Annotated in this window: 45 protein-coding genes and 3 pseudogenes (1 of these 48 cut by a window edge); 16 read left to right on the top strand and 32 right to left on the bottom strand. The window is 69.1% G+C overall.

Translation table 11 applies throughout. The features are described from left to right. Window positions 1-1,100, top strand: the 3' portion of a protein-coding gene (locus AB0I98_RS39475; protein ID WP_362950336.1) for a DUF1996 domain-containing protein. Its footprint begins 457 nt before the window's first position; the window shows 1,100 of its 1,557 coding nt (coding positions 458-1,557); the start codon falls outside the window, past its left edge; the stop codon is at window positions 1,098-1,100. Between the two features lie 74 nt (window positions 1,101-1,174). Here the strand turns inward: AB0I98_RS39475 and AB0I98_RS39470 are convergent, their stop codons facing one another. Next, window positions 1,175-1,603, bottom strand: a complete 429-nt coding sequence (locus AB0I98_RS39470; protein WP_362950334.1) for a hypothetical protein — start codon at window positions 1,601-1,603, stop codon at window positions 1,175-1,177. Window positions 1,604-1,720: 117 nt separating this feature from the next. Between AB0I98_RS39470 and AB0I98_RS39465 the strand changes: the two genes are divergently transcribed. From AB0I98_RS39465 to AB0I98_RS39455, 3 genes are all read left to right on the top strand, one after another. Then, window positions 1,721-2,209, top strand: coding sequence for a tetratricopeptide repeat protein (locus tag AB0I98_RS39465; RefSeq protein WP_362950333.1), 489 nt, complete (start codon window positions 1,721-1,723; stop codon window positions 2,207-2,209). Between the two features lie 150 nt (window positions 2,210-2,359). Further along, a complete protein-coding gene (locus AB0I98_RS39460) occupies window positions 2,360-4,285 on the top strand; it encodes a hypothetical protein (protein WP_362950331.1) in 1,926 nt (641 codons plus the stop codon). A 141-nt stretch (window positions 4,286-4,426) separates the two neighbouring features. Next, window positions 4,427-5,116: a TetR/AcrR family transcriptional regulator gene (locus AB0I98_RS39455; protein ID WP_362950329.1), complete on the top strand. Its 690-nt coding sequence runs from the start codon at window positions 4,427-4,429 to the stop codon at window positions 5,114-5,116. A gap of 83 nt (window positions 5,117-5,199) precedes the next feature. Here AB0I98_RS39455 and AB0I98_RS39450 read toward each other — a convergent pair whose 3' ends face one another. The 3 genes from AB0I98_RS39450 to pulA form a co-directional block, all read right to left on the bottom strand. Beyond that, entirely contained in the window at window positions 5,200-5,556 is a 357-nt protein-coding gene (locus tag AB0I98_RS39450; RefSeq protein ID WP_362950327.1) for a 5-carboxymethyl-2-hydroxymuconate Delta-isomerase, read from the bottom strand. 28 nt (window positions 5,557-5,584) lie between these two features. After that, complete coding sequence (locus AB0I98_RS39445) at window positions 5,585-7,204, bottom strand: fused response regulator/phosphatase (protein ID WP_362950326.1); 1,620 nt, start codon at window positions 7,202-7,204, stop codon at window positions 5,585-5,587. A 73-nt stretch (window positions 7,205-7,277) separates the two neighbouring features. Further along, window positions 7,278-12,674 (bottom strand): pullulanase-type alpha-1,6-glucosidase, encoded by a 5,397-nt coding sequence (pulA, locus tag AB0I98_RS39440; protein WP_362950341.1) that lies wholly within the window; start codon window positions 12,672-12,674, stop codon window positions 7,278-7,280. A gap of 300 nt (window positions 12,675-12,974) precedes the next feature. Between pulA and AB0I98_RS39435 the strand changes: the two genes are divergently transcribed. Then, window positions 12,975-13,379, top strand: a complete 405-nt coding sequence (locus AB0I98_RS39435; RefSeq protein ID WP_362950324.1) for a DUF485 domain-containing protein — start codon at window positions 12,975-12,977, stop codon at window positions 13,377-13,379. 80 nt (window positions 13,380-13,459) lie between these two features. Further along, complete coding sequence (locus tag AB0I98_RS39430) at window positions 13,460-14,995, top strand: cation acetate symporter (protein ID WP_362950340.1); 1,536 nt, start codon at window positions 13,460-13,462, stop codon at window positions 14,993-14,995. 53 nt (window positions 14,996-15,048) lie between these two features. Here AB0I98_RS39430 and AB0I98_RS39425 read toward each other — a convergent pair whose 3' ends face one another. The 5 genes from AB0I98_RS39425 to AB0I98_RS39405 all read right to left on the bottom strand — a co-directional run bounded on the left by AB0I98_RS39425 (window position 15,049) and on the right by AB0I98_RS39405 (window position 21,600). Next, complete coding sequence (locus AB0I98_RS39425) at window positions 15,049-16,425, bottom strand: alpha-amylase family protein (RefSeq protein WP_362950323.1); 1,377 nt, start codon at window positions 16,423-16,425, stop codon at window positions 15,049-15,051. A 145-nt stretch (window positions 16,426-16,570) separates the two neighbouring features. Beyond that, a complete protein-coding gene (locus tag AB0I98_RS39420; protein WP_362950321.1) occupies window positions 16,571-18,235 on the bottom strand; it encodes a glycoside hydrolase family 13 protein in 1,665 nt (554 codons plus the stop codon). Between the two features lie 126 nt (window positions 18,236-18,361). Continuing rightward, window positions 18,362-19,267: a sugar ABC transporter permease gene (locus tag AB0I98_RS39415; RefSeq protein ID WP_362950319.1), complete on the bottom strand. Its 906-nt coding sequence runs from the start codon at window positions 19,265-19,267 to the stop codon at window positions 18,362-18,364. A 13-nt stretch (window positions 19,268-19,280) separates the two neighbouring features. After that, window positions 19,281-20,231, bottom strand: coding sequence for a sugar ABC transporter permease (locus AB0I98_RS39410; protein WP_362950317.1), 951 nt, complete (start codon window positions 20,229-20,231; stop codon window positions 19,281-19,283). A 97-nt stretch (window positions 20,232-20,328) separates the two neighbouring features. Further along, window positions 20,329-21,600: an extracellular solute-binding protein gene (locus tag AB0I98_RS39405; RefSeq protein ID WP_362950315.1), complete on the bottom strand. Its 1,272-nt coding sequence runs from the start codon at window positions 21,598-21,600 to the stop codon at window positions 20,329-20,331. A 377-nt stretch (window positions 21,601-21,977) separates the two neighbouring features. Between AB0I98_RS39405 and AB0I98_RS39400 the strand changes: the two genes are divergently transcribed. Together AB0I98_RS39400 and AB0I98_RS39395 are read left to right on the top strand one after the other, a co-directional pair. Next, entirely contained in the window at window positions 21,978-23,024 is a 1,047-nt protein-coding gene (locus AB0I98_RS39400) for a LacI family DNA-binding transcriptional regulator (protein ID WP_362950312.1), read from the top strand. A 141-nt stretch (window positions 23,025-23,165) separates the two neighbouring features. Continuing rightward, window positions 23,166-24,020 carry a phosphatase PAP2 family protein gene (locus AB0I98_RS39395; protein ID WP_362950310.1) on the top strand — a complete coding sequence of 285 codons (855 nt, stop codon included), beginning with the start codon at window positions 23,166-23,168 and terminating at the stop codon, window positions 24,018-24,020. Between the two features lie 15 nt (window positions 24,021-24,035). On the opposite strand, the gene AB0I98_RS39390 is transcribed toward AB0I98_RS39395, so the two are convergent. Beyond that, window positions 24,036-25,604, bottom strand: a complete 1,569-nt coding sequence (locus tag AB0I98_RS39390; RefSeq protein WP_362950309.1) for an amidohydrolase — start codon at window positions 25,602-25,604, stop codon at window positions 24,036-24,038. A gap of 64 nt (window positions 25,605-25,668) precedes the next feature. Next, window positions 25,669-27,135 (bottom strand): APC family permease, encoded by a 1,467-nt coding sequence (locus tag AB0I98_RS39385; protein WP_362950308.1) that lies wholly within the window; start codon window positions 27,133-27,135, stop codon window positions 25,669-25,671. 143 nt (window positions 27,136-27,278) lie between these two features. Here AB0I98_RS39385 and AB0I98_RS39380 point away from each other — a divergent pair, with 143 nt between their 5' ends. Beyond that, window positions 27,279-27,896: a TetR/AcrR family transcriptional regulator C-terminal domain-containing protein gene (locus AB0I98_RS39380; protein WP_362950306.1), complete on the top strand. Its 618-nt coding sequence runs from the start codon at window positions 27,279-27,281 to the stop codon at window positions 27,894-27,896. Between the two features lie 27 nt (window positions 27,897-27,923). On the opposite strand, the gene AB0I98_RS39375 is transcribed toward AB0I98_RS39380, so the two are convergent. After that, window positions 27,924-30,920, bottom strand: coding sequence for a bifunctional [glutamine synthetase] adenylyltransferase/[glutamine synthetase]-adenylyl-L-tyrosine phosphorylase (locus AB0I98_RS39375; RefSeq protein ID WP_362950304.1), 2,997 nt, complete (start codon window positions 30,918-30,920; stop codon window positions 27,924-27,926). 131 nt (window positions 30,921-31,051) lie between these two features. On the opposite strand from AB0I98_RS39375, the gene AB0I98_RS39370 reads away from it, so the two are divergent. Then, the gene (locus AB0I98_RS39370; protein ID WP_362950302.1) at window positions 31,052-31,564 is read left to right on the top strand and encodes a pyridoxamine 5'-phosphate oxidase family protein; all 513 of its coding nucleotides are present in this window, start codon (window positions 31,052-31,054) and stop codon (window positions 31,562-31,564) included. A gap of 29 nt (window positions 31,565-31,593) precedes the next feature. After that, window positions 31,594-32,046, top strand: a complete 453-nt coding sequence (locus AB0I98_RS39365; protein WP_362950300.1) for a VOC family protein — start codon at window positions 31,594-31,596, stop codon at window positions 32,044-32,046. A 65-nt stretch (window positions 32,047-32,111) separates the two neighbouring features. Here the strand turns inward: AB0I98_RS39365 and AB0I98_RS39360 are convergent, their stop codons facing one another. Beyond that, entirely contained in the window at window positions 32,112-32,948 is an 837-nt protein-coding gene (locus tag AB0I98_RS39360; protein WP_362950298.1) for a helix-turn-helix transcriptional regulator, read from the bottom strand. Window positions 32,949-33,065: 117 nt separating this feature from the next. On the opposite strand from AB0I98_RS39360, the gene AB0I98_RS39355 reads away from it, so the two are divergent. Continuing rightward, on the top strand, window positions 33,066-34,130 hold the full coding sequence (locus AB0I98_RS39355; RefSeq protein ID WP_362950296.1) for an aldo/keto reductase: 1,065 nt from the start codon (window positions 33,066-33,068) through the stop codon (window positions 34,128-34,130). A gap of 75 nt (window positions 34,131-34,205) precedes the next feature. Here the strand turns inward: AB0I98_RS39355 and AB0I98_RS39350 are convergent, their stop codons facing one another. The 4 genes and pseudogenes from AB0I98_RS39350 to AB0I98_RS39335 form a co-directional block, all read right to left on the bottom strand. Further along, the gene (locus tag AB0I98_RS39350) at window positions 34,206-34,643 is read right to left on the bottom strand and encodes a PIN domain-containing protein (RefSeq protein WP_362950294.1); all 438 of its coding nucleotides are present in this window, start codon (window positions 34,641-34,643) and stop codon (window positions 34,206-34,208) included. Next, window positions 34,640-34,909, bottom strand: coding sequence for a CopG family transcriptional regulator (locus AB0I98_RS39345; RefSeq protein WP_362950293.1), 270 nt, complete (start codon window positions 34,907-34,909; stop codon window positions 34,640-34,642). The genes AB0I98_RS39350 and AB0I98_RS39345 overlap by 4 nt, the downstream gene beginning before the upstream one ends. A gap of 64 nt (window positions 34,910-34,973) precedes the next feature. After that, window positions 34,974-35,834, bottom strand: coding sequence for a helix-turn-helix domain-containing protein (locus AB0I98_RS39340; protein WP_362950291.1), 861 nt, complete (start codon window positions 35,832-35,834; stop codon window positions 34,974-34,976). Window positions 35,835-36,209: 375 nt separating this feature from the next. Continuing rightward, window positions 36,210-36,643: pseudogene (locus tag AB0I98_RS39335) on the bottom strand (ATP-binding protein). A gap of 139 nt (window positions 36,644-36,782) precedes the next feature. On the opposite strand from AB0I98_RS39335, the pseudogene AB0I98_RS39330 reads away from it, so the two are divergent. Both AB0I98_RS39330 and AB0I98_RS39325 read left to right on the top strand, forming a co-directional pair. Then, a pseudogene (locus AB0I98_RS39330) lies at window positions 36,783-37,627 on the top strand (helix-turn-helix transcriptional regulator). Then, on the top strand, window positions 37,624-37,833 hold the full coding sequence (locus AB0I98_RS39325) for a DUF397 domain-containing protein (RefSeq protein WP_362950290.1): 210 nt from the start codon (window positions 37,624-37,626) through the stop codon (window positions 37,831-37,833). The pseudogene AB0I98_RS39330 and the gene AB0I98_RS39325 overlap by 4 nt, the downstream one beginning before the upstream one ends. 351 nt (window positions 37,834-38,184) lie before the next feature. On the opposite strand, the gene AB0I98_RS39320 is transcribed toward AB0I98_RS39325, so the two are convergent. From AB0I98_RS39320 to AB0I98_RS39300, 5 genes are all read right to left on the bottom strand, one after another. Further along, the gene (locus tag AB0I98_RS39320) at window positions 38,185-38,661 is read right to left on the bottom strand and encodes a hypothetical protein (protein WP_362950288.1); all 477 of its coding nucleotides are present in this window, start codon (window positions 38,659-38,661) and stop codon (window positions 38,185-38,187) included. A gap of 2,048 nt (window positions 38,662-40,709) precedes the next feature. Beyond that, window positions 40,710-42,764, bottom strand: a complete 2,055-nt coding sequence (locus tag AB0I98_RS39315; RefSeq protein WP_362950286.1) for an NAD(+) synthase — start codon at window positions 42,762-42,764, stop codon at window positions 40,710-40,712. 74 nt (window positions 42,765-42,838) lie between these two features. After that, window positions 42,839-44,785 carry a S53 family peptidase gene (locus AB0I98_RS39310; RefSeq protein WP_362950284.1) on the bottom strand — a complete coding sequence of 649 codons (1,947 nt, stop codon included), beginning with the start codon at window positions 44,783-44,785 and terminating at the stop codon, window positions 42,839-42,841. A gap of 163 nt (window positions 44,786-44,948) precedes the next feature. Next, window positions 44,949-45,575 (bottom strand): DUF305 domain-containing protein, encoded by a 627-nt coding sequence (locus AB0I98_RS39305; protein WP_362950282.1) that lies wholly within the window; start codon window positions 45,573-45,575, stop codon window positions 44,949-44,951. Beyond that, window positions 45,572-46,231 carry a DUF3105 domain-containing protein gene (locus tag AB0I98_RS39300; RefSeq protein WP_362950279.1) on the bottom strand — a complete coding sequence of 220 codons (660 nt, stop codon included), beginning with the start codon at window positions 46,229-46,231 and terminating at the stop codon, window positions 45,572-45,574. The genes AB0I98_RS39305 and AB0I98_RS39300 overlap by 4 nt, the downstream gene beginning before the upstream one ends. A gap of 287 nt (window positions 46,232-46,518) precedes the next feature. Here AB0I98_RS39300 and glnA point away from each other — a divergent pair, with 287 nt between their 5' ends. Then, the gene (glnA, locus tag AB0I98_RS39295; protein WP_210576288.1) at window positions 46,519-47,880 is read left to right on the top strand and encodes a type I glutamate--ammonia ligase; all 1,362 of its coding nucleotides are present in this window, start codon (window positions 46,519-46,521) and stop codon (window positions 47,878-47,880) included. A 74-nt stretch (window positions 47,881-47,954) separates the two neighbouring features. Here the strand turns inward: glnA and AB0I98_RS39290 are convergent, their stop codons facing one another. The 5 genes from AB0I98_RS39290 to AB0I98_RS39270 form a co-directional block, all read right to left on the bottom strand. Continuing rightward, window positions 47,955-49,223 carry a site-specific integrase gene (locus AB0I98_RS39290; protein ID WP_362950278.1) on the bottom strand — a complete coding sequence of 423 codons (1,269 nt, stop codon included), beginning with the start codon at window positions 49,221-49,223 and terminating at the stop codon, window positions 47,955-47,957. Window positions 49,224-49,302: 79 nt separating this feature from the next. Next, window positions 49,303-49,575: a helix-turn-helix domain-containing protein gene (locus tag AB0I98_RS39285; RefSeq protein ID WP_362950276.1), complete on the bottom strand. Its 273-nt coding sequence runs from the start codon at window positions 49,573-49,575 to the stop codon at window positions 49,303-49,305. A gap of 26 nt (window positions 49,576-49,601) precedes the next feature. After that, window positions 49,602-51,059: a phage/plasmid primase, P4 family gene (locus tag AB0I98_RS39280; RefSeq protein ID WP_362950274.1), complete on the bottom strand. Its 1,458-nt coding sequence runs from the start codon at window positions 51,057-51,059 to the stop codon at window positions 49,602-49,604. Further along, window positions 51,056-51,409: a hypothetical protein gene (locus AB0I98_RS39275; protein WP_362950273.1), complete on the bottom strand. Its 354-nt coding sequence runs from the start codon at window positions 51,407-51,409 to the stop codon at window positions 51,056-51,058. The genes AB0I98_RS39280 and AB0I98_RS39275 overlap by 4 nt, the downstream gene beginning before the upstream one ends. Continuing rightward, a complete protein-coding gene (locus tag AB0I98_RS39270; protein WP_362950271.1) occupies window positions 51,406-52,314 on the bottom strand; it encodes a bifunctional DNA primase/polymerase in 909 nt (302 codons plus the stop codon). The genes AB0I98_RS39275 and AB0I98_RS39270 overlap by 4 nt, the downstream gene beginning before the upstream one ends. Window positions 52,315-52,440: 126 nt before the next feature. On the opposite strand from AB0I98_RS39270, the gene AB0I98_RS39265 reads away from it, so the two are divergent. Further along, window positions 52,441-52,887, top strand: a complete 447-nt coding sequence (locus AB0I98_RS39265) for a hypothetical protein (protein ID WP_362950269.1) — start codon at window positions 52,441-52,443, stop codon at window positions 52,885-52,887. Here the strand turns inward: AB0I98_RS39265 and AB0I98_RS39260 are convergent. The 5 genes and pseudogenes from AB0I98_RS39260 to AB0I98_RS39240 form a co-directional block, all read right to left on the bottom strand. Continuing rightward, window positions 52,884-53,348, bottom strand: a complete 465-nt coding sequence (locus tag AB0I98_RS39260; RefSeq protein ID WP_362950267.1) for a hypothetical protein — start codon at window positions 53,346-53,348, stop codon at window positions 52,884-52,886. The genes AB0I98_RS39265 and AB0I98_RS39260 overlap by 4 nt on opposite strands. A 204-nt stretch (window positions 53,349-53,552) precedes the next feature. Beyond that, window positions 53,553-55,670 carry an FtsK/SpoIIIE domain-containing protein gene (locus AB0I98_RS39255; protein WP_362950265.1) on the bottom strand — a complete coding sequence of 706 codons (2,118 nt, stop codon included), beginning with the start codon at window positions 55,668-55,670 and terminating at the stop codon, window positions 53,553-53,555. A 103-nt stretch (window positions 55,671-55,773) separates the two neighbouring features. Further along, entirely contained in the window at window positions 55,774-56,091 is a 318-nt protein-coding gene (locus tag AB0I98_RS39250; RefSeq protein WP_362950263.1) for a hypothetical protein, read from the bottom strand. 41 nt (window positions 56,092-56,132) lie between these two features. After that, a complete protein-coding gene (locus AB0I98_RS39245) occupies window positions 56,133-56,321 on the bottom strand; it encodes a hypothetical protein (protein WP_362950261.1) in 189 nt (62 codons plus the stop codon). After that, window positions 56,309-56,746: pseudogene (locus tag AB0I98_RS39240) on the bottom strand (hypothetical protein); the annotation flags it as partial. The gene AB0I98_RS39245 and the pseudogene AB0I98_RS39240, both read right to left, overlap by 13 nt.

The following is a 56,746-nucleotide window of genomic DNA, read 5'->3' as shown; positions in this document are numbered from 1 at the left end:
GTGTGCCGGCCGACCAGATCAACAACGGTGGAGACCAGGGCCAGGACCAGGGCGATGGCCAGGATCAGGGTCAGGACCAGGGTGACGGTCAGGACCAGGGCCAGGACCAGGGTGACGGTCAGGATCAGGGCCAGGACCAGGGTGACGGTCAGGACCAGGGCCAGCAGGGCGGCCCGGTGGCGGCCGACTTCCAGGACATCACGCAGGTTCAGCCGAACGGCGGCCCGCAGGGTGTGAACGGAAACGGTCTCCCCGCGAACGGCGACTCCGGTTCCACGGGCACCTTCACCACGAGCTGTGGCACCAACGGGAACGACAACCACAACTCGGACAACGTGATCGTCGCCCCGGGTGTCGACAACGGTGCGCAGCACACGCACGACTACGTCGGCAACCAGGACAACAACGCCTTCACCAGCGACGAGCAGTTCCTCCAGGCCGACACCAGCTGCCAGAACCAGGGCGACAAGTCGTCGTACTACTGGCCGGTGCTGCGCCTGCAGAACGGTGAGGACGAGTTCGACGCGAACGACCTCGGTGGCGGCGCGGAAGGCAACATCGGCCCGATCCAGGAAGCCACCCAGGCGGAGCTGAAGTTCGTCGGCAACAAGACGAGCGATGTCGTCGCGATGCCGCAGGCCCTGCGCATCATCACCGGTGACGCCAAGGCCTTCTCCAACGGCCTCGCCAACGCCAACACGAACTGGAGCTGCACCGGATTCGAGGACCGGCAGCTGACGGACAAGTACCCGATCTGCCCCGAGGGCAGCTCCGTGGTGCGGACGTCCAACTTCCAGAGCTGCTGGGACGGTCAGAACATCGACAGTGCCAACCACCGTGACCACGTGGCCTTCGTGCAGGCGGACGGCAGCTGCCCCGATGGTTTCCAGGCCATCCCCCAGCTCCAGGCCCGTCTGGTCTACGACGTTCCGGCCCCGCAGATCGAGAACGGACAAGTCGTGAACCCGTTCGCGGTGGACGGCTTCCCGACGGAGCTGCACAAGCCGATCACCGACCACAACGACTTCATCAACTTCTTCGACGAGGAGACGATGAACCAGATGGTCGAGTGCATCAACAGTGGCCAGGATTGCCAGTAGCAACCCGGTAGCACACCAGGAAGCCGGCGGTGGGAATTCCCACCGCCGGCTTTCGTCTGTCCGGGCTCGCGCGATCAGCTGTGGTGACCGCCCTTGTTGTGACTGCCACCGGGGTTCATGTGCTCGGAACCCTCCTCCATGGTCCCGCCCAGCTTGCTCTGCAGCGTCGTGACCGTCTTCTCCTGGCCCACAGCGACCCACTTGCGGCCGACGAGGTAGTAGCCGCCGTAGTCCTTCGCCCCGTTCAGCCACTCGCGCTGGCCGCGGTCGGTGGCGAAGGTGGCGAGGACGTACTTCTCCTTGCCGGTCTTGCAGATGGCCTGGCGGATCTCATCGGCGTCGGTCTGCATGTCCGGCTTGCACTTCGCCTCGGCGGCCAGGTGCTCCAGGCTCCCGGTCGCCGTCTCCGGTACGGCCGCCTGGTCGTCGCCGGAGCCGCAGCCCGTCAGCGCCAGTGCCGCCGCCGCGCCGACGAGCGCGAGCATCGGTCGGGTCAACCTCATCTGTTCCTCCGGTACGGGCATAGGTAGGGCACATGCCGAAGTCGGATACGGCTCCCGCGTGCGAAGCACTCAAAATGATCGGTGTCACACCGGACACACCTGTGCGAAGGTATGCCGATGACCGAGGACTGGGAAGAGCGTGTGGCCGCCGCGTGGGCCACCTTCGACGACTACCCCGAGGACCGGGCCGCGGATTTCCGGTCCGTGATCGACACACTCGTCGCCGAGCTTCCCTCCGGCAGCCCACTGGGCCCCTTCGAGCAGGCCTGCGCCTGGGACTCCACCGGCCACTCGGACAAGGCGGTACCGCTGTACCGGGAGGCCCTGGCCCTCGGGCTCACCGGCTACAACGCCCGTCGCGCGAAGATCCAGCTCTCCAGCTCCCTGCGGAACATCGACCGGGCGGAGGAGGGCGTCAAGCTGTTGACACCGGAACTGGACGCCCCGTCCGACGAGCTGGACGACGCCGTACGAGCGACTCTCGCCCTGTGCCTGTCCAGCCTCGGGCGGGATCGAGAGGGCCTGTCCCTGGTGCTCGGTGCGCTGGCGGCGCATCTGCCGCGGTATCAGCGATCGATGGCGAACTATGCGGCGGCGCTCCGCTAGGGGGCGGTGATTCGCCTGCGGGCCGGTGGGGGCTGGTCGCGCAGTTCCCCGCGCCCCTTAGGGGCGCTATCCGCACCCGGCGTCAGCAGCGCCCCCTTTAGGGGCGCCCCGCGTTGGTAACCAGCCGTCGATTCGCTCGTTTTGCTGAACGTGCAGTCACAGGATGTCGCCCCGCGCCCCACTCCCGCCGCCTCGTCCGACGGGCCCGTCGTCGATGTCGAGCAGGCCGAGGCCGCGCTCGTCGAGCACTATCCGCGGCTGGTCCGCCTCGCGTACCTGGTGCTGCCGCCGAGTCTCGGCCGCAATCGGCGCGTCCTGACCGCCCACGCCCTCACTCAGCGTGCCCTGCCCCGGCGCCGCGCCTCGGCGTCCGTGATCCCGGCCCAGTCGACGGGACGGGACGGCGACCCGGGCTACTCCTTCGTCCGTCTCCAGGTGCTGCGTACGGCGCTGGAGGCGGGCCTGCCGCTCACCTTCAAGGCGTGGCCCAAGCGCTCCCAGCTGCCCCCGCTGCTCCCCCAGGTATGGGGCCTGCGCCTGTTCCCCCGCTCCGGCGGCGCCGACGAACTCGCCCTGGACCAGCGGCTGTCGGCCCTGTCCGCCCCGGCCCGCGCCGCGTACGTACTGCGCGGCCTGGAGCGGCTCACGGACGGCGACGTACACAAGGTGCTGACCGCGGCCGGCGTCACCGACCCGGACGCCGCGCTGGCCGAAGCGGACGACGTACCGGCGCAGAACGCGCTGCTCGACTCCCCCGAGTTCGACCCCTGCTCGCTCCAGGCCAGGCCCACCGATCTGATGCGCCGCAGGCAGCACGGCAAGGCCGCGCTCGTCGCCGCCGCGGCGCTCGCCGTGTGCGGGGCGCTGCTCGGGCTGCCCGGCGACGGCTGGGGCCCCGACGGCGCCGCCGCACCGTCGTACGCGCAGAACCCGTCCGCGCAGGCCGCACTCGACCCGGCGAAGCTGACGAAGGTCGCCCCGACGGCCTGGCGGTCCTCGGCGCGCACCGACTTCTCCGTCTGGCCGGCACGCGGCGACCGCACCGACGACCGCGCGCTCCTGCGCCGCGCCCTCGCCGTCTGGGCCCGCCCCGGCGAGTCCGTCCGCGTCTCGGCCACCCCCGCCACTCCGACCGGCGGCCCCGCCGGACCACCCCAGCTCCTCTATGCGGGAACCATCGACACCGCGCACGTGGTGCTCCTCTACGACGGTCTGCGCGTCGTCCGCTATGCCGAACCGAAGGACGGCACGAGCGGCGCCGCCCTCGACTTCGGGCGGGCCGACGGTGCGACCCGCGCGGAGGCCGGCGCGGTGGTGCTCGCGCGGACCGACGGCAACGTCCGTTATCTGACGGCTCCTTGGGTGACCGAGGCGGCCGAGCGGGACCTGATGCAGCCGCGCTCGGGGGCGATGGAACTGGGCCTGACCGACGGTGTGACCGCCCCGCTGGCGAGCCCGGGCGGGCAGAACGGCGCGTGCACGTCCTGGAACGTGCTGCAGGTGACGGACGTTTCGGGCACCCGGCTGATGACCGACCTCGGCGAACTGGTCCCGGCCCATCTGACCACCGGGAAACCCGGGTACACGAAGGAGGCGTCCGGCGCGCAGGCGCTGCGCACCTGGTCGCCGATGGCGTGCTCGCTACAGGCGGTGCGATCGCAGGGGGTGCGGTCGGTGAACGCCTGGGAGTACGCGCGTCAGTCGCTGCCTGCTGCGGGAGGCTCGGCCGAGTGGGTGTGCACGCGGGCCGAGACGTGGCGGGGCGGCGGGGCCCGGGTGCTGGCCCAGTTCCACACCCCGGGCGGGAGGTACGGGGCGGTGGCGGCGAAGGCCGAGAACTCTCCGGCGTGCGGCCCCCGCGACCCCCACGTGCTGGCCGGGGTGTTGTGGCGTTCGGAGGCAGGGGCCTGGTATCTGCTGGCCGCCGGCAGCAGGGACACCGCTTCCATCAACGTGTCCGGCGGGGTGAGCGGTTCCGCGAAGGGCTATCTGCTGGCGGCGGCGGCGAAGCAGGGGGCTCAGGCCCGGCTGAAGGGGACGCTGCACGACGGACGGACGATCAACGGCCTGCACTGAGTACGGGATCTAACTCCATTGCTGCGAACGGCACTTGACCGCCAGAAGTGATCGGCTGGTGCTGGATATGTGATGGGTTCATGTGAACACGGCGGTCGGTCCGGTCCGTTCGGGGCCGGATCCGATCGGTAAGGTGTTCGCATGAGTACCGGGGTACGTCGCAGAATGGGCGTCGAGGAGCGGCGGCAGCAGCTGATCGGGGTCGCTCTCGAACTCTTCAGCAGCCGCTCGCCCGACGAGGTGTCCATCGACGAGATCGCGTCCGCTGCGGGCATCTCACGGCCGCTGGTCTACCACTACTTCCCCGGCAAACTCAGCCTGTACGAGGCCGCGTTGAGGCGGGCGTCGGACGAACTGGCGGGCCGGTTCGTGGAACCGCAGGAGGGTCCGCTGGGGGACCGGCTGCTGCGGGTGATGCGCCGGTTCTTCGACTTCGTGGAGGAACACGGGCCCGGTTTCTCGGCGTTGATGCGCGGCGGCCCGGCGGTCGGCTCATCGACGACGAACGCGCTCATCGACTCCGTACGGCAGGCCGCGTATGTCCAAATCCTTTCGCATCTGCGCGTAGAGGATCCGCCCGCGCGACTGGAACTGGTCATCCGGTCCTGGATCTCGCTCGCCGAGTCGACGGCCCTGATCTGGCTGGACGGCCGGCGCATTCCGCGCGCCGAACTGGAGGCCCAACTCGTCCACGACTTCGCCGCGCTGGCCGCCGTGAGCGCCGCCTACGACGACGAGATGGGCATGCTCCTGCGCCACATGCTCAAGGACGAACCGATCGACGGCCCCTTCAACGACCTGGTCACCCGCCTGATCGCGCTGGCGTCCTGAAGAGCGCCCCGAAGGGGCGCGGGGAACGGCGCGACCAGCCCCCACCGGCCCGCAGCAAGCGAACCGCCCATCCAGCGGAGCGCCTAGCCGTCGAACTTCCGGTACGAGGGGTCGAGGTCGCGCACCTCCGCGGAGGCATGCAGCGCCAAGCCCTCCCCCGGCTTCACATACTGCTTCAGCAACTCCAGGACTGCTTCCGTGAGTTGAGTCTTCGTCTCGTCCGTGCGCCCGGCGAGCAGCCCCAGGGTGACATGGACGACCGCGTGCCCGTCGGCGTCGGGGCCGACCGTGGTGTCCTCGGTGCGGCGGAACTGTGTCTTGCACGCCGGCGGCTTCGCGGCCGCGATCTCGACCACGGCCGTGTGCAGCGCCTGAGCGAAACCGGGGCGGTCGAAGTCGTCCGCGAGCTGCTCCGAGTAGTCGACGGTGATCTGCGGCATGGGCACTCCTGTTCTGGGTCGGCAGGGCTCACCCTAGCCGCAGCGCCAGCATGGCGATGTCGTCCTCGTGGTCGTGGCCGAAGCAGGCCAGGAGGGTGTCGCACAGCGCGGCCAGGCCGGGCGGGGCACCCGCGGCGGCCGCGCGGAGCTGGTCCATCGAGGCCTCCAGGTCGATGCCCCGGGTCTCGATCAGTCCGTCGGTGACCATGAGGAGCCGGTCGTCGGGGTCGAGGATCAGCTCGGTCGGCGGCGGGTGGTGCAGGCCCACGCCGAGCAGCGGGCCGGACGCCTTGGCGTAGTCGGCGCTGTCGTTGTCCCGGATGATCAGCGGCGGGATGTGGCCCGCGTTGGCGATCCGGGTGCGCCCGGTGCCCGGGTCGATCAGGACCAGGCAGACCGTGGCCGTGACCTCGGGGTGATAGTGCTGGAGCATCCGGTCGAGGCGCTCGGCGAGCACGGCCGGGTCGCTCTCCTCGACGCAGTAGGCGCGCAGCGCGTGCCGGATCTCGACCATGACCGTGGCCGCGTCCAGCGAGTGCCCGACGACATCGCCGACGGCGGTCAGCATGCCGTCCTCGGTGCGCAGTGCGGCGTAGAAGTCGCCGCCGATCTCGGTCTGCCGGGACGCGGGCACATAGCGGACCTCGACGTCGATGCCCGGCAGCTCGGGCAGCCGGTGCGGCTGGGGCAGGAAGCTGTGCTGGAGGGTGAGGGCGACATGCCGCTCGACCTGGTACATCAGCAGCGGCTCGGCGGCGAGCGCGGTGGCCTGGGCGAGCCGGGCCACCAGGGTCTCGTCGGCCGGGTTCACCCTGTTCATCCCCCGGGTGGGCATGGCCAGGCAGACCGCGGCCTTGCCGTCCTGGGTGCGGATCAGCGCCAGCCGGGCGTCGTGCTGCACGCCGGGCCGGAAGAACCCGGCGGGCCACAGCGGCGCGGGCACGGTGGTGATCCGTACGCCGTCCTGTCCCCGGGTGAGCCGACGCAGCAGTGCGGCCACGGTCCGGTGGGCGCCCTCGTCCGGGAGCGCGAGGGAGGTGCGGTCCCGGGAGGTGGCGCGGTACAGCTCGTCGTCCGGGCCGAGGACGAAGACGGCGGCGGGCGAGCCGGTGAACCGCGCGGTGCCGTCGGCGGCGGCTTCGGCGAGTTCCTGCAGGGAGCGGGCCGCCTGGATGGTGACGATCGTCTCCGACAGCATCATCAGCCGCCTGGCCTGCGCCTGGTCGTCGGCCCGCAGCCGCGCCGCGCGCACCGCGGCCCGGATCACCGCGTCGATCTCCTCGGGCTCGGCGGGCACTGTCACATACGCTTCCCCGCCCACCTCGAGGCTCCGGCAGCGGTCCTCCATGGAGCCGGCGGTGGCCGAGAAGTGCACCACGGGCAGGCCGGCCATGTGCGGCCGGGCCTTGATCCGGCGGCACAGCTCGAAGCCGCTCATGTCCGGCAGGTCCACGTCGATCAGGGCCACATCGGGCAGCATCCCCTTGCGCCGCCGTACATCCAGTTCGACGAGCGCCTCGTTGCCGGTGGCGACCGAGACGACCTGGTGTCCGGCGCGGCGCAACATGGCGCCCATGGCGTACCGGCTGGCCGCCACGTCGTCGACCACCAGCACCGTGGTGTCGGTTCGCTTGCCGTTGACGTCCATGTGTCAGCCCTTGGGACAGCACCGGTGGGGCAGACCAGGATGCACGGTCTGCCCCACCAAGGTAATGCCCTTATCAGGAAGTCCGGGTAAATACCGCGACGGTCCGCCCCGGAACGGCGAAGGTGCCCGATACCTGCTCGAAGGAGGCCGACTTGGCGATAGGGTCTCCCCCCGTCGCCTGCACCGGATGCAGCCGGTAGCCGGTCCCGGCCGCCGACTCGATCCGCTGCTTCTGCTCCTCGGGCGTCGCGTTGAACACGACGACCAGATCACCGAGCACCATGGTGATCACGCCGGGCGTCTCGTCCTTCCCCGACAGCGGGAAGGAGAGCGCCGACTGCACCTGGCCGGCGGTGTCGAGAGAGAAGGCCTTCTCGGTCGTACGGATCTTCAGCAGGTCCCGGTACGCCGCCGACGCCCCCTCGATCTGCTCGCAGCCGACCTTCACCGTGCCCAACAGGGGTTTGGCGTGCGGCCACTTGGACTCGTTGTCGGCCGCCATCGGCAGCCCGCGCCCGAAGCCGTTGCCGTCCGCGCAGTTCCAGTGGACGGCGTTGAACCAGTCGCCGCTGTCGTACGAGTTGCGGTCCAGGGACTTGGAGCGCAGCAGGTCGGTGCCCGCCTGGGAGAGCGCCGGGCCTTGCGAGAGGGTGGCCGTGGCCATGGCGAGGACCTGCATCCGGGCGCGGTCGGCCGCGCTGGTCGTGGCGGGCAACTTGAAGGCCAGCGCGTCGAACAGGGACTCGTTGTCGTGCGCGTCGGCGTAGGCGAGGGCGTCACCGGGCGCGTCCGCGTAGCCGGCGGGCGAGCCGTTGTAGTCGACGTCGGCGCCGGTGACCTCCTTGCCGCTGGTGTCGGTGAAGGTGAACCGGGCGAGATTTCCGCTGAGCCCCACCTTGATCAGATCCTGGTAGTGCAGCAGACGGGCCTTTTGCTCCGCCGTACTCCCGTTGCTCTTGGAGGAGTTGGGGTCGGTGTACAGCCCGGACGCGAAGCCCTGGACGCCAGGATCCTCGTCGAAGGGCCCGCCGCCGCGTACGGCGTCCCGCGCGCGGTCGGAGAAGGTCGCGATCCCCGTCCCCGCCATGTTCTGCTGCGTGGCCTGCACGAAGCGCGCGTCGTCGGCGACCTCGCCGAAGTTCCAGCCCTCGCCGTACAGGATGATCTTCTTGCCGTCGACGCCGTCCTTGGCGAGGGTCAGCGCGTCGAGAGCCTTCCTGACCGCCAGGATGTTGGCCTTCGGGTGGTGGCCCATCAGGTCGAAGCGGAAGCCGTCGACCTTGTACTCCTTGGCCCAGGTGACGATCGAGTCGACGACGAGCTTGCCCATCATGGCGTTCTCGGTGGCCGTGTTGGCACAACAGGTGCTGTTCGCGACCGAGCCGTCCGCGAGAAGCCGCTGGTAGTAGCCGGGCACGATCCGGTCGAGGACACTCGTCCCCGCCTGACCGCTCGCCGCCGTGTGGTTGTAGACGACGTCCATGACGACCCGCAGGCCGTCCTCGTTCAGCGCCTTGACCATCTTCCGGAACTCGACCGTACGGCGGGTGCCGTCCGGGTCGCTGGCGTACGAGCCCTCGGGGACCGTGTAGTGGTAGGGGTCGTAGCCCCAGTTGTAGGCGTCCTTCGCGGCGATCTTCCCGACGCACTCCTGCTGCTTGTCGGAGTCGGCCGGGTAGGAGGCCAGGTCGCAGTCGGTGGTCGCCTGGTCGGATCGCTTCTCCGGGATGGTGGCGATGTCGAAGGCGGGCAGCAGATGCACATACGACGTCCCGGACTCGGCCAGTCGCTTGAGGTGCCGGGAGCCGTCGCTCGCCTTGTCGGTGAAGGCGAGGTACGTGCCGGGGTGCTCGGCCGTCTTGTCCTCCACCGAGAAGTCGCGGATGTGCAGCTCCTGGATCTGGGCGTCCTTGAGCGGCACGGCCTTCGGCTTCTTCAGTGACGTCCAGCCGCCGGGGGCGAGGGACTTGTCGGCGAGGTCGACGACGAGGCTGCGCTCGGAGTCGGCGGTGAGGGCGAGTGAGTAGGGGTCGGTGACCTTGTTGGTGACGACCTTCCGGACGCTGGGCGCCCAGACCTTCACGACGTACCGATAGGGCTTGTTCTGCCAGGACTTGGGGCCCGTGACGGACCAGACGCCGGTGGTGTCGTCACGGTGCATCCGCTGGAGCAAACCGTCCAGTTCGACGGCGACCGACTGCGCGGTGGGCGCCCACACGGCCAGCGTGGGACGGCCCTTGTCGAAGGTCGGGCCGAGGTCGGCCGTCGTGGCGGTGGAGTAGAGATCGTCGAGCACTCCGGCGATCTGGACACCGGTCGCCGCCAGGACCGCGCCGTTCGCGACCCGCTGGGAGGCGACTAGCTGGCCGCGCAGGGCCTCGCGCACCCGGTCGCGGTCTCGTGGGTCGACGGACCAGGCGGTGTAGTCCTTGAGGTGCGGGAACTTGGCCTTCTGGGCGTCGGTGAGGGTGGACTTGGTGAGTCGGAGCCAGCGCTGGTCGTCGCCGGTCAGAGCGCCGTCCTCGACGGTGACCGAGCCGGTGCGGGAGTAGAGCAGCTGGCTGGAGGCAGCAGCCTCGGAGCCGTTCCAGGCGACCGTGTTCCGGTCGATCCAGACCGCCTTGGAGGTGGTCAGGTCGAGCGCGGCGGCGGAGCCGGCCGGCTGCGGGAGCAGGTACTTCTCCTGGCCGTTCAACAGCCACACCTCATGGCCGTTCGCCCTGAGGTCCAGCGACTGGTCGGCGGCGAGGTCCTTCTCGTCGCCCTTGTGGATGATGTAGCTGAGGCTGCCGGCACCCTCGGTGAGCGGTACCTCGAAGACCGCGCCATAGGAATCAGTCTTCACCGGCTTGAGGGGGTTCGACCAGTCGGTGGGGTTCGCGGCACCCGTCCAGGTGTGCAGCCCCCAGCCGTCGTAGTTGCCGTCGGCGCGGTGGTAGTGCAGGACGGCCTTGGTCGTGTCCTGCGCCGGATACTCGGGCCGCTCGGTCTGTACGGCCTCCTTGCCCTGCTCGATCCAGATCTCGCCGGTCTTGGTGACGTCGATGGTCCGGTCGGCGGAGACGTCCTTGTTGCCGTCCTTGTCGATCACCAGGAAGCCGACACCGGAGGCGCCCGGCTTCAGCTTGACGTAGGCGAAGGCGCCGTACGCGTCCCGGCCGATGAACGGGTGGCTGTCCGGCCAGGTCGTCGACTCACCGTCGGCGAGGTCGCCCCAGGCGTACAGGCCCCAGTTCGCGTAGTCGCCGTCAGTGCGCTTGTAGTGGACGATCGCGTAGTCGCGGGAGGCCGCGGTGGGGGTCTCGGGAGCGGGCGGAGTGCCGGTGGTGGAGGCCGCTGTGGCGCTCGCGGTGCGGCCTGCCGAGTCGATCACAACTGCCTTGTAGCGCAAGGCGGTTCCGGCCGGTACGTCCTTGCCGATGGTCTGGGTGACCTTGTACGGGGCGTGGTCGGCGGAGCCGAGGATCCGCCACTTGCCGTTGCCGACCTGGGCGGCGAAGACGACGCGGTTGCGCTGTCCGCCGTCGACGTCGGCGCCGATCTCGACCGTGCCGGTGGCGCCGGTGGCCGGGGCGTCGAGGGTGATGACCGGCTTCGAGGCGGGCTTGGCCAGGGGGCCGGCTGCCTTGAGGACGACGGCGGAACCGGCGGGGACGGTGACGGTGAGCTTCTTGTCGGCGTCGCTGGTCAGGGAGCCGTCGCTGCCGTAGATCCCCTTGTATGTCATGCCGGCCGAACCGGTCGCGAAGGTCGCCGTCTTCGCCGCGTCGGCGTTGTTGAAGGCGACGACGTACTCGGTGCCGGTCTTGGTTTCCGTACGGGAGAAGGCGTAGACGCCGGCGCCGTCGGCCGCGTACCGCTCGGTCTGGACGCCGTCCGTGAGGGCCGGGTTGGCCTTGCGGAGCTTCGCGAGAGCGCTGATCTGCCGATAGAGCGGTGCGCTCGTGTCGTAGGCGGCACTCGCGTGGGTGCGGTCGGTGCCGAGCTGGTCGTCGTCGAGGTAGTCGGCGGTGGTGGACCCGAACATCGACTGGCGGGCGTCCTTGTCGCCGCCGGAGCCGGTGAAGCCCTGTTCGTCGCCGTAGTAGACGACCGGGTTGCCGCGGCTGAGGAACATCAGCTCGTTGGCGAGCCTGTCCTTGGCGAGCAGTTCGGCGTCGGTGGCCTTCGGGTTGTCCTGGTTCAGGAAGTACCCGATGCGGCCCATGTCGTGGTTGCCGAGGAAGGTGACCTGCTCGTACGCGTTGGCCTTGTCGGTCGTGTACTTGTAGTCGTCGCCGAAGACGGAGGCCAGCTGCTGCGCGCTGCCGCCCTGGGAGACGTACTGCCGGGCCGCCTCCTGGAAGGGGAAGTCGAGCGTGGAGTCGAGGCGGCCCTGGGTGACGTACGGCGAGGTGATGTCGGTGTCGGCCGAGTAGACCTCGCCGAACATGAAGAAGTCGTCGCGGCCCTGCTTCTTGGCGTACGCGTCGAGGGCCGTGGCCCACTGGGTCCAGAACTCCGTGTTGACGTGCTTCACGGTGTCGATGCGGAAGCCGTCGATGTCGAAGTCCCTGACCCAGCGCTGGTAGATCTTCTCCATTCCGCTGACCACCTCGGGACGCTCGGTCCACAGGTCGTCGAGACCGGAGAAGTCACCATGGGTCGAACTCTCGCCGGCGAAGGTGGAGTCGCCGCGGTTGTGGTACATCGTCGGGTCGTTGAGCCACGACGGGACCTTGGTGTTCTTCGCGGCCTTCGGGGTGCGCGGGAACGAGTCCGTGTCGACGGCCGGGAAGTCCTTCGTGCCGTCCGCGTAGTCCGCGTCGTCGAAGGGTTCGCCGTTCTTCGTCAGATACGGGAAGGCGCCCTTGGAGAGGTAGTCGTAGGACTTCTCCTCGTAGTCGACGACGTCCGCCGTGTGGTTGGTGATGACGTCGAAGAAGACCTTCATGCCCTTGGCGTGGGCCTTGGAGATGAGGGTTTCCAGGTCCTTGTTGGTGCCGAAGTGCGGGTCGACCTGGGTGAAGTCGGTGATCCAGTAACCGTGGTAGCCGGCCGAGGCGTTGCTGCCGGTGCCCTGGACGGGCCGGTTCTTGAAGATCGGGGCCATCCAGAGGGAGGTGGTGCCCAGGCCCTTGATGTAGTCGAGCTTCTTTGTCAGGCCCTTGAGGTCGCCGCCCTGGTAGAAGCCCTTGTCGGTGGGGTCGTAGCCGGTGGAGAGCCGCGAACCGGTCAGCCCGCCCTTGTCGTTGCCGGTGTCGCCGTTGGCGAAGCGGTCCGGCAGGACGAAGTAGAACTGCTCGCGGGTGAGGTCGTGGCGGGCCGCGGACTTCGCCAGCGCCGCGTCCGACGGCGGCGGAGGCGGGGTGTCGGCGCGGGCGGCGAGGGGCTGGACCAACGCTGCGGCCAGCGCGGCAACGGTGACCGCGGCGACCCTTCGGGGGTGCGCGGTGCGGCGCGTCCGGGGCGCCGGCCATCTCGGTATCACAGGCGTGAACTCCTTGCGCGTGCGGCTCATTCGGGTCCGACCCCGGCGCGACCGTATCGCCGACGCAAGCTTTACAGCAAGAGTCGTGAAACAGGCAGCAAGAAGTTTCACAAGCGTGTGAATGGCAGCGTTTTCTATTTCGCCGACCCGGTTGATGGTTGAAGGAGCACGCTGCAATACTCCAGTCTCCTCACTCTCACAGACCGTGATCAAGCAATCCCCCCACGGTGACCCCCACGCCATGTTTTCGCAGCTCAGGACAGTCACGCGCTCGACATAAAGCAGCAAAGAAGGTGCATTATGTCCCTACACTCACCGCCAAATGACAGTTTTTACCCCCACCCCCCTCCCCCGCCCCAACCCGACGTTGAACCGGTAAGCCCGCAGTCGATACACAACTCTCCTGAATTTCATTCAATGCGCAGCGCTTACCGCTCCTTCGGCATAGCGGCGACGCTTGTCTCGGTGGGCGGATTCCTCACCTATGTCCTGATGTCGAGTTTCGCCCCCGGCCTGATGAACCAGTCGCTGATCGGCCATCTGACGATCGGGCTGACTCTGGGCCTCGGCCAGTTCGTCCTGATGGGCGTGACGATCTGGCTCTACGTCCGGCACATGCACCGGCGGATCGACCCTGCCACCCACCGCCTGCGCGCCCAGGCACGGCACATCGCCTCCTCGGAAAGGCGGTCCCGCACGTGGTGACGCAGGCGGCCGGTCAACTGGTGCAGCACGCGGCGGGTGTCACCGACGAGACCACTCAGAAGCTGACGCTCGTCCTGTTCATGTCTGTCGCCGTGGTCACCCTGTTCACGGTGCTGCTGACGGCCCCGCAGCGGGACGAGATCAGCGAGTTCTACCTCGGCAACCGTGACATGTCGCCGTTGCGCAACGGGCTCGCCATGTGCGGTGACTACCTGTCGGCCGCGACGCTGCTGGGCAGTACCGGCATCGTCGCGCTGACCGGCTACGACGGTCTGCTCTATCTGGGCGGCACGGTGGTCGCCTGGATGATGGCGCTGTTGATGATCGCGGAACCGCTGCGCAACTCCGGCAAGTTCACACTGGGCGACAACCTGGCGCTGCGGCTGTCGCAGGGACAGCGATCGGTCCGGCTGGCGCTCGTCCTGTGCACACTGGTCGTGTGCCTGCTGTACCTGGTCGCCCAACTCGTGGGCAGCATCGCCCTGTTGGCGCAGTTCATCGGCACCCCGAGCGGGACGGTCCGGACCATGTGCGTGGTGGTCATCGGCTCCATGGTCGTGGTGTACGCGGCGATCGGCGGTATGCCGGGCGCCACGGTCATCCAGGTGGTCAAGGCCGTGATGCTGGTCGTCGGGGTGGGGGTCACCGCCATCCTGGTGCTGCACCACTTCAGCTGGAACATCGACAAGCTGCTGTCGACCGCCGCCGGCAACAGCGCCCTGGGCGACCGCTTCCTCGGCCCCGGACTGCGCTACGGCGGGACCACCACCAACAAGCTGGACTTCTTCAGCCTGCAACTGGCCATCGTGCTCGGTCTTGCCGCACTACCGCACATCATGATGCGGCTGCTCGCCCCGCGCACCACGCGTGTGCTGCGCGGCTCGGTCGTCTGGGCCGTGGGACTGATCGGCTTCGTGTGTCTGATGGCGGGCGTGCTGGGCCTGGGCGCCACGGCGATCGTGGGCCGGGGGGAGATCGCGAACGTCGACCCCAAGGGCGATGCGGCGGTGCTTCTGCTCGGGTACGAGCTCGGCGGCCCGATCCTCACCGCACTCCTGTCCAGCCTGGCCTTCGTCACCCTGCTCGGAGTGGCCGGCGGACTCACCCTCGCCGGGGCCTCCTCGATCGCCCACGACCTCTACGGCGAGGTGATCCGCAAGGGGAAGGCGACGCAGGCGGAAGAGGTGATCGTCGCCCGGCTCGCCGCTGCCGCCATCGGTGTCATGGGCATGATGTTGGCCCTGCTGTCCTGGGGCACCAGCACCGCCACGCTGGCGTTCCTGGCCTTCGCGATCGCGGCGTCCGCCATTCTGCCGACGATCGTCTACAGCCTGTTCTGGGGGCGCTTCACCGCACGCGGCGCGCTGCTGAGCCTGTACGGCGGTCTGCTCTGCTCGGTGCTCCTGGTGGTGTTCTCCCCGATCGTCTCCTCCAGCCCCAACTCGATCTACCCCGATGCCGACTTCGCCTGGTTCCCACTGCAGAACCCCGGCATCGTGTCGATCCCGGCGGGCTTCCTGCTGGGCTGGCTCGGCTCCATGCTGAGCAAGCCCCAGGAACCGCGGGTGTTCGAGGAGTTCGAGGTCCGTGCGCTGGTCGGCGCCGACGAGCGGTGAGTCGTTGTCCGGAGGCCCTTGGCGGCCTCCGGACCCGCACCGGCCTGCGGTGTTCAGCAGCTCGACTTGCCCGCGTAGATCGCGAGGGCCGTGTTGGCGCCGAGCGTGGCCGTGAACTGCCCACCGGAGTTCACCGTCACGGTCCTGTTGCCCTGCACATCGCAGTACGTCCCCGCCGGCAGCGACGTCTGATACGTCCGGCTCAGACTGCCCGACTCGTGGTTGATGGCGACGTAGCCCTTGGCGCCCCGCCCGAAGGCGATCGCGTCGGCGCCGTTGTCCCACCAGTTGGTGACGGCCGCACCGCGGGTGGCGTTGCGGAAGGCGACCATCGACTTGATCTCGGGCCAGTTGTGCTGACACTTCCAGCCGTCCTGCCAACAGGCGCCCACCGCACCGCCGCCCGGCGGACCCGCGTCCGTGTCGGAGAACTCGTAGCCGGAGTTGATGTCGGGGGCACCGTAGGGCCAGGCCAGCATGAAGACGTTGGCCAGCGTGTAGTTGGCGCCGTCCTTGTAGTTCAGCGTGCTGCCGTTGCGCTCGGTGTCGTGGTTGTCGACGAAGACACCGGACACACCGCTGCTCATGTAGCCCCAGCCCTCGCCGTAGTTCTTCAGATAGGCGAGGTTCTCGTTGTTGAAGACGCGCTTGAGGTCGTAGGCGTAGCGGAACTCCTGCACGTCGCCGTTGCCCGTGTACTCGGTCGGCTGGACGGCCTCTCCGCTGCCGTAGATGACCTCCTGCTTCCAGTACACCGACGGGTTACTCAGCCGGGACTTGATGTTGGCCAGGTCGGCGGCGTCCATGTGCTTGGCCGCGTCGATGCGGAAGCCGTCGACGCCGAGCGACAGCAGGTCGTTCATGTACCCGGCGATGGCGCCGCGGACGTAGGACTCCCCGGTGTCCAGGTCGGCGAGGCCCACCAGTTCGCAGTGCTGGACGTTCCAGCGGTCCTGGTAGTTGGTGATCTGACCGGTGCAGTCGTCGAAGTCGGGGGACGAGTACAGGCCCGGGTAGGTGTACTTCGTGTACGACGAACCACCGGTGCCGGTGCCGCTGCCCGCCGACATGTGGTTGATGACGGTGTCGACGACGACCTTCACCCCGGCCGCGTGGCAGGAGCTGACCATGTTCTGGAAGGCCGCGCGGTCACCGAGCCGACCGGCGATCTTGTAGCTGACGGGCTGGTACGACGTCCACCACTGCGCCCCCTGTATGTGCTCGGCGGGCGGGGAGACCTGCACATAGCCATAGCCGGCGGGGCCGAGGGTGTTGGTGCACTCCTTGGCGACCGAGGCGAAGTTCCACTCGAACATCACCGCGGTGACGTCCTTGGTGCCGGGTGGGGAGGCGGCAGCGGTGCCTGGGGACGCCATGACGGCTGCGGCGGCGAGTGCGAGTGCGCCTGCAAGGGTTCTGCTGGATGCCATGTGGGGTTCCTTCTCCGTTGAAGGAAGTTGCTGAAATCTTGCAGCAACTTTGCGGTGACGGAGATGTTAAAGGCCCGCTGCCTGAAAAGGCAGCGGGCCGTGTGAAGTTGATGCAAGAACTTTCAGAGCCGTCAGACGGCAGCCCTCAGGCGGTGGTCCACCACACCGTCGTGTCGCCCGGCACCTTCGCCTCGCCGTCCGCCTCCGTCACCTCACCGCTGGCCAGCAGCACGCGACCGTGCGCGGGCACCGTCACCGACTCAGCGCCGGTGTTGGCCACGCACACGAACTCCCCGCGCCGGAAGGCCAGGACACCCTCGGGAGCGCGCAGCCACTCCACCGCGTCACCCGCGCCCAGGTCGGGCTGCTCACGGCGGACGGCGAGCGCGGTGCGGTACAGCTCCAGGGTCGAGTCGGCGTCGCCCGTCTGGGCCTCGATGCTCAACTCGCCCCATCCATCGGGCTGGGGCAGCCAGCTGCCGCCCGCGCCGAAGCCGTACGACGGCCCCGTGCGCGTCCACGGGATCGGCACCCGGCACCCGTCGCGGAAGCCGTCCTGGCCGGCGCCCCGGAAGTACGCCGGGTCCTGGCGCACCTCGTCCGGCAGGTCGACGACGTCCGGAAGGCCCAGCTCCTCGCCCTGGTAGACATACGCCGAACCGGGCAGCGCCAGCATCAGCAGCGTGGCGGCGCGAGCGCGGCGAAGGCCCAGTTCACGGTCGCCCGCCGAGCGGATCTGCGTGCCGAGGCCCGGGGGATTGGCGAAGCGGGTCGCGTGCCGGGTGACGTCGTGGTTGGACAGCACCCAGGTGGCGGGGGCGCCGACCGGGCGCATGGCCTCCAGCGTGCGGTCGATGACCGTACGCAGCTCCTCCGCGTCCCAACTCGTGCTCAGATACTGGAAGTTGAAGGCCTGATGCAGCTCGTCCGGACGGACGTAGTTGGCGGTGCGCTCGACGGTCGGCGTCCAGGCTTCGGCGACGAAGATCCTCTCCCCCGCGTACTCGTCCAGGATCGTCCGCCACTGCCGGTAGATCGCATGCACGCCGTCCTGGTCGAAGAACGGCATGACATCGTTGCCCAGCAGCTTCAGTTGTTCGTGCGAGCCCAGGTCGGGGAGGCCCTCCGCCTTCACCAGCCCGTGCGCCACGTCGATACGGAAGCCGTCGACGCCCATGTCCAGCCAGAACCGCAGGATCGAGCGGAACTCGTCCCCGACGGCCGGGTGCTCCCAGTTGAAGTCGGGCTGCTCCGGCGCGAAGAGATGCAGATACCACTCACCGTCGGGCACCCGCGTCCACGCGGGCCCGCCGAAGATCGACTCCCAGTCATTGGGCGGGAGTTCCCCGTTCTTCCCCTTGCCCGGCCGGAAGTGGTACCGGTCCCGGAGCGGCGAACCCGCCCCCTCCGCGACCGCCCGCTTGAACCACTCGTGCTGGTCGGAGGAGTGGTTGGGCACCAGGTCGACGATGATCCTGAGACCCAGCTCATGCGCGTCCCGGATCAGCGCGTCGGCATCAAGAAGATTGCCGAACATCGGGTCCACGGCCCGGTAATCGGCGACGTCGTATCCGGCGTCGGCCTGCGGGGAGGCATAGAAGGGGCTCAACCACACGGCATCGACACCGAGGTCCCGCAGATACGGCAGCCGGGATCGTACGCCTTCCAGATCCCCCATACCGTCGCCATTACTGTCGGCGAAACTGCGCGGATAGACCTGGTAGATCACCGCGTCCCGCCACCAGTCGCGACGCTGAGCGACGGTGGCAAGAGCGGAGTTGACGGCCGGGTCGGCGGAGTGCTGGCTCATGGCGTCCTTGATACGTAAACGATGTGGGGTCATAGGTGGTGCCGAGACGGCCGCGGTGGAGCGGGGTCGGATGACCACCGCGACCGCCTCGAGTTTTCAGGAGGGGGAAAGGCAACGCCCTTCTTTTCAGCCCTTCGTGCCGCCCGCCGTCAGCCCTGTCACCAAGTTCTTCTGCACGAAATAGAAGAACGCAGCCGCAGGTATCGCGATCAGCACAGCCGTCGCAGCCATCAGGTTCCGCTGGGCGTCATGCTCACTCACAAAGCTCTGCAACCCGACCGCCAGCGTGTACTTCGTGTCGGACAGCATGAACGTGGAGGCGAACGCGACCTCACCGAAAGCCGTGATGAAGCTGTAGAACGCGGCCACGGCCAGCCCGGGCCGCGCGAGCGGCAGGATCAGCCGCGCGAACGTGCCGAAGGGGGTCAGCCCGTCGACGCGCCCGGCCTCGTCGATCTCGAACGGGATGGTGTCGAAGTAGCCCTTGAGCAGCCACGCGCAGTACGGCACGGCCGTCGAGCAGTAGACGAGGACGAGGCCACCGTAGCTGTCGATGAGCTTCAGCTCCGACAGGATCTGGTACATCGGCACCATGAGTACGGCTACCGGGAACATCTGGGTGACCAGTAGCACCCACATGAACTTCTTGTAGCCCGGGAAGCGCATCCGGGAAACGGCGTATCCGGTGGTCGCGGCGACGAGCACACCGATCACCGTGGCACCCAGCGAGACGATCAGCGAACTCTTCAGCCAGTCGAAGAAGTTCGTGTCCGCCAGGACGAACGAGTAGTTGTCGAACGTCATCTTCCCCCAGATCCCTCCGGGGTGCAGATAGTCGTCCTTGTCCGGGCCGAGGGAGAGGAAGACCAGCCAGGCGATCGGGAAGAGCGCGATCAGGCTCGCGGCGATCAGGATGCCGTGGGACGCGAGGGACGCGCCGGGGCCGCGCTCGCCGCGCCGGCGCACCTTGCGGGGTGCGGACGCGGGGGGCTGATCGGCGGGAGCGGACGTCTTGACGGTCGTAGTGCTCATGGGGGCTCCTGCCTCAGATCGCGAGCTGCTGGTCATTGCGGTTCAGCCAGCGGCGGTAGAAGGAGGTGAAGACGATCAGGATGGCCAGCAGCAGCATGCCGTAGGCCGCCGACTGCGCGAAGTCGCGCGGCTGCTGTCCGAAGCCGAGGTAGTAGGCCCAGGTGACGAGGATCTGGGCGTCCGGGGCGGTGTCGCCGAACAGCAGGAAGATGATGGCGAACTGGTTGAAGGTCCAGATGATGCCGAGCAGTACGACGGTGGAGCTGACGGACCTCAGGCCGGGCAGCGTGACGTACCGGAACCGCTGCCAGGGGGTGGCGCCGTCCATCTCCGCGGCCTCGTACAGCGTCGAGTCGATCGACTGCAGACCACCCAGCAGCGAGACCATCATGAATGGCACCCCGCACCAGGTGTTGACCATGATCGCGGCGAACCGCTGCCAGAAGCTGTCCTCCAGCCACAGCGGCGTCGGCAGATGGAGCGTCTCCAGCGCGGAGTTGATGATGCCGCCGTCCGCGAGCATGAACCGCCAGCCGAAGACGGTGACGAAGGTCGGCACCGCCCAGGGCAGGACCAGGATCAGCCGGTAGAAGGTGCGGCCACGCAGCTTCTGGTTGAGCAGCAGCGCCAGGCCCAGACCGATGCAGTAGTGCAGGACGACACAGGCCGCCGTCCAGAACACCGTCCAGATGAAGTGCGACCAGAAGCGGTCGTAGGCGGTCTCGCCCCACAGGATGTCGGCGTAGTTGTCGAAGCCGATGAACTTGTAGGTGGCCTCGATCTCGTTGACGCCGATCGTGCGACCGGTGTTGAGGCTGTTGGCGTCCGTGAGCGTCAGGTAGAACCCGTACGCGAGCGGATACAGCACGAGGACGCCGAGCACGACGATCACGGGGGCGATCATGGCGTAGGCGTACCAGTACTTCTGGTAGCTGTGCTTCAGGCGCTGGACGGCGACTGTCATGTTCGGCACTTTCTGGAAGCTCGAGGGTTACGACGCATAGGCCGATGGCCGCCGGATCCCTCCCCCCATTTCAGGGGGATCCGACGGCCACTCGGGGTCACTTGCTGAAGTCCGGCACCAGCTTGGCCATCGCGGTCTCGGCGTTGCCCAGGCCGCCGTCCAGGGACTCCTTGCCACCGGCGATCTTGGGCAGCTCGGTGTCCAGCGGGCCCCACAGGGAGCTGTACTCGGGCAGCGCCGGGCGCGGCTGGGCGGCGGAGAGGACGCTCTGGTAGCCGGCGATGCCCGGGTCGGCCTTGACCTCGGCGGTGTAGGCGTCGTCGCGGGTGGGCAGCGTGGAGTTCTTCAGGGCGATGGTCTCCTGGGACTTCGCCGAGGTCATGAACTTCACGAACTTCAGCGCGGCCTGCTGCTTCGCCTCGTCGGAGCCCGCGTACACGGAGAGGTTGTGGCCGCCGGTCGGGGCGCCCGCCTTGCCGCTGGAGCCGGCCGGGACGGTGGCGATGCCCAGGTTCTCCTTGTCCTTGAACGCGGAGCCCTTGTAGAAGTTGGTGATCTCCCACGGGCCCTGGATGATCGCGGCGACCTTGCCACTGACGAACGCGTCCTGGATGTGGGCGTAGGCGTCGGCGGTGGTGTCGGCCTTGTGCAGGCCCTTGCCGTCGAAGAGGTCGAGCCAGGTGCCGTACGCCTTCTTGGCCTCGGCCGAGTTGACGGTGATCTTCTTGGCGTCGGCGTCGACGGTGTCGGCGCCCTCGCCGTAGAGGAAGGACTGGGCGTAGTAGGCCTGGGTAGAGCCCCAGTAGCCGTCGACGCCAGTCTTGTCCTTGATCGTGGCGGCGGCCTTCTTCAGGTCGTCCCAGGTCTTCGGGGCCTCGACGCCGGCCTTCTCGAAGAGTTCCTTGTTGTAGACCAGCGCGAGGGTGTCGGTGACGAGCGGCACGCCGTAGGTCTTGCCCTCGTACTTGGCCTGCTCGATCAGGCTGGGCTGGAACTTGCTCTCGTCGGCGAGGGCCTCGGTGCCGTCCAGCGGAAGGAAGAAGCCCTTCTTCGCGAAGGCGGGCGTCCAGCCGACCTCGGAGCGCAGCACGTCCGGGGCGCCGCTCGCACCGGCGGCGGTGTCGAACTTGTTCTGCGCCTGGTCGAAGGGGACGTTGACGTAGTTGACCTTGACGTCCTTGTTGGCGGCCTCGAACTCCTTGACCAAGGCCTGGTACGTCGGCGCCTCATTGGTGGCGTTGGAGGTGTCCCACCAGGTGATGGTGACCGGACCGTCGGCCTTGTCGCCACTGTCGCCGTCTCCGCCGCAGGCCGTCGCCGCGAGAGCGAGGGACGCCACCAGCGCGGTGGCCGCTATGCCACGCCGCATGAGTTCTCCTTGAGGGTTAAAGCCCGTGTGCTGCAGGGGGCGGTCCCGTCTGCCGCTCCTGCGTGCCGACAGCGCCGTTGCGGCGGCCGGGCGTCGAGAACGTAACAGCGATGTAAGCGGCGCGAAAGGTCTTGCAGCAAAAAAGTGCAAGACGTCTCTGAAGTTATCCGGGCGTGACCTGTCATAGACCACTGTGAGACCGTTGTTCTGCGGGGTTGAGCGGGCACGGACGGTGTTGTGCAAGACTCTGCAAACTCTTGCCGATCGTTTCCCGAGGGGACGCCATGCCGCAGCAACCCGCACAGCGCCGGTCAACCGCCCGCGCCCGGCGTCCGATCGGTGTGCAAGGCGAGGGACGGCCGGTACAGTCCACTCCCGTGACCACACGGCTTGCCGACATCGCTGCTCAGGCGGGGGTGAGCGAAGCGACCGTCAGCCGCGTCCTCAACGGGAAGCCGGGCGTCGCCGCCACCACCCGCCAGTCCGTGCTGGCCGCACTGGACGTCCTCGGCTACGAACGCCCCGTGCGCCTGCGACAGCGCAGCGAGGGCCTGGTGGGCCTGATCACCCCGGAGCTGGAGAACCCGATATTCCCGGCCCTGGCCCAGGTGATCGGCCAGGCACTGACGCGGCAGGGCTACACACCGGTCCTGGCCACCCAGACCCCGGGCGGTTCGACCGAGGACGAGCTGACCGAGATGCTCGTCGACCGGGGGGTCGCCGGGATCATCTACGTCTCCGGACTGCACGCCGACACCACCGCCGACATGCAGCGCTACGAGCAGTTGCGCGCGCAGGGCGTGCCGTTCGTGCTCGTCGACGGCTTCTCCCCCGAGGTGCAGGCACCGTTCATCTCGCCGGACGACCGGGCCGCGATGACCCTGGCGGTCACGCATCTGGTGTCGCTCGGCCACACCCGGATCGGCCTCGCGCTCGGCCCGAAGCGGTTCGTGCCGGTCCAGCGGAAGATCGAGGGCTTCGTCCGCGCCGTACAGGACCAGCTCGGGCTGGCCACGGACACGATCGAGACGGACCTTGTCCAGCACTCCCTCTACACGCTGGAGGGCGGCCAGGCGGCGGCCACCGCACTCATCGGCCGCAGCTGTACGGCGGTCGTGTGCGCCAGCGACATGATGGCGCTGGGCGCGATACGGGCGGCCCGGCAGCACGGTCTGGAAGTCCCCCGGGACATCTCGGTGGTGGGCTTCGACGACTCCCCGCTGATCGCCTTCACCGACCCGCCCCTGACGACGGTCCGCAAGCCGGTTCCGGCGATGGGGCAGGCGGCGGTGCGGACGTTGCTGGAGGAGATCGGGGGGACGCCCGCGCCGCACAGTGAGTTCGTGTTCATGCCGGAGCTGGTGGTGCGCGGTTCGACGGCTTCGGCGCCTGGTGAGCGGAACGGGGACCGGAGCCGTTCCTGAGTCGTCCCTGAGTCGGAGAACTTCCCTCCGCGGCAGTGCGCTGGTAGGAGGATGCGGCCTACGGTCGTCGTAGGACGTGCGGCCCGAACCCGACCAGGGGATGATCGGAGGGCGAAGGCTTTTCTGGCAGACTCTGTGCCCATGGGTGAGACGACCGTGACGACCGCCGAGGAAGGCCGCGAAGAGGCCGTTCCGCACCCTGTCACGGTCGAAACCAGGCCCGGTCCGCTGAGCAGGCTGCGGACCCCTCGGCGGCCCCGGCTGTGGTTCGAGATCCTTCTGATCGCGGTGAGTTACTGGACCTACTCACTGATCCGCAACGCCGTCCCGGAGCAAAGGGGACAGGCTCTCAGCAACGCCGACTGGCTCTGGCGGCTCGAGCAGGATCTCGGCATCGCCGTCGAGGAATCCGTCAACCACGCGGTGAACTCGGTGACTTGGCTCATCGTCGGCATGAACTACTACTACGCGACACTGCACTTCGTGGTCACTCTCGGTGTCCTCGTGTGGCTGTTCCGCAGTCATCCCGGCCGCTATGCGGCGACCCGGATGGTGCTCTTCGCGACGACAGGTGTGGCCCTCGTCGGTTACTACCTGTATCCGCTCGCCCCGCCGCGGCTCATGAACGGCCAGAGCTTCATCGACACGGTGATGGTCCACCAGACCTGGGGTTCGATGGCCTCCGGCGACCTGAAGAACATGTCCAACCAGTACGCCGCGATGCCGTCGATGCACATCGGCTGGTCGGTCTGGTCCGGCCTGACGATCTTCGCGCTGGCCTCGGTCCCGTGGGTCCGTGTCCTGGGCCTGCTCTACCCGGTGGCCACGCTCATCGTGATCGTCGCCACCGCCAACCACTTCTGGCTGGACGCCGTCGGCGGCCTGATGTGCCTCGCCTTCGGCTACACGGTGGCACGGGTCTGGTACGGGACGTTGCCTTACTCGTTGCCGAGGCTGGTACCACCGCGCCGGGCGTTGCTACCCGGAAAGGTCTAGCGGCGCCCTCCTGCCCTACCCCCGGTGCACCACGTGACCGCCGGTCACCGTCAGTCGTACCGGAGCCTGAGCCAGCTCGTCCGCGGGAGCGGTCACCGGGTCCGCGTCCAAGGCCGTGAGGTCCGCCCGGTAGCCGGGAGCGATACGGCCCGCCGTGCCCGACTCCCCCGCCGCCGTCGCCGCATGCGTCGTGCAGCCCTCCAGCGCTTCGAGCCCCGCCAGGCCTGCCCGCGCCGAAGCGGCGCCCTTGGGGCTGCGTGCCGTCGCCAGGACCGTTCGTACGTCGTAGTGGGCGATCGGCCAGTCCGAGCCCAGGGCGACCGTCGCGCCCGCGTCCCGCAGATCGCGCAGGCGCCAGGCGTGGGCGGCCCGGCCGGCGCCCAGCCGGCGGGACCACTCGTCGGTGCCGTCGGCGCGGGTGTACGCGGTGTGCGGCGGCTGCATGGAGGCGGCCACCCCCAACCGCGCGAACCGCGGCAGCAGCTCGTCCGGAGCCGTCTCGATGTGCTCGACGCGATGCCTTCCGTGCGCCTCCGGCCCCAGCGACGCGACCACGTCCAGGACGTGCCGCACCGCCGCGTCCCCGATGGCGTGCGTGGCGGTGCGCACCCCGGCCGTGTGCAGCTGCCGTACGGCGGCGGCGTACGCGTCCGGATCGGGCCAGAACGCGTCCGTCCCCTGCCCGTGGCAGTCCGCGTGCTCCAGCCACGCCGTGCCGCCCTCGACGGTCCCGTCCATGAAGAACTTGACCCCGTCGACCCGCCAGTGCCGCCCGCCCCGGCCCTGCGCGGCGACCAGCTCGGCCAGGTCGTCGGCGTCCGCGCCCGGCATGCACCAGGGCGCGAAGCGCAGCCGCACCGGCAGCACGGTCTCGTCGGCCACCGCCCCGACCAGCTCGGGGTCCCCGGCGTCCATGACATGCGCGCCGGTGAGCCCGGTCGCCGCCATCGCGGACAGCAGCTCCACCAGCCGCGCCCGCCGGACCTCGTACGACGCCCGCGGCATGACCTCGGTCACCAGGTCCATCGCCGCATGCTCGACGAGGTGCCCGGATGGCCGCCCGGCGGAGTCGCAGACCACCTCCGAGCGCTGCGTGAACGTGCGCGGTCCGGCCACCCCCGCGGCGGCCAGCGCCGCGCCGCTCACCAGGGCCGAGTGTCCGTCGTAGAGCCGGAGGAAGGCGGGGGCGCCGCCGAGCACGTCCTCGACGAGGGACCGGTCGATGGGCCGCCCCTCGAAGGCGTTGTGGTCGAGGCCGTAGCCGACGACCCAGCCGTCGATCCGCTCCGCGGACCCGAGCGCGGCCCGCAGGCCCGCCAGGTCGGCGACCTTGGAGAGGTCCACCCCCGTCGCCATGTCCAGCCCCCACACCGGGTGACTGTGCGCGTCCACCAGGCCGGGCACGAGATGCGCGCCCTCCAGCCGTACGACCTCTGTTCCCGGCCCGCGCCAGTCCCGTACGTCGCTCTCGTCGCCCACCGCCGCGATCAGCCCGTCGCGTACGGCGACGGCGGTGGCGTAGGGACGGCCGGGGTCGAGGGTGCGGATCTTGGCGCCGGCGAGGATGAGGTCGGCGGTGGGCATGGAGTGAACTCCCTTGGGGCTGTTGGTCATTTGTGGCTAGTGGTCATTTGTGGCTAGTGGTCATTCAAGAGGACTCGGACGGCTCGGCGGCGAAGTCGGCGTACACCTGCGGTCGTTGGCGGCGCAGCCACCACGCCAGTCCGAGGCCGATGACGAAGACGGTGGGCGCGAGGGCGATGAGGACGGTGTTCACCGTCGGGGAGGCGCCGGTGAACGCGTCAATGTGCGAGACCACGAGCCCTATGGCCGTCGCTAGCAGGAGAGCCGCGGTGACGGGGGCCACGACGGTCCGCAGGACGCCCTCCTGGTGGCTGATCCGGCGGAAGTAGCAGGGCACGGCGATCGCGGCGAGCAGCTGGAGGACGAACAGGCCGATCATTCCGGGGGTGTTCACCCAGAGCAGCAGCTGCTGGTACGGGTCGGCGCCGGCGGCCCAGAAGCCGAGGACGACGACGGCACCGAGGACGGTCTGCGCGATTCCGGCGACGTACGGGGAGCGGTGGCGTGCGTGGATGCGGCCCAACTTGCGTGGCAGTACGCCCTCTTCGGAGAGAGCGAGCACGTAGCGGTTGATGGCGTTGTGGAAGGCGAGGAGGGAGGCGAGGACGCTGGTGACGATGAAGATGTGCATCAGGTCGGCCGCCCAGGCGCCGACGTAGGTGGTGATGGCGGAGAAGAAGAGGCCGCCGGGGTCCTTGGCCGCGGCTCCGATCACCTCCGCGTCGCCGAAGGCCTGGATGACGGTCCAGACGATGAACGCGTAGAACAGGCCCAGGAATCCGACGGCGACGTAGGTCGCGCGCGGCACCGTGCGCTCCGGGTCGCGCGCCTCGCGCCGGTAGATGACGGTCGACTCGAAGCCGGTGAACGCGGCGAACGCGAAGGCGAGGACGACGGCCGTACCGCCGACGAAGACGTTGCCGGGCGCGAAGGAGGCGCCGGACAGCCCGTGCGCACCGCCCTTGACCAGCACGCCGCCCGCCAGCAGCACCAGGATGCCCGTCTCGGCGACGAGCAGGACACCGAGGAGCTTGGCGCCGAAGTCGACGGAGCGGTAGCCGCCGTAGCCGACGAGGAGGAGACCGGCCAGGGCGATGGGCAGCCAGTGGACGTCGATGCCGAAGAGGGCCTGCGCGGTGTCGCGGCCGGCGGTGCCGAGGAGGCCGAAGACGCCGATCTCCATGCCGTTGTAGCCGATGAGGGCGAGGAGGGCGGCGCCGATGCCGGCGGGGCGGCCCAGACCGCGGGTGATGTACGCGTAGAAGGCGCCGCCGCTCTTGACGTGCCGGCTCATGGTGGTGAAGCCGACGGCGAAGACGGTGAGGGTGATGCCGGCGACGAGGTAGCCGACCGGGGCGCCGATGCCGCCGAGGAGGATCGCGAGCGGGGCGACGCCGGCCATGACGGTGAGCGGGGCGGCTGCGGAGACGACGAAGAAGGCGATGTCGGCGGTGCCGAGGGAACCGGAGCGGAGGCCGGCCGTGGCGGGCGGCGTCTTCTCCGTGGGGGTGTCGGAGGCGGTCACGGACATGGGGAAGCCCTTCGAACGGCGGACAGAGCGATACTCGGAGCGAACGGAGCACCGTTAACCTAAAGGCTTTCGGTTTTGGGAATGTAACCTCTCGTTTGCCATCCGTGAAGACCTGGATACCCATCGCAAGGAGACCGCCGACCATGGCACGCCCCCGCACCCCGCTCCTCGACCGCGAGCGCATCACCACGACCGCGCTCCAACTGGTCGACGAGCAGGGCGATTTCAGCGTGCCGCAGATCGCCAAGCGGCTCGGCGTGCAGACCGGCTCGGTGTATCACCATGTGGACGGCCGGGACGGCATCGTGGAACTGCTGCGCGAGCGGGTGGCGTCCGTGATCGAGGCCGGGACGCTGACCCTGGCACCCTGGGACACGGCGCTGGAGGCCTGGGCGCGCTCCTACCGCGCCGCGTTCGCCGCGCACCCGAAGGCGATCCCGCTGCTGATGACGTCACCGGTGCGGGCGCCGCGCGTGCTGGAGCAGTACGAGCGGGCGGTGACGCTGCTCCTGGACGCCGGGTTCGCCCCCGCCGACGTCATGCCGCTCCTCGTCGCCGTGGAGAACCTGGTCCTGGGCTCGGCACTCGACCTCGCGGCCCCGGAGACGATGTGGGAACTGACGCCGGACACGCCGACGCCCCGGCTGGCTCAGGCGCTGGCGGCGGTGGGAGAGGGGCGGGCGGACCGGGCGTTCGAGGTGGGGCTGGAGGGGTTGATGATCCATGCTCGCGCGCTGAGGGTGCACGCGAAGCAGAGCTGAGCGTTCACGCGAAGTCGATCCGCGGGTTCACGCCCCGTAGAACAGCTCCTCCACCACACCCCGCGCCCGTCGCCCCGTACGCCGGTACGCGTCGAGCATGTCGCCGACGCGTCCCGGGCCGTACCCCAAGTACCGCCCCACCGCGGCCAGTTCACGCCCGTGCGACGGGAACGTGTCCCCGGCCCGCCCGCGCACCAGCATCACCGCGTTCCGCACCCGCGTCGCCAGCACCCACGCCTCGTCCAGGGTCGCCGCGTCCTCGCCGGAGATGAGTCCGGCGGCGCAGGCGGCGGCGAGGGCCTCGCGGGTGCGGGTGGTGCGCAGGCCCGGCTCGGCCCAGCCGTGCTCCAACTGGAGGAGCTGGACGGTCCATTCGACGTCGGAGAGCCCGCCCGGCCCGAGCTTGGTGTGCAGCTTCGGGTCGGCGCCGCGCGGCATCCGCTCGGACTCCATACGGGCCTTCAGGCGCCGGATCTCCCGGACCGCGTCGTCGCCGAGTCCCTCCGCCGGATACCGCAGCGGAGCGATCAGCTCGATGAAGCGCCGCCCCAAGTCCTTGTCACCGGCGACGACTTCGGCCCGCAGCAGTGCCTGTGACTCCCAGACCAGGGACCAGCGGCGGTAGTAGGCCTCGTACGACTTCAACGACCGTACGAGCGGCCCGGACTTGCCCTCCGGTCGCAGGTCCGCGTCGATCAGCAGGGGCGGGTCGGCGCTCGGGATCTGGAGCAGTCGCCGCATCTCGGAGACGACCTTGTTCGCGGCGTCCGCGGCCTCCCGCTCCTCGACGCCTTCCCGGGGCTCATGCACGAACAGGACGTCCGCGTCGGAGCCGTAGCCGAGTTCGTGCCCGCCGAAGCGGCCCATGCCGATGATCGCGAACCGGGTGGGCAGCTCCTCGCCCCAGCCCTCGCGGACGACCGCGCGCAGGGTGCCGGCGAGGGTGGCGGCCGTGAGGTCGGAGATCGCGCCGCCGACCCGGTCCACCAGGGCGCCCTGGTCGGCCTCGGCGGGCTGGGTCTCGGTGCCGTACGAGCCGACGATGTCGGCGGCGGCCGTACGGAACAGCTCGCGGCGGCGGACGCCACGGGCCGCCGTGACCGCCTGGACGGCGCCGGCGGCGCGGCCGACCGCGGCGAGGATCTCCTGCTCCAGATGGGCGTGGGAGCGGGGGACGAGGCCGCCGCCGTCACCGTCGCCGAGCAGCGCCACCGCTTCCGGCGCGCGCATCAGCAGGTCGGGCGCGAGACGGCCGGCGGACAGCACGCGGGCGAGGTTCTCGGCCGCGGCGCCCTCGTCCCGCAGCAGCCGCAGATACCAGGGCGTCTTGCCCAACGCATCCGACACCTTGCGGAAGTTGAGCAGTCCCGCGTCCGGGTCGGCGGAGTCGGCGAACCAGCCGAGCAGCACGGGCAGCAGCGTGCGCTGGATCGCGGCCTTGCGGGTGACGCCCGAGGCCAGCGCCTCCAGGTGGCGCAGGGCGGAGGCCGGGTCGGCGTAGCCGAGGGCGACCATGCGTTCGCGGGCCGCTTCGGGGCTCAACCGGGCTTCGCCGGGGGCGAGCTGGGCGACGGCGTCGAGCAGTGGCCGGTAGAAGAGCTTCTCGTGCAGCCGTCGTACGACACTGCCGTGCCGCTTCCACTCGCGGTTCAGCTCGGCGACCGGATCGGTGCGCAGGCCCAGCGAGCGGCCGATGCGGCGCTGGTCGGCCTCGTCGTTGGGGACGAGGTGGGTGCGGCGCAGCCGGTAGAGCTGGATGCGGTGCTCCATGGAGCGCAGGAAGCGGTACGCGCTGTCGAGCTGGACGGCGTCGGCGCGACCGACGTACCCGCCGGCGGCGAGCGCCTGGAGGGCGTCCAGGGTCGTACCGCTGCGCAGAGAGGCATCGGCACGGCCATGCACCAACTGCAGCAGCTGTACGGCGAATTCGACGTCCCGCAGCCCGCCCGGACCGAGTTTCAGTTCCCGGTCGACCTCGGCGACCGGGATGTTCTCGACGACCCGGCGGCGCATCTTCTGCACATCGGCGACGAAGTTCTCGCGCTCGGCCGCCTTCCAGACGAGGGGTTCGAGCGCGGTGACGTACTCCTCACCGAGCTCGATGTCGCCGGCCACCGGTCGGGCCTTGAGCAGCGCCTGGAACTCCCAGGTCTTGGCCCAGCGCTGGTAGTAGGCGAGGTGGCTGCTGAGCGTGCGGACCAGCGGACCGTTTCTGCCCTCGGGCCGCAGATTGGCGTCCACCGGCCAGATCGAGCCCTCGACGGTGGTCTCGGAGCAGATCCGCATCATGTGCGAGGCGAGCTTGGTGGCGGAGCGCAGTGCCTTGCCCTCGTCGGCGCCCTCTACAGCCTCCCCCACGAAGATCACGTCGACGTCGGAGACGTAGTTCAGCTCATGGCCGCCGCACTTGCCCATCGCGATCACCGCGAGCCGGCACGAGGCGGCGTCGTCGGGCGCGGCGGCGCGCGCGATGGCGAGGGCGGCGCGCAGGGTCGCGGTGGCCAGGTCGGCGAGCTCGGCGGCGGTCTCGGCGACATCGGTGGTGCCGCACACGTCACGGGCGGCGATGGACAGCAGACAGCGGCGGTAGGCGACGCGCAGGGAGACCGGGTCGGCGGCCTCGGCGAGACCGCGCTCGAACTCCGCCACCCCGGGGTGCAGGTCGCGCGGCTCGTACGTGACGAGCGCCTGCCAGTCCTTGGGGTGCCGGGCGAGGTGGTCGGCGAGCGCGGCGGAGGCCCCGAGCACACCGAGCAGCCGGTCCCGCAGCGGCTTGGCCGCTATCACCGTGTCGAGCAGCTCGCGCTGCGCCAGGGGGCCGGGCTGCACCTCCAGCAGCCGTACCAGACCGTGCAGCGCGAGATCCGGGTCGGCGGTCGCGCCCAGCGCCTCCAGCAGCACCGGATCGTTCCGCATCGGCGACAGCTCCACGCCGTCCAGGAGCCGCTCGGCGGCCGAAGGATCGGTGAAACCGTGCCGCAGCAGCCGAGTGAAGGTACTGCTCCTGCGCCCCGGCGCCGTCATACCCCGCCTCCTGTCGGATCAAGGTCGTACCCGCTTGAGCCTAACCGCAGAGCCTGAGAGAAGCGCCGATGAGTTCTGCCGCCGCGGACGGTCTGCCCTGTGGAGGGACATACGGCAGTTGGAGGCAGCTCATGACCGACACCACCCCGCAGACCCGACTGGACACCCGCTACAGCGACGAGACGGCCACCGCCGTCCCCTGGCCGGAGGCCGAGAAGCAGCTCACCGAGGCCGAGCTGTTCTGGATCTCGACCGTACGACCGGACGGGCGCCCGCACGTGACCCCGCTGCCCGCGGTCTGGGTGCACGGCGCGCTGCACTTCTGCACCGGCCCCGAGGAGCGCAAGGCCCGCAACCTGGCCGAGAACCCCCACGTCGTCCTCACCACGGGCACGAACACCTGGAACAAGGGGTACGACCTCGTGGTCGAGGGCGAGGCGCGGCGGGTCACGGACGACGCGGCGCTGCATGAACTCGCGGCCCTCTGGGAAACGAAATACGGCCCCTTCTGGCACTTCGAGGTACGGAACGGTTGCTTCCACCACGGAGCGGGGCACGCTTACGTCTTTTCGGTGGCGCCGGTCACCGTTTTCGGCTTCGGTAAGGGGGAGCCGTTCAGCCAGACCCGCTGGCGGTTCGGCTGACGTGTCAACGGCGACCTGGAGGACCAGCGATGCAGTACACGCTCGAAGTGATCCCGCTGCCCGTGAGCGACATCGACCGAGCCCGCGACTTCTACCGCGACAAGGTCGGCTTCCATGTCGACATCGACCAGGAGGTCATGCCGGGCATGCGCATCGTCCAGCTGACCCCTCCCGGCTCCGGCTGCTCGATCGCCCTCGGCGACAGCATCTGGGACATGACCAAGGGCGAGACCAAGCCCGAACCCGGCTCCTACCAGGGCCTCCAGCTCTGTGTCGCCGACATCAAGGCCGCCCACGCCGAGCTACTCGAACGCGGCCTGGAGATCACCGAGCCGACCCAGTACTCCCCCGACGACGGCGCGACGTTCATGTACTTCACGGACCCTGACGGGAACGGCTGGTCGATCCAGGAGTACCGCCGCAGGGCAACGGAACCGCTGCACCAGGTACTGACGGAACAGTCAAAGCAGGCCCAGCAGTAACGCCCCTTAGGGGCGCGGGAAACTGCGCGACCAGCCCCCACCGGCCGCAACATGACCACGCGCCCCTACGGTCGTGCGCACAACCGGTCCAACACCGACCGGCTCTCCTCATCCGCGGCGCGAAAAATCACCAACCGCTGATCCGGATCCTGAAGCGGCACCAGCACTTCGAAATGCACCGCGAACACACCCACGTCAGGATGCCGCATCATCTTCCGCCCACGACCGTTGACCTTGATGTCCCGCTCGGCCCACAATCGCGCGAATTCCTCGTCGCGAGTGATGAATTCGGCAATGCGATCGCTCAACGCACGATCCTCCGGATGCGCCGCCCACGCAGCGCGCAGGTGCGCGATCCCCTCCCGCACGACGCGTTCCCGGTCGACGTAGAACTCGCGTATCTCCGGATGCATCAGGCACAGCCACATCGCATTGCGCCGCGCCGGAGGCAGCGTGTCGAAATCCAGGAGCAGCCTCGTCATTTCGCGGTTCCAGGCCAGGATGTCGTAGCGGTGGTTCATCAGCATGGCCGGTAGCGGCGACAGGTCGGCGACCATCCGGGCCAGCGGCGGCGCCGCGGTGGTGGCGGGCTGGTCGGCGTTGCGGGGGCGCTGCTGGGCCAGGTCGAAGAGGTAGGCGCGTTCGACGGGGGCCAGGCGCAGCGCTCGGGCCAGCGCCTCCACCACGTCCGCCGAGGGGCGCAGCCCGCGGCCCTGTTCCAGCCGCACGATGTAGTCGACGCTGACCCCGGCCAGTTCAGCGACCTCTTCGCGGCGCAGTCCCGGGGTCCGCCGGGCCTGCCGACGCGACGGCAGACCGAGATCGCGCGGGTCCAGCCGTTCGCGCCGGGTCCGCAGGAACGCGGCCATCTCCTGTGTGGTGTCCACGGTGTGGGTCGTCATGTCCGGTCCAACAGCCAGGGTAGGACCGGCGTTCCCAGGAACCTCTTTCCCTTACCTCCGGCTCGCGGCGGTCCCAGCCTTGTGCTCGGCAACGGATCACGAGCACAGGAGGACACGATGTCGCTCACCCTCGACACCTACCGGCTGCTTGGCCGCTCCGGGCTGCGGGTCTCACCGCTGGCGCTGGGCGCGGCGACCTTCGGCACCGAGTGGGGCTGGGGCGCCGAGCAGGACGAGGCACGCAAGCTGTTCGACCTCTACGTCGAGCGCGGCGGCAACTTCATCGACACCGCCAACACCTACACCAACGGCAGCTCCGAGCGCCTGCTCGGCGAATTCACCCGGGACAACCGCGAAAGCCTGGTGCTGGCGACGAAATACACGACGCTGCGCCGGCCCGGCGACCCGAATTCCGGGGGCAGTCACCGCAAGAGCCTGTTCGCTTCGGTGGAAGCGAGTCTGCGGCAGCTCAATACGGACTACATCGATCTGCTTTACCTGCACGTGTGGGATTTCAGGACACCGGTCGAGGAGATCCTGCGCGGCATGGACGATCTGGTCCGGCAGGGCAAGATCTTGTACGTGGCGATCTGCAACGCACCGGCCTGGCAGGTGTCGCGTATGCAGGCGATCGCCGACCTGCGCGGCTGGTCGCCGCTGGTCGCGCTGCAGATCGAATACAGCCTGATCGAGCGCACCGGGGAACGCGACCTGATCCCCATGGCACGTGAGATGGGACTGGGTGTGATCCCGTATTCGCCGCTGGCCGGCGGGGTGCTCACCGGCAAGTACAGCCGCGACGACCTGACCGCGGCGAACGCCGCATCCGACGACGGCACCCGCAAGAGCTTCAACCTCGCCTTGGGCTCGGTCAACGAACGCAACCTCGCCCTCGCCGATGTCGTGAAGGAGGTCGCCACGGAGCTGGGCCGCACACCCGCCCAGGTCGGGCTGGCCTGGACCCTGCAGAACCCGGACGTGACGGCCCCGATCATCGGCGCCCGCACCGCCGCGCAGCTGGAGGACAATCTGGGCGCCCTGGATGTCGACTTCACCGCCGCCCAACTGGCCCGCCTCGACGAGGCCGGCGCGATCGCACTCGGCTACCCGCACGACCTGCTCGCCAGCGACCACATCCGCAAGGTGACCGCGGGCGACCTGAAGATCGAAACTCGCCGCTGATATCCGGTCGAGCGCCGAGGGCAGCACGACCGCTGCCCTCGGGGCGATCTCGGCTGACATGCGGGGTGGCGATGGTCAGAGATCATCCGGGAGGATCCGGAAGTGGGCGTGTGCGCCGCCCATCGGTCGTAGGGCCCGGAAGTCGCGGAGGTCCCGGGTGAGGATGGCGTCCGTGCCGTACTCGGCGGCGAGCGCCACGTTCACCGCGTCCACCAGATCGAGGTCGAGCGCCGCGTAGCGCGCCCGGACGGACAGCGCGGCGTCGAGGATCTCCGGTGTGGTCGGGGCCAGGACCAGCCGCATCTGTCGCACGCGGGCGGTGAGCGATCGGAGGATGCCGTCAGCCGCGGCTCGCCCGGCGCGGCTGGTGACCACTTGGTGCACTTCGGTCAGGGCCAGCGGGGTGGCGACGAGGAAGCCGCACTGGTCCGCCGCCTTCCTGGCTGCCTCGTGGTCCGGGTCGGAGCGGTTGAAGAGCGTGAGGATTCCGGAGGTGTCGGCGACGGCGATCACGCCGCGTGCCCTCCGTTCCGACGTTCCCGAGCCTCGTAGCCCTCGGTCACCGCCGTTCGGATGTCGTCACCGGTGACCGGCCCACCCAGGTCGAAGGTCTCGTCGTCGGAGACGAAGGGCTCGTCCCAGACGCGGTGTGCCAGGGCGATGCGGTGGATGCCCTCGCGGATTATCTCGGCCTCGGAGACGCCCAGGCGGGCGGCGGCGTCCTTGATCAGGGCGAGGTCGCTGTCGTCGGCGTAGACGTTGGTTCGCTTCAGGGCCACATCTCCAAGGTACAGGATGTGTACCACCTGGTGTGGGGTGGTGGGGCGTGGGCGTCGTACGGCGTTACGCGGCTGCGGCGATGGCAAGCGGGGTGCAGTCTCGACAGCGGCCCGGTTCCGTGGCGCGGAAGGCGCGTTCGCAGCCGTCGCAGGTCTGGAACCGTGCCGGGCGCGGCGTCGGGTTCGGCGCGGCGAGTGCGGCGGGCAGTGGCGGCGGGAGCAGTTCGGTGAGGCGGTGGGCAAGGATTCCGGTGGGACTCGTCAGGTCCCCGGGCAGGCGTGCGGTCAGGGCGCGCTGTACGGCGACGGGGTCGATGCCGCGTTCCAGCCAGGCGCAGACGGCAGGCGTGAGGCGGTGGATGTCGCGTGCTGAGAGGAGGAGGCGGGGGTCGTCGGAACGGAGGGCTGCCAGCAGGGTGGTGGCTGTGTGTTCGTACGGCGAGGCGTGGGCGGGGATTCGCGGTGCCGGGCGAGTCGCGGTGCGCAGAGGTCCGTCCACGGCCACGGCGGCGGGAGGCTTCGGCTCGGTCGCGGCCGCTGTCTCGACTGCGGGACCCGCTGGTTCGGGCTCCTCGGGCTCGGGCGCCGCTTCGGGGCGCAAGGATGCCGGGGTGGGGGTCGTGCCCCTGAAGGTGGGATTGAGATGGGGCTGGTTGTAGGAGATCGTGCGGGTCACGATCCGGCCGGTGGGCGTGCGTTCCTTGATACGGGCCAGGTAGCCGTGGGCCTCCAGCTCGCGCAGGGCTGCGGCGATCTTGGTCTCGTCCTCGGGGAACTTCGCCGCGAGTGCCTTGATGCCGACCGGCGTGCCCTCGGGCAGCGACTGGATGTGGGTCGCGAGACCGATCGCGGTCAGGGACATCTCGGGATGCTGGGCGAGGTGGTTTCCGACCACGGTGAACTGCTTGGGGTGGCGCGCGGCCACGTGACCAACTCCGTTCCGGGAGCGGTGGGGTGAACGGTGGGAACGGGCGAACTTTGCGCGCGTCGGCGCGCTAAAGTGCTGCTCAGCCATCGGGAAGCCCTTATCTTCCTCGGTGGTCAGGCCCTCGCACTGGGATTGCCGTCCCGGCGAGGGCCGTCGCATGTATGGGTGTTGTGCCGCAGTGGTGAAGTGCTGCGTCTCGGCCGACCCTGCCTCACCAAATTCCTTGATCGCCAGCCGAGTTGACGTTGATCACTCGCACGGGTGAACGGCGGGGGTTGGGGCGGGTTTGGTTGGTTCTTTCCCTGGTTCTTTCTTCTTTTGGCGGCGAGGGTTGCCGGGCCGTCACCCGTCATGACCCGGTGAGGCGCGGCCTCAGAAGGAGCGTTCCAGGTGGAGGTCGAGTTCGGCCCAGACCGTCTTGCAGGGGGCCGGGCCGTCATCGATGCCCAACGGTCGGAGTACGCCTCCACGAGGAGGAGCCCGCGTCCCGACTCGGCGTCTGGAACGTCACGTTGGGTGGCGGGCGGGAGGCGGTCGCCCCGCATGTCGGTTACCGCGATCCGGAGGGTGCCCGTGACGGAGAGTGTGAGCGTCAGGCGGAAGTCCCGGCCGGAGACACGGCCGTGGAGGACGGCGTTGGCGGCGAGCTCGGCGACGATCTGCGCGGCGGCGTTGGACGGCCTTTCCCAGTCGGCGAGTTGCTGCACGGTGAGCAGCCGGGCGAGTCGGGCGCCTCTGCGCGTGGAGGAGAGCAGGACCGTGAACTGACGGGTGGGGGTGGTGGTTTGGGTGATTTCCTTGTTCACGTCACTCAGCGTGGTCGTCCGTGCGTACGCTGAACAGTGACGACGCCGGGACGCGGCGTTACTGTCCGGGTGCCGGTCGGCCTTTTTGTCCGGCCCGTACCCCGTGTCTGTTGCGGAGGCGGGCTGCATGGACCACAGGATGGCGGAGGGCGCGGACGGTCCCGGTTGGGGAGGCGATTCCGGGGACGACTCCGGGGCCGTGCTCAAGACGGTTGGCCGGCAGATCAAGGCCTGGCGGGAGCGGGCCGGGCTGACGCAGGGCGAGTTGGGCGCGGCGATCGGGTAGACCGAGGAGCAGGTGTCGTCCGTGGAGCGGGGGCGGCGGGTGCCGAGCCCGGAGTTCCTGGACAAGGCGGATGAGGTTCTGGGGGCGGGCGGGATCATCTCCGCGATGAAGAAGGATGTGGAGGAGGCGAGGTATCCGAAGAAGGTTAGGGATCTGGCGAAGTTGGAGAGGGAGGCTGTTGAACTGGGGGCCTACGAGAGCCACAACGTCCACGGCTTGTTGCAGACGGAGGAGTACACGCGTGCGCTGTTCGGGATGCGTCGCCCCCTGCTCTCGGAAGAGGTCATCGAACAGGGCGTAGCAGCCCGCATGGCACGGCAGGCGATCTTCGCCCAGCACCCCGCGCCCATCTTCAGCTTCGTCCAGGAAGAGGTGACGCTGCGACGGCCGATCGGAGGCAGAATGGTGTGGCGTGGCCAACTCGAACGGCTTCTGGAAGTCGGCCGCTTGAGACACGTCGAAATTCAGGTCATGCCGACGGATCGAGAGGACCACGCGGGCATGGCGGGCCCGCTCCAGTTGTTGAAGCTCAGGAGCGGTACCACCGTCGGGCACTTGGACGTGCAGCGCTTCACCCGCCTCGTATCCACACCTCGCGAGGTGCAGCCCTGGAGATCCAGTATGGAATCATCCGGGCGCAGGCGCTCACGCCACGGGAGTCGCTGACCTTCATCGAAAAAGTGCTGGGAGAGACATGACCAACAAACCCTCTGCCGGAGGCAGCTCCGCGCTGGAGTGGTTCAAGAGCAGCTACAGCAGCAGCGAACCTGACTCCAGCTGCGTCGAAGTAGCGGCAGTCCCTGGCACCGTCCTCGTCCGAGACTCCAAGAACGAGAAGGGGGCGCGGCTCACCTTCGGGGAGGGCCCATGGACGGATTTCGTGGCGTACGCGTCCGGAGGCTGATCTTCTTCAACACCCCGCGCCCCGCCCTCGGTTGAACCCGAGCGCAGGGCGCGGTGCCGCACGGAGACTCAGAGCAGGGCGTCGAACTGGGCGAACAGCCCGTCCTGGAAAGTGTCTTCGTCTACTTCCGGCGCCTGCCTCCGCCTACTGCTCAGGCGGGAGGATCACCTTCCAGTACTGGGACAGCGGGGGCGGCGCCCCCCACATGCGCGTGGGCACGACATACACGTTGTTGAGGGCACTGTTGTCCAGGGGGTACACACCCGCACGGACCTGCCCGCCGTGGCCAAGCCACGGTCGCACACCCGAGTGAAGGCCTGTTAGGTGTACGACCAGGGAACGCACCGGCCCCTACCACCAACCGGTCTTGGTGGCGGCCGCGTCGCAGTCGTGGGCGGGGTCGAACAGCAGGCAGCCCCGGTAGCGGACGCCGTCCCCCCGCTCGGTCTGCCTGCCCGTGGTGTACGTCCGGCTCGTCGCCTCCCTGTAGTGGGAGCAGTTGGCGTCGCCGTCGCCGTTGGTGTCGATCTCGAACTTGATGTACAGGTTGTCGTACTCGTAGCTGGTCGTCCGCGCCCAGGCGTACCGCACACCGCCGTAGGTGCCGTACCGGACCTGGGCTGTGCCTGTGCTGCCGGTGGCCGTCTTCGCCGTGCCCGTGCTGGAGGCATTCTGTGGATCGCTCAGGATCCCCAGATCGGAGCAGACGACGGCCGCCGTCGCCGCGCTCGCCGGGACGGCGGCCGCCCCGGTGATCAGCGCGGCCGTCATGGCGAGCGCGGCGGTGGTGGCGGCCGCGGTCCTGCGGCCTAGAGTTCTGCCGGTCATGTTCGTTCCCCTCCTGAGGCCAATAGCCTTGTGCGTTACAGCAGTCAGCTTCAGGGGGAGTCGCGGGTACCGGTACCTAAAAGGTTTCAGGGTACAGCCGGACAGGAAACCGGCATCCCTTCGGGCCGAAACTAGAGCACCTGCACGAATCTCTTGAGGTGGGTACAGGCCCCGCGACAGGGCGATTCAAAGTCGGGGTGATCTTGTAGGTGTGCTGGTCACAGCGGTGTGACGATGTTTGGCAGGGCGCCACGAACACAACGAAGCTCCCGTTGAGCGGTGGCCTTCCCAAGTCGCCTGCCCCAACCGGAGATTCGATGTGCCGCCAGCCTGCCACCGTCTGTCTGCTCAAGTCGCCGACTCGTCGCTCGCTGGGTCCATGAGCGCCGCTCATGGGTCCAGCGAATGTCTTGGGCCCTCTTTTGGCTGTGAAATCATGCGGGTACCGTCGTCGAACCACCAGAGGGCAATCCCGGCAACAGCGGACCCGAAGCTGGCAGCCGTCACGACCGCGGACGTAAGAGCCAGGGCAGCCGACTGATCGCTGAACGAATTCGGCCGGAAGATTGCCTCGTACGTGAGCGCGATACCTAGCAACAGGCTCAGTAAAGCCATGGCTAGCCAACGCCGCCGTGCACACTTGGTACGCGCTATGGAGTGGATGCGCAGCCGGATCACAGCATTACACTCGCTGCAGGGTACAGCGGTAACGCTACTCCCTTGATCAGGTCGACTGGCTGTGAACGGATACGCCCTGTAGTAGGTGACGGTCCTGCCGGGCTCCCGGTGTGTGCTCAGAATGTGGCGCAACCTCCCGGACGGATGCTCACGGATCGCACGCAACTCCCGGCCCCCCATCATGCGTTGCCGTCCACTCAGACGAAGTGAACAGCCCTGCCTTAGGGACCGCTCCCGGTGCTCAAGTACACCTGGTTGCGGCCGGTGGTACCAGGGGCGCTACAGCGCGCCCCGGACCCTGCCCGGCAAGGCTGTTGCAAAACCTTTTGATCTTGTATCGGTGCTGGTCAGGCGACGCCGAGGAGGCTCAGGGGGTGGTGGAACGGCTCGTAGGACATCGCGCGGAGGGCGTCGGCGACGTTCAGTCTGCACCGCACGGATGACGACCGCTTGGCCCTGCCGCTGCGCCTGTCCCGCAACGGGGAGCAGGCTACGGACGCCGAGCTGACGCTGTCCCTGGTGGAAGCTGAGCACCTGCACGCGGCGTTGTGTCGCGCGCTCGACGACCACCCAGCGCCCGCGAACGCGCCAGGCTGCCGCACGAGGGTCGCACCTGCCGGTACACGCACGGACAGTGAGAGGGAGCCGTGACGCGTTCGATCATCAGGGCTGCCGCATGGACTCTGAGGCCGGAAAGTGGCGTGGGCGTACCGACGGGCATCTACTCGGCCGAGTGTCTGACGTGTGGGGCGCGGGCACAGCCAACTGACAATGGGCGGTTGCCGGCTGAAGTCTGGGGCCTCAAACACACGGGGCTCAATCCGGCCCATCGGCAGTCCAAGGCCACAGCAGAGACGTTCTGGCGTGTGACTCCGGACGACGGCAACCCCTACCGCGAGGGCTACTCACAGGCGCTTGAGCGCTCGCAGCGCCAAACCGGATGGCTGCCACTTCCTGGGCGCTGTGAGGCGCAAGGGCAACACGCATGACACCCGCCCCGCCCGCCGTCCGGGACGGGACGCGCCCCCAACTGGGCTTGGCTATCGGCCGGTTGGGGGAGCTTCACTGTTGTGCTGATCACCTGGACGAACGGCGTGCGGAGGTCGGCATCGCGGCCTTCGCCGAGTACGTCGCCGGCAGGCGCCGAGTTGACGCCGATCTCCGGCCGCCTACGCCGGCTGCAGCGCCAGCAGCAGCGTCACGCTGGATGGTCTGGCCCTGGCCGCCGGGGTGGACCTCCACTGGGAGACTCCGCCGGCCGGGCGCGAGCGAGTGGTCGCCGCGCACGTACCCGACCGGTCGGGCGCTGCACCACTGAGCGGCCACCGCCCCGCCTCCGGCACGGTCACCGCGCCCATCCTCCAGGACCGTTACCGTCCCGCCTCGGGCATGTCGAAGCGCGCAAGATCCCGCAGCCACACCCCCGCCGAGCTGTCGGACGGTGCGCGCCAGTCGCCGCGCGGGGAGAGTGAACCGCCCGCCGAGACCTTCGGCCCGTTCGGCATGGCCGAGCGCTTGAACTGGGCGAACGCGAAGAAGCGACGGCAGAAGACCTCCAGCCAGCGCCGGATCTCCGGGAGGTCGTACGCCACCCGCTTGGCCTCCGGGAAGTTCGGTGGCCAGGCGCCGGCCTCGGGGTCGTGCCAGGCGTGCCAGGCCAGGAAGGCGATCTTCGACGGCCGAAAGCCGTACCGCAGTACATGGAAGAGCGTGAAGTCGTGCAGCGCGTACGGGCCGATCTTGGACTCCGTGGACTGCATCTCCTCGCCCGGCACCAGCTCCGGGCTGATCTCGGTGTCGAGGATCGCCGCGAGGATCTTGCCCGTCTCCTCGTCGAACTGCCCGCTGCTGATGACCCACCGGATGAGGTGCTGGATCAGCGTCTTCGGAACGCCCGAGTTGACGTTGTAGTGGCTCATCTGGTCGCCCACGCCATACGTCGACCAGCCGAGCGCCAGCTCCGACAGGTCACCGGTCCCGAGCACGATGCCGCCGCGCTGGTTGGCGAGCCGGAACAGGTAGTCGGTACGCAGTCCGGCCTGCACGTTCTCGAAAGTGACGTCGTACACCGGCTCGCCGGACGCGAACGGGTGGCCCATCTCGTCCAGCATCAGCCGCGCGGTCGGCGTGATGTCCAGCTCGGCCGCGGTGACGCCGATGGCACGCATCAGCGCGTGGGCGTTGTCCTTGGTGTGGTCGCTGGTGGCGAAGCCGGGCAGCGTCCAGGCCAGGATGTCGCTGCGTGGGCGGCCCGCCCGGTCCATCGCACGGGCGGCGACGATCAGCGCGTGCGTGGAGTCGAGGCCGCCGGACACCCCGATGACCACCTTCGGCCCGCCGATCGCCGCCAGCCGCTGCTGGAGGCCCTCGACCTGGATGTTGTACGCCTCGTAGCAGTCCAGGGCGAGGCGATCGGCGTCGGCCGGCACGAACGGGAAGCGCTCCAGGCGACGGCGCAGCCCCAGGTCGGTGAGCGGCGGATCGAGGGTGAATTCGACCGTCCGGAAGTCGGCGGTCCGGGCGCGGTGTGTCCGGCGGTTGTCGTCGAACGTGCCCATCCGCTGCCGCTCCTGCCGCAGCAGGTCGAGGTCCACGTCGGCCACCGCGTACTCGTCGCCGAGCGGAAACCGCTCGGTCTCGGCCAGCAGCACGCCGTTCTCGTGGACCATGGCCTGGCCGTCCCAGGACAGGTCGGTGGTCGACTCGCCGAGCCCGGCCGCCGCGTAGACGTACGCGGCGAGGCACCGGGCGGACGCCGAGCGGCACAGCAGTTTGCGGTCCTCGGCCCGCCCGACCGTGATCGGGCTGCCGGAGAGGTTGACGAGGAGGGTCGCGCCGGCGAGGGCCGCCTCGGCGCTGGGCGGCACCGGCACCCACATGTCCTCGCAGATCTCCGCGTGCAGCACGAGACCCGGGACGTCCTCCGCCGCGAACAGCAGATCCACGCCGAACGGCACGGTCTCGCCGCCGACGCGGATCGACCCGCCGCGCTCGTCGGCGCCGTCGGCGATCTGCCGACGCTCGTAGAACTCCCGGTAGTTCGGCGGGTACGACTTGGGTACGACCCCGAGGACGCGGCCGCGGTGCACGATCACCGCGCAGTTGTAGACGCGGTTGCGATGGCGCAGCGGGGCGCCGACGACCAGGACCGGCAGCAGCTGGGCCGACCCGGCCACCACCTCGCGCAGCGCCTCCTCGACATGGTCGAGCAGTGCGTCCTGCAGCAGCAGGTCCTCGATGGAGTAGCCGCACAGCACCATCTCCGGGAAGACGGCGACGGCGACACCCTCCTCGGCGCAACGGCGGGCGTGGCGCAGGACTGCTTCGGCGTTGGCGTGCGGGTCCGCGATGACGGTGTGGCCCGTACATGCGGCGACGCGTGCGAAGCCGTGCTGATAGATCGACCAGAAGTTCAAGTCAGGCACGGGCTCAGTGTAATCGTCAGAGCGACGCGATGGGTGGCGTGGGGTGTGGGCACCCCACGCCACCCCGTTCGCGGTCACCGTCGGCGGTACGACTCCACGTAGCCCCGCGCGGGTGTCCCCACGCCCGTGACGTCGTCGTACCCCTTGACCGCCTTCAGCGAGCTGTCGGTGCCGAGGGTGCGGACGGAGGTGGTCAGGCCGCCGCTCGCGTCGTAGCCGTTGACGAAGTCGACGCGCGCCACGGCGAGTCCGGAGCCGGTGGGGGCGTCCGTGACGTCGTGGTACGTCGTCGAGCCGTACTGGGCGTAGATCGCCGGGTTGGCGAAGCCGATCGCCTTCCCGCCGCGGGCCTCCTGGGCCAGTGCCTGCACCGCCGAGATGACCGGCGCGGCGAGCGAGGTGCCGCCGATCCGGTACTCGCTGTACTGCTGCGAGCCGTCCGGGAAGGTCTGCGTCTGGCCGACGAGGAACCCGGTGTTCGGGTCGGCGACGGCCGCGATGTCCGGGACGACGCGGTTGCCGGAGGCGCTGTTGGCCTGCGCCAGCGAGGACGGCACGACGCCCTTCTGGTAGGAGGGCTCGGCGACCGTCTTGCTGGTGCCGCCGCCCGCACCCGAGGTGTACGCGCCCGGGAAGTCCACCCAGCTCTTGCCGTCGTCGGACAGCAGCGCCTTCTGGGTGCCCCAGCCGGTCTCCCACAGGTACGAGTCGCCCTTGCCGACCGCCAGCGACGTACCGCCGACCGCCGTCACCCAGGCCGAGTTGGCCGGGGTGTCGACCTGCTTCGTGCCGGTGTGGGCGACCTCGTCGCCGTTGTCGCCGGAGGAGAAGTAGAAGCCGATCCCCTCGGCCGCGCCGAACTGGAAGACCTGGTCGTAGGCGGCCGCGAGGTCCGGCGTCTGATGGGCCTCGATGTCGCCCCAGGAGTTGGAGACGATGTCGGCGAGGTGGTTGTCGACGATCTTGCTGAGCGAGTCCAGCAGGTCGTCGTCCATGCAGGACGCGCCGCCCACATACGTGACGCTCGCGTCCGGCGCGACCGCGTGCACGGCCTCGACGTCGAGGGTCTCCTCGCCGTACCAGCCGGCGGCGTCGCATTCGTCGGCGCCGGTGTGCGTGTACTTCTTGGGCAGCACCTGGCGCAACTGGCCGGTCTTCCAGGCGGCGTCGCCGTGCTTCTTCGCGTAGCTCGCCGCGTCGTAGGCGATGGTCGGCGAGGCGAACGCGTCGGTGATGGCGACCCGCACGCCCTTGCCGGTGTGCGCGCCCGCACCGTACGCGGCCCGCAGCTGCTTGCCGGTGTAGCCCTGGACGGCGTACGGGATCTTGGTGCCGTAGGCGTCCGGCAGCGTGCTCGCGACGTTCGAGCCGTAGTACGAGGAGAACGGCCCGGCGTTCTTGAACACCGTGGACGGCCCGGGCAGTTGGTCGTCGTGGCTCGCCCGGTGCGGGGCGTTGTCCAGGCCGGTGACGGTCAGGACGGCGCCGTTCAGGCTGTCGGGCGCGGACGCGGTCCTGGCGGGCGCGCGGTAGGTCTTCGTGCCCGTGGTGTAGGTGTGCAGCTGGGTGCCGAACGCCTTCTCGGCGGCGGCCACGTCACCCGTCACGGAGACGTAGTGCTGCGCGACACCGGTGACCTTCAGGCCCGCGGACGTCAGCCACGCCTTGACGGCGGCGATCTGGGCCGGCGTCGCACCGAAGCGGGTCTGCGCCTGATCGGCGCTCAGATATTTGCCGTACGAGGCCGAACGCGGGTCGGACACGGCCTTGGCGTACGCGGCGAGACCGGTGGCGTCCCGGCCGGCGAGGTAGACCCGGGCGGTGACCGCGGAGCTGTCCGGCGCGGCCCCCTTGTCGGCCTTGGTCGTGGCCCACGCGGGCTTGGTGCCCGCGAGCAGGTCCCGGCCCGGGTTGTCCGCGGCGTGCGCGGCGGGTATGCCGAAGGCCAGCGCCCCGGCGAGCATCGGCAGCGTCGCCGCGATGCCCGCCATGGCGCGTGCCCTGGCGCGGTTGGATCTCATGAAACCCCCTGGATGCGGTTCGTCGCGAGTGATCACTCGACGGTGGCAACTCTCGCGAGGAACCGTTCACGCCAGGGGAATCAGGGGGGCATGGCTCGGCCAAGAAGCACCCAAGGAACCGTATGCACAAGGGATTTGAGGCATACGTCCGCCTCGGCGAAGCTCAACGCGCCTGCGCGCCGCGCTTCTTGAGCAGGTCCGCCATGAGCTGGATCTCCGACTCCTGCGCCTCGACCATGCCCTGCGCGAGATCCTTCTCCACGCCGACCGAACAGCGCTGCACACACCCCTCGGCCATGTGGACACCGCCCTTGTGATGGTCCGTCATCAGCTGCAGAAAGAAGATCTCGGCCTGCTTGCCGTCGAGCTTCCCCAGCTTCTCCATCTCGGTGTTGGTGGCCATGCCGGGCATCAGCGCGCCGTCCTTGCCGGAGGCCATGCCGCCCATGTCCATCCAGGTCATCGGCGGGTCCGACGACACCTTCGGCAGCCCCCACAGGGTCAGCCAGCCCAGCAGCATGCCGCGCTGGTTGGCCTGCGTCTGTGCTATGTCATACGCCAGTCGCCGCACCTCCGTGTCGTCGGTGCGGTCGCGCACGATGTACGACATCTCCACGGCCTGCTGATGATGTACGGCCATGTCGCGCGCGAAACCGGCGTCCGCGGAGTCGGCGGCGGGCGGCTCGACACCGGAGTTGCCGTCCCCGGCGACCGCGTAGGTGATCGCGCCGGCCGCGACGAGCGTGGCCGCCGCGGCCCCCGCGATCCAGCCGGCCTGCGCCCGTTTCACTTCGACAGCCCACCCGTGCAGGCGGCGCCCGGCTCGGGCGTCTGGTCGCCCTGGACGTACTTCTCGAAGAACTTGGCGACATTCGGGTCGTCCGCGCTCGTCACCGTGCGCTGGGCACCCCATGCCGAGAGCATGATCGGGTCCTTCTGCTTCTCGTCCGGGCTCATCAGCGTGTACGGCGTCTGCTTCACCTTCGCCGCCAGCGCGTCCACGTCCTTCTTGGCCGCCTTGCTGGTGTACGTCACCCAGACCGCGCCGTGCTCCAGGGAGTGCACGGCGTTCACGTTGTTGAGTTCCTCGGTGTAGACGTCCCCGTTGCAGTTCATCCACGCCTGGTGGTGGTCGCCGCCGACCGGGGGCTCCATCGGGTAGCTCACGTCCTTGGTGACGTGGGTGCGGCTCAGCTTCCCTTCCCAGGTCTTCACGCCGTCCTTGCCCGTGACGAACTTGCCGGTGCTGGAGTCGCTCGCCGCGGCATCGTCGTCGGACTGCGACTGCACGAGCACGACACCGCCGACGGCGAGAGCGGCGACGACCACCACGCTGGCCGTGATGGTGAGGATGCGGTTGCGGCGCTCGCGGGCACGCTCGGCGCGCCGCATCTCCTCTATTCGCGCCTTGCGCTCTGCGGAGTTGCTCTTCTTGGCGGAGCCCATGGAGTGTGTCCTTCTAGGCAAGGGAACGGTCGGGTCAGCTGATCGTAATGGGGAAGGGGTGACCTCTCGAAGAGAGGGCACAGGAATTACGGATGTCGGCGGCAGGGGGCACTATGGGCACTGAGCAGTACACCTGCCGTATCGGAGGCGTTCACGCCGAGGTCGGCCGGGCGATCAGGGTCCGCAACGCGCACGAAATGGTGTTGTGGTGTGATGCTCAGGTGCCCGACCGCCTCGCACAGTTTCTGGGGCAGGCGGCCTGACCAGCAAGGATGGGGAAGCGGAAGATGGACAAGCAGCAGGAGTTCGTGCTCCGGACGTTGGAGGAGCGCGACATCCGGTTCGTACGCTTGTGGTTCACCGACGTGCTCGGCTTCCTCAAGTCCGTGGCCGTCGCCCCGGCCGAGCTCGAGCAGGCGTTCGACGAGGGCATCGGTTTCGACGGCTCCGCGATCGAGGGCTTCGCCCGGGTGTACGAGTCCGACATGATCGCCAAGCCGGATCCGTCGACCTTCCAGGTCCTGCCGTGGCGTGCCGAGGCCCCCGGCACCGCCCGCATGTTCTGCGACATCCTCATGCCGGACGGCTCCCCGTCCTTCGCCGACCCGCGCTATGTCCTCAAGCGCGCGCTGTCCAAGACCTCCGACCTGGGTTTCACCTTCTACACCCACCCGGAGATCGAGTTCTTCCTGCTGAAGGACCGCCCGCTGGACGGCTCCCGCCCCACCCCCGCCGACAACTCGGGCTACTTCGACCACACCCCCACCCACGTCGGCCAGGACTTCCGCCGCCAGGCGATCACGATGCTGGAGTCGATGGGCATCTCGGTCGAGTTCTCCCACCACGAGGGCGCGCCGGGCCAGCAGGAGATCGACCTCCGCTACGCCGATGCCCTCTCCACGGCGGACAACATCATGACGTTCCGCCTGGTCATGAAGCAGGTCGCGCTGGAGCAGGGGGTCCACGCGAGCTTCATGCCGAAGCCGTTCTCCGAGCACCCCGGCAGCGGCATGCACACGCACCTGTCCCTCTTCGAGGGCGACCGCAACGCGTTCTACGAGTCGGGCTCCGAGTACCAGCTCTCCAAGGTCGGCCGCTCCTTCATCGCGGGCCTGCTGCGGCACGCCGCGGAGATCTCCGCGGTCACCAACCAGTGGGTCAACTCCTACAAGCGCATCTGGGGCGGCTCCGAGCGCACCGCCGGCGCCGGCGGTGAGGCCCCCTCGTACATCTGCTGGGGCCACAACAACCGCTCGGCCCTCGTCCGCGTCCCGATGTACAAGCCCGGCAAGACCGGCTCCGCCCGCGTCGAGGTCCGCTCCCTGGACTCCGGCGCGAACCCCTACCTCGCCTACGCCGTCCTCCTCGCCGCCGGCCTCAAGGGCATCGAAGAGGGCTACGAGCTCCCCCCGGGCGCCGAGGACGACGTCTGGGCCCTCTCCGACGCCGAGCGCCGCGCGATGGGCATCGAGCCCCTGCCCCAGAACCTCGGCGAGTCGCTGTCCCTGATGGAGCGCAGCGACCTGGTCGCCGAGACCCTGGGCGAGCACGTCTTCGACTTCTTCCTGCGCAACAAGCGGCAGGAGTGGGAGGAGTACCGCTCCGAGGTGACGGCGTTCGAGCTCCGGAAGTCTCTGCCGGTTCTGTAGCGCAGGTCAAAGCGGGTTTCTCGCTGATTCGGCGGATGGGGCCGACGGTCGTGGACCGTCGGCCCCAGCGTGTCTCACTCGCCCTGGGCCGTCCCTGGGCCGTCCGGCGCCGAGTCGGTGCCCTCGTACAGGCCGTCCACGGCCTTCCGGGCCCGTGCGTCGCTACTCGGCATGAGGTGCGTGTAGACCCGGAGCGTGAAGCCCGGATCATTGTGCCCGAGGTAGTGGCTCAGGGCCTTGATGTTCTCGCCGGCGTCCAGCAGGACCGAAGCGTAGAAGTGCCGGAGCGCATGCATGCCGTGTTCGCGGGCGGCCTGGTGGCGCTCGCCCGGCTTCGGGGCGGGGATGACTCCGGCCGCGACGAGAGCGGGCTTCCAGGTGCGGTCGTTGAAGTCGGTTCGTCGTACCGCGCCCGCGCCGTCGAGGCGGGTGAACAGCAGCCGCTTCGTGACGAGCGGACCGTCCGGCCGGAGCCACGGCAGCGTGACCTCTACCGGAGGGAACGTCTCTATGTGCCTCTTGAGGACGTGCGCCACGCGGTCCGGCAAGGGAACGTCACGGATCTTGTTCCGCTTCGGCGGGGAGAACACGAGACCCTGCTTCGTCACCTTCACCTGGTTCGCGATGTGCAGCCATCCGGAGTCGAAGCCGATTTCGTCGACCGGAAGCCCGAAGATCTCCCCTTGCCGGAGCCCGCACCCGCCTCCGAGGTCGACCATCGAGCGGTAGCGCTCCGGCAGCGCTGCCTGCACGGCGAAGACGCGCTCTGCGGCCCACGGCACAACGCGACCAGTTCCCGCAGCAGGGGGCCGCACGGATTGCGCGTGGCAGGGGTTCTTCGACAGGTGGCCGTCGTCGACGGCCGCGTTGAGAACCATCGACACGTTGTTGTAGATCACGCGTCGGTACGACGAGGCGGGAACGGCCCGCTCCAATTCGCTCAGCCAGTCTCGGATGTGTTCCGGCTTGAAGGAGCCGAGCGGTCGCGAGCCGAGGTAGGGGATCGCATGGCCGCGGATCGCGGAATCGACTGACTCTCGTGTGGTCATGTCGGTGGTCTGCGTGCTCAGCCACTTCTCGGCGTACTGCCGGAACGTCACCCGGCTGGCGACGGGATCGATGTACTGGCCGCGCGACATGTCGGCCTCGATGTGGGCAAGCCACTGGTCGGCCAGTCGCTTCTGTCCGTCCGGGAATGACTTGCTCTTTTCGGTGCCGTCCGGGCCGATGTAGCGGGCGCGGTACCGCATGCCGGTGCCGTAGCGCTCGGTGCGTACGCGGCGGGGCTTGCCGTTGGTGTCGGGTTCGGTCTTGTACCAGCGGTCTTGGATGTGGCCTGCCATGGGGCGGCGATCCCTTCTGAACATGCCGAGGGGAGAGCCGCTCATAGCGGCTCTCCCCTGCTGTTTCTGGCGGGTGTTGTCAGGCGGCGTCGCGGTCGGCGTTCTTGCGGCCGGTGACGTACTCGCGTACGTCCTCGGGGTCGTAGCGGATGTACTTGCCGATGCGGAATCCGGGCGGGCCGATGCGCTTCTTGCGCCACTGGTAGACGGTCTGTTTCGGTACCTTGAAGATCACGGCGATGTCGTCGGCGGTGAGGTACCGATCCGGAAGGTTTCCCCGGAGGATGGCGCGGGGGTCGTCTCTGGCGGGGGCGGGCGCGCTCACTGAGTCCTCCACGAGTTGGAAATACATTGCTCTGAGTCGCGACTCATCGGCACTCAGCGGCTCTCAGAGCGGTGTTGAGACGCGATGAGTCGCGACTCAGGCAAATGTGGTTCGGACACGTTCAGCGTGATCCCGGTGTAGGTGACCACCTGCCGGCCGTATGCGTCGCGGGGGCGGGAGCGGCTGAGCTGGGGGACGACGGAGAGCAGGTTGCGGCCGAACACCTGCTTCGTGCCGGGGCGTACGCCGTTGTCCTCGGCCCATTCCCGCCAGACCGTCCACAGAGCGTCCACGGGCACGGAGCAGGTGGGTCCGGTGGTGCAGCGTTCACGGATGAACGCGGACGTGGGAGAGGCGGTGTCCTGCATGGTGGTGACTGCCTCGCGGCTGGATGCCGGTTCGGTGATTCGGCCCGTGCGCTGGAGACGGGCGAGCCCTTCTAGTGCCCAGTTGAGGATGCCGGGCATCTCCGCTGTGAGCCGGTCGAAAAGGGTGGGATCTTCCTTGCCCAGCCACGACACCCGCATGTTGAGCAGCACGAAGCGGCGGGCGATGACGCCGGAGGAGTCGCCGAAGTGCGGCAGTTCGTTGGACAAGATCACCAGCCGGGTGGGCAGCTTGCCGGTCCAAACCGCGCGGTACTTGCGGTCGATGTCGATGGTGTCCTCACCCGAGATCGTCAATAGCCGTTCGACGACTTGGCTGTTGTCGTTGCCGGACAGCCGGGCATCGGAGATGACCGCGAGAGGCTTGCCGATCAGCGTGGACAGGCCGAAGTTCGTGCCGAGTCCCGCGAGGGTGGGCCCGGCAAGGTTCTCCTTTCCGACCAGCTCTTTCAGCACGCGTGCGATGGTGCCCTTGCCGGAGCGGGACGGGCCGACGATGAGCAGGATCTTCTGCTGGTCGGTCCGGCCGGACAGGACGTAGCCGAACCACTCCTGAAGAGCGGCGATGGCGTCGGGGTCGTTCGGCCAGATCTGTACCAGGAAGCGTTCCCACGTCGGTGCCCTCGCGGCGGGGTCGTAGGCGAACGGGACGGAGACCAGGTTGAAGAACCCGGGCCCGTGCGGCAGCAGCGCGCGATCCCGGATCCTGAGCAGGCCGTTCTCACACGCCACCATCGGCCCACCATCCGCCGCGTTGTCGCCATCGATCCAGGCGGGAGCATCGGTGTCGGTGGGCAGCAGGGTGATGGCGCCCAACGCGTCGAGAAGGTTGCCGATCTTCTGCTTGGTGGGGGCCCAGTCGCGTTCCTCGAATTCCCCGTCCTTGACCGGGGCAAGGTAGACGGCGTGTTCGAGGCGGGTGTACATGGCCGCGCGTATCTGTGCTTCGTCCATCTCCCGCCAGCACGTTCCCGTCCAGTGCATCCAGGACGCGCGCCAGCGCCGGCGCACCAACTGTCCGTCCTCGCTCTGCCAGTCCGGCAGGAGGCGGCGAGCGACGGCCAGGGGGTTGGACGGCGGCGGGAGTTCCTCGCTCGGATCGTGGTCGGGGCGGGTGTCCATCATGCTGCGGTCCTCCCTTCCGGTGAGACACGGAACGGGCAGTTCTCACGGTGGTCTTCGTGGTCGGCGATCAGGGCCAGCACCCGGCGGTAGCCGATGGCGCAGCGGTCCCTGCCGCACAGGCACTTCGACGTGGCGGTGGGCACGGCGCCGCGCGGCGCTGTGATGGTGAGCCACGCGACGGGGTACCGGCCGTCTCCGGTCTGCGGCTCAGAGCGAAGAGGAGTTCGGACGCCCTTGCGGGCGGCGCCTTTCGGCTCGCCCACGGTCGGGCGGGGCTGGGACGGTCGGGCGGCGGGTAGCGCGGGCCGGGCGCCGGTGAGGCTCTTAGGGGCGAGGCGAGGGGTGGTCATGCCGCCCTCCGCTGTGGGGTGTTGTTTGCGATGGACCAGTCGAGTCCGCGCCGGATCACGTCGTCGTAGTAGTGCTGGGGCTGGGTGGCGTTGGCCCCCGCTGCCTCCCTAAGAGCCTGCTCGACCACGGGGCGGGTGAGGTCGCCGGACGCGATCAGCCGTCCCATGGCGCGTGCGGCTCGCAGCAGGGTGGCGTTGCGGGTGCCGTCGGCGGCCGTGGCCACGTTCCGGGTCTCGTTGGCGAGTGCTACATCCGCATATCTACGGGATTGCTCCACGATGGGCCCTGTGGGCGCCTGTGCGGGCTTGGGGGCCGGTTGCAGGATGGTTTGGAGCCAGGACGGCAGACAGGCCGTCACGGGGGCGCACAGAGCCTCGTACCGTCCGGTGGGGGTGAGGCTGCCCGCCGCTACGACGTAGCCGCCCCACGCACGGGTGTCGATCAACTGCCCTACGGTTCCTGCGGTGTTGGGGAGGCGGATGTCGTCGGGGGCGGTGAAGTACAGGTGCTCTCCGCCGCTCGCGGTCCGGGTTCGGTAGGTGTGGGGAACGGCGTGCCCGGCGCGCTCGCAGAGCGCTGCAAAGGTCGTCGCGCCGTCAGGCGCGTCCGAACTGCCCTTGTCCTTGGGTACGTCGAGGTCGACGACAAGTAGCCCGGAGGGGCCGGTGGCGATGCCTACGTTGAACGGGGCCTGTGTCCAGGCGGCTTGGATGCGGTCGGGGTCGGTGGTGGCGCGCTGCTCCCACTTCCGGTGGCCGCTCGCGCACGGCCCGGTACCGGTGCAGGCGCGTTCCCCGTGCAGAGCGGGGCGCTTGGTGCCGGGGCGCAGGGGGAAGACGTGCCAGCCGCGTGCGGCGGCGTCCAGCGCTGCGTGCAGCAGCGCTGATCGGGCGTCATGGGTCATGCTGGATGTCTCCAGTTCCTTGATGGGTGACTGGCTGGCAGGCGCGGCCCGGTCTTGGCGGAAGGGGTCGCGCCTGCGCTGTTGGGCAGGTACCTGGTCTGGGGGATGCCTGTGGAGTGGCTAGCGTTGGTCAGCACCGTGGTGGGAGGCGGGATCGCCACCGTGTCGGCCGGTGTGTTGGAACGCCGTCGTTGGCGGCGGGAACGGGGCGAGCAGCAGGCTGAAACCCGCCGGGTCTTGTACGGCTCGTATTTGGCGGCTGTGGCCAAGGCACGGCACACGATTAGCCTGATGGCCCGGGAGACGGAGACTCCGCTGGACCAGCGCAGGCGGGCGGTATGGGACGCGTTCGAGCCGTGCGTCGGCCTGCGATACGAACTGTCAATCGTCGCGCCACAGTCAGTCGTGGTCCCGGCAGAAGACGTGTTTCGCAGGCTTCAGGACCTGCTGAATTCTGTTTCAGCCGGGGTCATGGCAGATGGTGACGAGTACGCCAGGGGAAAGGCCCGCTACGGAGATGCCCACACTGCCCTGACGTCCGCGATGCGGTCCGACCTGGGGGCGGAGCCCTAGCTATGGAAGTGGTTGCGCTTGATCACGGCCTTGCGGATGTTGACCGTGGTCCCGCCCTTGTGGCCGCTCGCGCTGAACACCTGGACAGCGATCCACCCGCCGAAGATCACGGCGGCGAGGGTGATCAGCTGGGTGATGAGCGCGGTCAGGGCGGTGATGAACGTGGTGAGCAGGAGCAGTCCGCCGCACACGGCGAGGAACCCGACGCCCCCGAGGGCGACGTTCACCGCCGCGCGGGAGGCGGGCGGCTTGGCGGCGAGCGGTTCGGGCTGGACGGGGTTGAGGGCGTAGCCGGTGACCACGCGGCCGTCCGGGAGGACGACGCTCGCCACGCCCGGGACGTGGCCCGGCTGGACGGGAACGAGAGGCGCCGGGGTCACGGCGGCGGGTGTGATCGGGGTGGGCTGGTGGACTTCCACGACCCGCTCAGCGGGCGGACGGTGGACGTGTTCGGGGTACATGCGGAATCCCTTCCGGCGATGGGGCAGGGAGGCAGAGACACCCCCTGCCGGGTGCGCTGTGGAGGAGGTTTCAGGGGCGTTGACCTGCGGGCCTCCCTGCCTCCCTGAACGATCATTCGTGCAGGTCAGATCCAGGGAGGCAGGGCAGGGAGGCGTTCAGGGAGTTCTCCCTGCCTCCCTGACCCGGACGGGGTCGGCTCCCTGTCATCCGTCGGCGGAAGCGGAACCCTCGCCATCGCGGTTGGCGAGGGCGCGCGCGAGCCGGTCACGGCTGATGACCATGACGCCGTCGGACTTGTACGGCTCGGCTCCGGTGCCCTCCAGGACGCGCTTGAGGTCGAGGAACGACCAGCCGCCGTAGACGTCCTCGTTCAGCACCGCGAGCCGCTTGAGGACGTCCTGCGTGCGCACCCGGGAGGCCTCCCCGACCACGCTGGCAATGTCCGCGAGCGGGTCACGCTCCGCGCCCCGCTCGATGGCGTGCAGGGTGGTGACACCGTCGCGCATCGCCTTGGCGCGGTCGGTGATGACCTCGGCCGCGTCGTCGTCGATGTAGTGCGTGCGCACCGTGATCGACGACTGTCCGGCCGGAATGGTGATGCCGTCGGAGGCGACCACCAGGGTTCCCCGGTCCAGCCCCGGGCGCAGCAGGTTCGGGGCGGCGCCGCCGTCGACCGCCTTGTCCCCCAGCGCCATGCGGGCCTGCGACTCGGTGCCCAGCGCGAGCGAGGCACGCGTGTGGGCGCCCTCGCGGACCAGCTTGGGCAGGTTCTCGTTGGTCGGGTCCTGCGTGCCCTGCCACATCAGGACGTTGACCGCACGCCCCTGGTTGTGAATCTTGCGGACCGCCATGAAGTAGCGGGAGTTGGCCTTGGAGCCGCCGTAGGGCCGCTTGGCGTCGTCCTTGGCCGGGCACATGAACGCCACCTGCGCCTCATCCACCAGCACGATCAGCGGCGGGAACACGGTGCCGGGCGGCGCCTGGATGCGGCGGTTCATCTCATCCACCGCACCTTCGACCATCTCGGTCACCTGGATCACGTGCTCATCCGTCGGCCCCTGGATCAGGGTCGTGGCGACACCGTCGAACATGGCCCAGTCGCCGACGCCCTTGAGGTCGCCCATCAGGAACTGCACCGACTTGTCCAGCGACAGCCACAGGGCCAGGGAGCGCAGGGCGACGGTCTTGCCCTGGTTGGACAGGCCGGTGATGAGCAGGTGGCGCTGATACAGGCTCAGCGCGGCGGCGTCGCCGCGCAGGTCCTGTCCCCAGGGGGCGCGGCCCTTGGCGTAGTCGGCGGTCATGGTGTCGTCGGTGACCAGCGGCGACGGCCCGATCGGCTCATCCAGCGCGCCGGAGTCGGCAACCCACAGCCGCACCGTGCGCGCGGCCTGCGGGATGGTGATGAACACCTCATGCTCGTGCCGGGTCAGGTTCTCCGCGAGCTTGCGGCGCTTGGACTGCACCTCGTTCGTGGCCACCCCGGAGGGCAGGGTGACGTCGACTTCGACGCCGCATCCGGCAATCGTGATCGGCCCCAGCATGCTCGCGCCGGCGTCGCCCATCTCCTTGATGGCGTTGCGCAGGGCGGGGACGCCGAGGTCGCGCAGGGCCTTGACGACGATGGACGGGGTGATCGGCTCGCCCTCACCGTTGCGGACGTTCGCGGGCAGCGCCCAGTGGGGTGCGGCCTGCTGTTTGCTGCCGACCGACCACATGCCGAGCAGGGCGAGCAGGGGGCCGATGACGACCGCGTAGGGCCAGATGACCTGAACGATCCGGATCAGCGTGGCGATGAAGTCGATGATCGCCTTCAACGGCGTGATCACGTCGCCGACTTCCTTGGTGTTCAGCGCCATCACCACCCCGAGCGCGACCAGGAAACCGATGCCCATGCCGGTGCCGACGGCGGCGCCCCTGGCCACCTCTACGGGCGAGTGGAGGAGGTCCATGCGGCGGCGGTGGCGGGCCTCGCGGAAGCGCTGCAACCGCTCCTCCCACTCCTCCGCGACCTCGTAGTTTCCGGCGGCCTCGGCGGCGCGGAGCATGCGTTCGTAGCGGGCGCCGGTGCGGCCGTCCCAGGTGCGGCGGGCCATGATCCTGCCCCCGTTGAACGTGTACAGGCTGTGGCGGGCCACCGCGCGGGCGGCCGTCGTGGTGCTCTCGTGGGTGGCGGCGGACTTCAGGGCGCGGCCGGAGCGCACCCACAGCGGCACCCGGGCCGCCGACGGGGCGTCCGGCACTACGGTCAGCACGGTGGGGGCCGTGTCGCCGGTCGGGGCGTCGGTGGCCTTGTGGAGGTGAACCACGTTCTCGGTCATGCTGGAACTGCTCCTGACTGCCCCTTTCCGGGGCGGGAGTTGAGGGAGGAACGCGGGGTGGCCGGGTCCGTGGAAAGAGCGGCCACCCCGTTGTTGTGGCTGGTCAGAACCAGCCGGAAGACTTCCTCTTGGCCTTGGCGCGGGCGGCCTCGGTGATGAGGCGCTGACGCTCGGCGTGCAGGGCGGACAGCTCCGCGTTCAGCCGCATCTCGGCAGCGGAACCGGTGGTGTCCATCTGCTGCTCGGCACGCCCGGCACTGCGGCCGCGAGCGACCCGGTAGGCGCCGCCGGCCATGGCGCGCGCCATGGCGCGGCGCTCCGAGCTGTTCAGCGGCCACCATTCACCGCGCCGTACGGCTTCCAGCTTCTTCGCCGTCTTCTGGATCTCCTTGTCCAGGCGGCGGATATCGGCGTTGCCCATACTCAGCCCCTCCTCGGAGGTCTTGGGGTGAAGGCCGCAGGTCAGGCGGCGACACGTGCGGGGAGCGCGGCGGGTGCGAGGAAGCGGAGCGCGGCGATGGCCTGTTGCGGGACCACGCCGTTGCCGAGCGCTTTGAGCTGGGCGGAGCGGGACAGGCCGGGGACGGCGGTGACGTGCCCGGCGTCGAGGCCCATGAGCCATTCGACGAACGGCGGGTTCAGCCGTCCCATAGCGTCAGCTGGCCTGGGAGCGGGGCGGCCGATGACCTGCGCCCACCTTTCGACCGCCGTGGCGTACTGGCCCCAACGCTCCTGGCCGCGTCCGTCAGCGTCTGCCCATGTCCCCAGTCCGGGTTCGCTCCGCTGCTGCTCTTCGAGTCCGTCGCGGTCGGCGTCGGCAGCAGTTCCCCCACTTCGGCGGCCAGGCTCTTGCCGTGCGTGCCCGCTTCCTGCGAGGGACTGCGTTTGGTCTGCCGGTTCTCGTTCTCCGACGCGCGCGGGGTGGGCAGCAGGGAGACGACGTGGCGCAGGTTCATCCCGCCCTGCGCCGCGTGCCCGGGCCCGGTGTTCTCCGAGGTCGACGGGGTCGGCAGGAGCGAGCCGACGGCGGTCGGGAGCTGTCCCCGCTGCCCGCCGCCCTTCCAGTCCCGCGCGGC

The sequence above is a fragment of the Streptomyces sp. NPDC050211 genome, from assembly GCF_040656035.1.
Classification (GTDB): domain Bacteria; phylum Actinomycetota; class Actinomycetes; order Streptomycetales; family Streptomycetaceae; genus Streptomyces.
This window is presented reverse-complemented; position numbering and strand designations above follow the sequence as displayed.

Excerpts from the sequence above, each read along its gene's own strand:
- AB0I98_RS39470 (WP_362950334.1), bottom strand. The coding sequence starts at position 1,603 with ATGAGGTTGACCCGACCGATGCTCGCGCTCGTCGGCGCGGCGGCGGCA.
- AB0I98_RS39465 (WP_362950333.1), top strand. The coding sequence starts at position 1,721 with ATGACCGAGGACTGGGAAGAGCGTGTGGCCGCCGCGTGGGCCACCTTC.
- AB0I98_RS39455 (WP_362950329.1), top strand. The coding sequence starts at position 4,427 with ATGAGTACCGGGGTACGTCGCAGAATGGGCGTCGAGGAGCGGCGGCAG.
- AB0I98_RS39450 (WP_362950327.1), bottom strand. The coding sequence starts at position 5,556 with ATGCCGCAGATCACCGTCGACTACTCGGAGCAGCTCGCGGACGACTTC.
- AB0I98_RS39445 (WP_362950326.1), bottom strand. The coding sequence starts at position 7,204 with ATGGACGTCAACGGCAAGCGAACCGACACCACGGTGCTGGTGGTCGAC.
- AB0I98_RS39435 (WP_362950324.1), top strand. The coding sequence starts at position 12,975 with ATGTCCCTACACTCACCGCCAAATGACAGTTTTTACCCCCACCCCCCT.
- AB0I98_RS39430 (WP_362950340.1), top strand. The coding sequence starts at position 13,460 with ATGTCTGTCGCCGTGGTCACCCTGTTCACGGTGCTGCTGACGGCCCCG.
- AB0I98_RS39425 (WP_362950323.1), bottom strand. The coding sequence starts at position 16,425 with ATGGCATCCAGCAGAACCCTTGCAGGCGCACTCGCACTCGCCGCCGCA.
- AB0I98_RS39420 (WP_362950321.1), bottom strand. The coding sequence starts at position 18,235 with ATGAGCCAGCACTCCGCCGACCCGGCCGTCAACTCCGCTCTTGCCACC.
- AB0I98_RS39415 (WP_362950319.1), bottom strand. The coding sequence starts at position 19,267 with ATGAGCACTACGACCGTCAAGACGTCCGCTCCCGCCGATCAGCCCCCC.
- AB0I98_RS39410 (WP_362950317.1), bottom strand. The coding sequence starts at position 20,231 with ATGACAGTCGCCGTCCAGCGCCTGAAGCACAGCTACCAGAAGTACTGG.
- AB0I98_RS39405 (WP_362950315.1), bottom strand. The coding sequence starts at position 21,600 with ATGCGGCGTGGCATAGCGGCCACCGCGCTGGTGGCGTCCCTCGCTCTC.
- AB0I98_RS39395 (WP_362950310.1), top strand. The coding sequence starts at position 23,166 with ATGGGTGAGACGACCGTGACGACCGCCGAGGAAGGCCGCGAAGAGGCC.
- AB0I98_RS39390 (WP_362950309.1), bottom strand. The coding sequence starts at position 25,604 with ATGCCCACCGCCGACCTCATCCTCGCCGGCGCCAAGATCCGCACCCTC.
- AB0I98_RS39385 (WP_362950308.1), bottom strand. The coding sequence starts at position 27,135 with ATGTCCGTGACCGCCTCCGACACCCCCACGGAGAAGACGCCGCCCGCC.
- AB0I98_RS39380 (WP_362950306.1), top strand. The coding sequence starts at position 27,279 with ATGGCACGCCCCCGCACCCCGCTCCTCGACCGCGAGCGCATCACCACG.
- AB0I98_RS39375 (WP_362950304.1), bottom strand. The coding sequence starts at position 30,920 with ATGACGGCGCCGGGGCGCAGGAGCAGTACCTTCACTCGGCTGCTGCGG.
- AB0I98_RS39370 (WP_362950302.1), top strand. The coding sequence starts at position 31,052 with ATGACCGACACCACCCCGCAGACCCGACTGGACACCCGCTACAGCGAC.
- AB0I98_RS39365 (WP_362950300.1), top strand. The coding sequence starts at position 31,594 with ATGCAGTACACGCTCGAAGTGATCCCGCTGCCCGTGAGCGACATCGAC.
- AB0I98_RS39360 (WP_362950298.1), bottom strand. The coding sequence starts at position 32,948 with ATGACGACCCACACCGTGGACACCACACAGGAGATGGCCGCGTTCCTG.
- AB0I98_RS39355 (WP_362950296.1), top strand. The coding sequence starts at position 33,066 with ATGTCGCTCACCCTCGACACCTACCGGCTGCTTGGCCGCTCCGGGCTG.
- AB0I98_RS39325 (WP_362950290.1), top strand. The coding sequence starts at position 37,624 with ATGACCAACAAACCCTCTGCCGGAGGCAGCTCCGCGCTGGAGTGGTTC.
- AB0I98_RS39320 (WP_362950288.1), bottom strand. The coding sequence starts at position 38,661 with ATGACCGGCAGAACTCTAGGCCGCAGGACCGCGGCCGCCACCACCGCC.
- AB0I98_RS39310 (WP_362950284.1), bottom strand. The coding sequence starts at position 44,785 with ATGAGATCCAACCGCGCCAGGGCACGCGCCATGGCGGGCATCGCGGCG.
- AB0I98_RS39300 (WP_362950279.1), bottom strand. The coding sequence starts at position 46,231 with ATGGGCTCCGCCAAGAAGAGCAACTCCGCAGAGCGCAAGGCGCGAATA.
- glnA (WP_210576288.1), top strand. The coding sequence starts at position 46,519 with ATGGACAAGCAGCAGGAGTTCGTGCTCCGGACGTTGGAGGAGCGCGAC.
- AB0I98_RS39290 (WP_362950278.1), bottom strand. The coding sequence starts at position 49,223 with ATGGCAGGCCACATCCAAGACCGCTGGTACAAGACCGAACCCGACACC.
- AB0I98_RS39285 (WP_362950276.1), bottom strand. The coding sequence starts at position 49,575 with ATGTATTTCCAACTCGTGGAGGACTCAGTGAGCGCGCCCGCCCCCGCC.
- AB0I98_RS39280 (WP_362950274.1), bottom strand. The coding sequence starts at position 51,059 with ATGATGGACACCCGCCCCGACCACGATCCGAGCGAGGAACTCCCGCCG.
- AB0I98_RS39275 (WP_362950273.1), bottom strand. The coding sequence starts at position 51,409 with ATGACCACCCCTCGCCTCGCCCCTAAGAGCCTCACCGGCGCCCGGCCC.
- AB0I98_RS39270 (WP_362950271.1), bottom strand. The coding sequence starts at position 52,314 with ATGACCCATGACGCCCGATCAGCGCTGCTGCACGCAGCGCTGGACGCC.
- AB0I98_RS39260 (WP_362950267.1), bottom strand. The coding sequence starts at position 53,348 with ATGTACCCCGAACACGTCCACCGTCCGCCCGCTGAGCGGGTCGTGGAA.
- AB0I98_RS39255 (WP_362950265.1), bottom strand. The coding sequence starts at position 55,670 with ATGACCGAGAACGTGGTTCACCTCCACAAGGCCACCGACGCCCCGACC.
- AB0I98_RS39250 (WP_362950263.1), bottom strand. The coding sequence starts at position 56,091 with ATGGGCAACGCCGATATCCGCCGCCTGGACAAGGAGATCCAGAAGACG.
- AB0I98_RS39245 (WP_362950261.1), bottom strand. The coding sequence starts at position 56,321 with ATGGGACGGCTGAACCCGCCGTTCGTCGAATGGCTCATGGGCCTCGAC.